This is a genomic window from Micromonospora sp. PTRAS2 (assembly GCF_054052245.1).
In genome coordinates this window covers 842,201-898,447 of the sequence record NZ_JBSWBU010000003.1, presented here as the reverse complement: position 1 = coordinate 898,447, position 56,247 = coordinate 842,201, and the positions used below count along the sequence as shown (strand labels likewise).

The window sequence follows — 56,247 nt, the reverse complement described above, 5'->3', positions numbered from 1 at the left end:
CCCGCAGCCGCTCCCCGCTGACCGCCCGCGTGACGAGTTCGGGGCCGCCGAGCCGGTGCAGGGCGAGCAGGCGCACGTCGACCCGCGCCGGATCACGGGTGAGCCGTATCCGCATGAACCAGGGGATGCCGCCCTCGGCGCAGTGACGCGGCCGGTCCACGGCGGCCGGCCCCGGGTTGGCGTCGGAGGAGACCTCCACCGCGAGTTCGCAGTGGCCGGCCGGCACCCAGCGGTCCTCGTCGTCCGTCGCCGGCAGGGTGTGCAGCACGGTGACGTCCGGCTGGATCCACAGGCCCGGGCTGACGGTCAGGTTGACCCGGCCGAGGACGTGCCGGCCGGCGGCCTCGGCGGCGGGGGCGAGCAGGCAGCCGAGGCTGGCCATCGCGAAGCTCTCGCTGGCCCGCAGGAACGGGCTGATCACCAGCCGACCGGCGACGCACTCGTGACGGGCGCCGGCCAGTTCCCTGACGGGGAGGTACCGCTCCGCGAGCGCGGTCGTCCAGCACCCGGACAGCTCCACGAGCGGATCGAACTCCTGCGACGGCAGCACCGGCGTCACCTCCGGCCTGGCTCAACGAGGACGGCGTCACGGCGTTGCTGTGGTGGTGGACACGGTGGCGGGAAACCGCGCGACAGCGTCGCACCCCTGCGGCAGAGTGTCAGGGGTGACACCCGATACCACCCCTGACAGGTCGGCGCTGCGCAGCTGGCTGCCCGGCTTCCTCGCGCTCGCCGCGATCTGGGGCGCGAGCTTCCTGTTCATCAAGGTCGGCGTCCGCGAGCTGCACCCGCTGCACCTCACCCTCTACCGGGTCGCCGCCGGTGCGCTGACCCTGCTCGTCGCGCTCGCGCTGCTGCGCGACCGGCTGCCCCGCGAGCCCCGGATCTGGGCCCACCAGTTCGTGGTCGCCGCGCTGGGCGTGGCCGTGCCGTTCACCCTCTTCGGCTACGGCGAGCAGCGGATCGAGTCGATGCTCGCCGGGATCTGGAACGCCACCACGCCGCTGATCGTGCTGCCGATGGCGGTGCTGGTGTTCCGCACCGAGCGGCTGACCACCCGCAAGGCGGTCGGGCTGGGGCTCGGCTTCGCCGGGGTGCTCGTGGTGCTCGGCGTCTGGGCGGGCGTCGGCGGGGCCCACTTCACCGGTCAGCTCATGTGCTTCGGCGCGGCGGCCTGCTACGGCTTCGCCATCCCGTACCAGAAGCGGTTCGTCGCGGGCAGCGCCCACTCCGGCCTCTCGCTCTCGGCGACCCAGCTCGTGTTGGGGACCGCGCAGCTCGCCGTGGTCGGCCCGCTGGTGGCGGGCGCGCCGCCGCTGCCCACCGACCTGTCGCCCGGCGCGCTGGCCAGTGTGCTCGCGCTGGGCGCGCTCGGCACCGGCCTGGCCTTCGTGATCAACCTGCGCAACATCCGGGTGGCGGGGGCGAGCACCGCCTCCATGGTGACCTACCTCGTGCCGATCTTCGCCGTGCTGGTCGGGGCGCTGGCGCTCGGCGAGCGGCTCAACTGGCACCAGCCGGTCGGTGCGCTGATCGTGCTGGCCGGGGTCGCGGTGACCCAGGGCCTGCTCGGCCGGCGCGGGCGGGCCCGCAGGGTCGACGTCGCCCCGCCGGCCGCCCCGGTCACCGCCCGCTGAGCCGGCGCACGCCGGGCCAGCCCACGTCGAGCCGCTGCGCGTCGGTCAGCCCCGGGCCCACGCCACGAGGCGCTCCGCCGGCCAGGTGTTGACCACCCGGTCGGCGGGGACGCCGCACAGGGCCGCCCGCTCGCAGCCGAACCGCTGCCAGTCGAGCTGGCCGGGGGCGTGCGCGTCCGTGTCGATCGCGAACCGGCAGCCCGCCTCCAGCGCCCGCCGGATCAGCCGCTTCGGCGGGTCCTGCCGCTCCGGCCGCGAGTTGATCTCGACGGCCACGTCGTGCTCGGCGCACGCGGCGAAGACGGCGTCCGCGTCGAAGTCGCTCTCGGCCCGGGTACGCGGCCGGTGCGCCCGGTCGCCCGGCCCCCGCACGCCGGCCGGGCGCGACGACACCATCCGGCCGGTGCAGTGGCCCAGGATGTCCAGGTGCGGGTTGGCGATCGCCGCCAGCATCCGCCGGGTCATCCGGGCCCGCTCGTCGTTGAGCCCGCTGTGCACCGAGCCGACGACCACGTCGAGGCGGGCCAGCAGCTCCTCCTCCTGGTCCAGCGAGCCGTCGGCGAGGATGTCCACCTCGATGCCGGTGAGGATGCGGAACCCCTCGGGCAGCGCCTCGTTCACCGCCGCCACGTGGTCGAGCTGGCGGCGCAGCCGGTCCGCCGTGAGCCCCCGGGCCACCTTGAGCCGCGGCGAGTGGTCGGTCAGCACGACGTACTCGTGGCCCAGCTCGACCGCCGCGAGCGCCATCTCCTCGATGGGCGAGCCGCCGTCGGACCAGTCGGAGTGGGTGTGGCAGTCACCGCGCAGCGCCTCGCGCAGCGCCGTGGCCGCGGCGTCCAGGTCGGTGCCCTCGGTGGCGACGAGCCGGCGCAGGTAGACCGGCTCCTCGCCGGCCAGCGACTCGGCGACGCAGCGGGCGGTGACGTCGCCGACGCCGGCCAGCTCGGTGAGCCTGCCGGAGCGGGCCCGTTCGGCCAGCTCCGCCGCCGGCAGCGCGGCCAGGGCCGCCGCCGCCGACCGGAACGCCCGAACCCGGTAGGTCGCCTCGTTGGCCCGCTCCAGCAGGAACGCGATCCGGCGCAGGTCGGCGATGGGGTCCCGGTCGGTCATGCCCTGCAACCTACGCGCCCGCGCCGCCGGTCGGGGTACGACCGGCGGCGCGGGGTGGTGCGTCAGTGCGGACCGGTCAGGAGTACGGCAGCTTCACGACCGACTGGTTGCCGAGGCCGAGGGTGCTGGGGCTGCCGCCGATCGCCGACCAGACCTCCACCTTCACCGTGCCGTTGGCGAGGTTGCCGAGGGTGCCGCTGCTGGAGTGCAGCCCGGCGGCCTGGGTGTAGTGCTCGTACCCGGGGACCGGGTCGGTGGCGAAGTAGCGGTAGGTCTCCACCCGTTCCCAGCTCCCGTTGCCGGTGAGGTCGTAGGAGAGCCGCACCTGCACCCCGTTGCCGACGGCGGTGCCGGCGTCGAGGAACAGGTCGAACGCGGTCTGCCCGCCGGCGTACGCGAGGTTGAGGCCGGTCGCGGTGAACACCTGGGCGTTGGTCGGGGTGCCGTCGTGGTTGCCGTTCGCCGCCGCCACCGTCGTGGTGCCCGCGCCGCCGGCCGCACCGAGCCCGCCCCCGGCGAGCAGGTAGCGCGTCGGCGAGCTGGCCGGCGGCGTGGCGGTCGGCGACGGGCTCGGGCTGGTGGGCGTCGGGGTCGGGGTCGGCGTCGGGCTGGTGGTCGGCGTGGGGCTCGGGGTGCCCGTCGGCGGCACGCCCCCGGCGGCGTTGCCGCCGCTCCACGTGTACGCCCCGGTGGTGGCCGTCTTCCCGGCCCCCACGGTGAGCGTGGTGCCGTCGGAGAACCGCACCGTGACCGGCGCGGCGGTGATGTTCGACGCCACGTACGTCCGCGCCCCGTTGCGGGTGAAGACGGCGCTCAGCGGGTGGTTCGCGCTGACCGTGGTGTCGACCGTGCCCAGCGCGGCGAGGTTGCGGATCCAGTGGAAGGTGTGCGCGCGGCTCTCCCCCTCCTCCGGCGTGTACCCGGGGTTGGCCCGCAGGTTCGACAGCGCCGTGGCGGGGTCGCCGAGCGCCTGGAACTGCCAGAGGATGTCCTGCCACACCGTCGGCTGCCCGTTGTTGTTGCGCACCAGTTCGGCGTAGTTGGTGCGCACGTACGCGGGGTCGTAGCCGAGGTAGAGGTGGCCGCCGGTGACGGGCAGCAGGTTGATGCCCTGGATCATCTCCGGCTCGGCGCTGAACCAGGTCGCGTACGCGCCGCCGTCGCCCCAGACCATGCCGACCGTCGAGTGCTCGAACCCGGCCGGGAAGTTCTCGTCGGCGTGGTCGAACCAGTATTCCTGGATCGCCGCCGCCTGCGTCGTGTAGAGGAAGATGCCGGCGTCGCGGACGGCCGTGTCGCCGGTGGCCTGACCCCACTGGATCAGGGCGTTGGCGAAGTTCATCCCCTCCGACGAGGACTCCTGGTTGTTGCCCGCCCCGAATGAGCCGTGCCCGGAGGCCCAGTCGTGGCCGGCGTAGATGTCGAAGTCCCGCAGGTACGGGAACCGGGTGTCGTTGCGGTCGTAGTTGTCGGCGTCGCGGATGAGCAGGTCCACCATGCCGCCGTAGCGGGCGTCGGTGGCCCACTGCGGGTCGAACTTGGCCAGGGTGGCCGCCGCGGCGATGAAGTAGCCGTAGTGGAAGTGGTGGTCGTTGAGTTCCTGGTCGGACCCGTAGGAGGCCGGGTAGCCGATCAGGGTGCCCCAGTTCTGGTCGTAGTAGAAGACCTTCGCGGTCTTGCCGGGCGAGGCGGTGAACCAGTCGGTGAGGGTGGACCGGATGGCGTTCAGCGCGCTGTCGCGGGTGGTCGTGTCGTCGACGAGGTCGGCCACCTCGGCGATCCGGGCGGCCCGGCCGAGGCCCTTGCCCGTCCAGTACGTGTCGCCGCCGCGCTGGTCCATCGGGTTGCCCCGCACTGCGGCGAGCTGGTCGCGCAGGGTGGCCAGGTCGGCGCCGGAGCCGTCGCCGACGGCCGGCAGTTCGGGCAGCACCCCGTGGTAGGTCATGGCGGTGCGGAACTGGGTGACGCCGGTGAGGACCTTCATCCGGCCGCGCGCCGACGGGTACGTCTGGGTGATCGGCGTGGAGCCGGTCAGCGCCCTCCACTGGTGCGGGTAGAGGCTCACCACGGTCTGCGTGGCGGTGCCCTCCCGGGGCGTGGTGGTGAACGCGTACGTGGTGGTCAGGCGGCTGGCCGCCTGGTCGTACGCGTACGAGACGCGGGTGCCGGTGACGTGGGCGTGCGCGTACCGGCCGTAGGTGGTGGCGAGGCTGGTGCGTTCGGCGGCGGTGCTGCCGGCGGTGGTGGGCAGCAGGGCGACGGAGAAGTAGCCCTTGCCCGCGAGGGTGGAGGAGATCCGGCCCCCGCTGACCGTCCAGCTCGCGCCGCTCGGCGCGTACGCGACGTAGTCGTGGCCGGCGACGGTGAAGCCGATGGTGGCGCCGCTGTTGGACCAGACGGTCGGGGTGCTGTTGGCGTTGACGACGGCGTCGCCGCCGGTGGCCTGGAAGTAGGCGAACGGCAGGCCGTGGCCGATGGTGGCGCGCAGGGTGCGCGCGCCGTCGCTCCAGTACGGGGTGACGGTCCAGTCGGTCCAGCCGGCGACCTTCACCGTCGGCGCGGCGAGCCCGGCGACGCCGACGCGGATGTCCTGCGTGTACGGGTAGTGGAACTCGCCGACGCCGGTGGCCGTGCCGCTGATCGCGGGGGTCGAGTTGGCCGAGAAGCCCAGGCCGTCGGTGAACGTGTCGTAGGACAGCGGGTGGGCGTGCAGCGGCTCGCTGTAGGCGCAGTCGGTGCGCTTCCACAGCAGCGACGACCACCAGTCGTTGGTGGGCACGGCACCGGCGGGGGCGTCGGCGGTGACGTGCTGCCGGGGGTTGCTGGAGATCTGTCCGCAGCCGGAGGGCAGCGGGCCGACGGGCGTGGTGGTGTAGCTGCCCGCCCCGACGGACGCGGCCTGGGCGGGGGCCGTGTTGACGGCCACGGCGAGGCCGCCGGTGGCGAGGGCGAGGACGGTGGACGAGACGAGGGCCCAGAGGCGGCGGCGGTGTGGTGTGGGAGGTGTCACGGGTTCCTCCATCGCGCGGGTGCGCCGGACCGGCCGGCGTCGGCGCTTGGTCGGGATTGGGGAGGTTCGTTACCTGTGAGAGCGCTCTCTCATGCCGGGACGTTAACCGGTGTTCGAGACGTCCGTCAATGTGTGCGACCGGTTGAGCCGGGATGTCGCGATTGGACCGTCCCTGGCCCCGCTCCCACGCCCCGCTCAGCCGCCCAGGGCCGAGCCTCCCGTGCGGACCGTCAGCCGCCCCCGCCGCCGGTCTTCGGGGCCTTCGGGCAACCGTGCTCCCGACGCCACGCGGCGACCTCGGCGGCCGGCTCCCGGTTGCCGCCCCGCCGCCACGAGTCGAGATAGCGGGCCGGCCAGACCACCCCGCGCCGGATCCACCAGTCGCCGCGGCCCGAACACTGCGGGGAGAGCCCGAAGTGCAGGTGGCAGACGTTGTTCGCGTTGCCCGTGCGGCCCACCCGGCCGAGCTGTTTCCCGGCCCGCACCCGCGTGCCGGCGTCGATCCCGTCGGCGATCGCGCTCAGGTGCGAGCCGTAGTAGCGCACCCCGTCGTCGCCCAGCAGCGACACCGACAGGCCGCCGTTGTAGGGACCCAGCGGCCCCCGCTTGTCGAACCGGTCCACCCGGCTCACTTCCAGGATCGTCCCGTCGGTCACCGCCACCACCGGCTCGCCGCAGTCGGCGAAGATGTCCGTCCCCGGATAGGCGGAGTGGGTCGGGTGGTAGGCGACGTTGCCCGCGCGCACCGGGAAGACGTGCCGCAGGCCGGTGCGCGTCGGGCTGGGCGACGCCGACGGCCGGGCGCTCGCCGACGGGCCGACCGGCGACGCCGACGGGCTGACCCGCGTCCCGGCCGGCTGCCCGCCGGTGACCATCCCGGTCGGTGCCACCCAGCCGGCCCCGGGCGTGCGGTTCGGCGGCGGCGCGCCGCAGCCGGCGGCCAGCACCGGCGCGAGCAGCAGCAGCACCGGGTACGCCGCGCGCGGGCGACGCCGACGCGGGAAGCGCGAGGACATCCGCCCATCCTGACAGAACCGATACGGTGGGGAGGGTACGGTCCGGGGTGTCCACCCCGCGCCCTGCGGCAACCGGCGGACGGAGTGCGGTGATGACCTGGCAGCCGGCCCACCCCGACTGGGCCGACCCGGAGCAGCCGGCCCACCCCGGCTCGCGTACCCCGTCGGGGCTCTTCCCCTCCGGGCCGCCGTCACGGCCCACCTGGCGCGAACCGCACCCGGTGACCGGCTCGGCGGTCGCCGCCGGGGCGGCCGTCACCGCCGCGTGGCTCGTGCTGTTCGCCCTCCTCGGCCGCGACGTCCCCACGTACGCCTGGTGGACCGTCGTCGCCGGCGCGCTGGCCTGGCTGGCCGCCCTGGCGCTGGCCCGCCACGGCGACCGCGGCGTCGCCACCGGCGTCGCGATCGTCACCGCCGGCGGCTGGAGCGTCGCCGCCGCCGTGGTGGCCGTGACCTGGGCGACGACGGGCGACTGGCCCCTGTGGTGACGGGCCCCGCGCGGCGGGACCGGCCGGCCCGCGCTGCCACCCTCGGTCGCCGGCCGGCTGCGCACCGAATCCCGTCTTGACGTACCCGCTTCGACGGCGCACTCTCGGCGGTATGGCCTGGACCACCCCGCGGCTCGACCCCGAGCGGAGCCGCCGCCGCCTCCAGATCCTCGCCGAGCTGGCGGGGGCCAGAGCGGGACGTGAGCGGGAACGGCCCCAACGCGCGCGCACCGAACGGCTGCGGCAGCTCATCGCCACCCGACGCCGGGTCGCGGGCTGACGGCTCCGGCCGACCGCCGCACTTTCCACAGGAATGACCGGCCCTTCGGGGCGTTGACCGGTCGCCTGCCGACCCGACCGGTTAACGTGCACGCGTAACGAGTCGGCGTGCTGTGCAGAAGGAAACTTGGGGGAACCGTGTCGTACTTCGCTGCCGCCGTGGTGCGCGACGGAGGCGGCTGGACCGCCGCAGAGGTGAACCTGCGCGGGGCCACCGACGTCGACGAGGTCGCCGACCGGCTGCGGGACGTCGAGCCCGACGCCGACCTGTCGCTGCTCTTCGTCGAGGCCGACGACGCCTACCTGGTCATCCTGCGCCTCGACGAGGGCGAGGACCTGCGGGTGTTCGGCTCCGACTCCGCGTATGCCGAGGAGTCCCGGCTGGGCGCCCTGCTGGTCGGCGACCTCAAGGGGTCGGTCACCGGCTTCGACGACACCGAGGAGCCCCGGCCGAGCGCCGGCACCGGCGACGACGACAGCGAGCAGCCCGCCGTCGACCCGGAGGCGGACCCGGTCGGCGACGCCGACCTCCTCGCCGACCTCGGCATCCCCGCGCAGCGGCTGCTGCGCCTCTGCGCCCACGAGGGCATGCTGCCGGCCGACGTGACCGCCGAGGTGTGCCAGGTCCTCGGCTGCGCCGACGAGGTCGAGGAGCTGCGTGGCGTCTGAGCCGGCGGACGCCACCGACCCGGCACTGGAGGGCGTACGGCCGGGCCAGCCGACCCCGGGCGCGGTGCGGCGGTTCGGGCCGGGCGCCGACGAGGGCCTGGCCGAACTGGGCCTTGCCGGCCCGAACGACGGGCATCTCGGCGGGGTCGGCCTGGGTGGAGCCGGTCGCCGGCAGCGGCACGAGCTGTGGATGCGGCGCGCCCTCCAGGTCGCGGTCACCGGCCCCGATCCGGCCCGCGCCGACGCGTCGGCCGACGGGGTGGCACGCGTCGGTGCGGCGGTCGACGCGGCTCGCGCTGGTGAGGTGGCCGACGACGTGCCGGTCGGCGCCGTGATCTACGGCCCGGACGGCACCGAGCTGGCCGCCGGGCGCAACGAGCGGGAGCTGACCGGGGACCCGACCGCGCACGCGGAGGTGCTGGCGCTGCGCCGGGCCGCCGAACGCCTGGGCCGGTGGCGGCTGGACGACTGCACCCTCGTGGTGACGCTGGAACCCTGCACGATGTGCGCCGGGGCCATCGTGCTCGCCCGCGTCGCGGCCGTCGTCTTCGGGGCCTGGGAGCCCAAGACCGGGGCCGCCGGCTCGCTCTGGGACGTCCTGCGCGACCGGCGGCTCAACCACCGCCCCGAGGTCTACGGCGGAGTGTTGGAGGCGGAGAACTCCGCCGTCCTGCGCGCCTTCTTCCGCTGACCCGCCCCCCGCCCCGCCCGCCCCGCGATCGGGGCCGGGCCGGGCGGAGACTGCTCAGGCGATCGCCGTGTCCAGGCCGATCTCGACCATCTGGGAGAACGTCTGCTCCCGCTCCTCCGACGTGGTCTTCTCGCCGGTCTTGATGTGGTCGCTGACGGTGAGGAGGGTCAGCGCGCGGGCGCGGAACCGCGCGGCGATCGTGTAGAGCGCCGCCGACTCCATCTCCACCGCCAGGACGCCGTAGTCGGCGAGGCTGTCGTAGAGGTCCGGCCGGTCGGTGTAGAAGGCGTCCGCCGCCAGGATCGGGCCCACCCGCATGGTGATGCCGCGCCGCTCGGCCACCTCGACCGACGTACGCAGCAGCCCGAAGTCGGCGACCGGGGCGTAGTCGATCAGCCCGGCGAAGCGCATCCGGTTCATGTTGGAGTCGGTGGACGAGCCGATGGCGGCCACCACGTCCCGCAGCTTCAGTTCCTCGGTGAGCGCCCCGCAGGAGCCGACCCGGATCAGGGTCTTCACGCCGTACTCGTTGATCAGCTCGTGGGCGTAGATCGAGGCGGACGGCATGCCCATGCCAGAGCCCTGGACCGACACCTCCACCCCGTTCCAGCGGCCGGTGAAGCCCAGCATGCCCCGGACCGTCGAGTAGCACCTGGCGTCCTCGAGGTAGGTCTCCGCGATCCACTTGGCCCGCAGCGGGTCGCCCGGCATCAGGACCCGCTCGGCGATCTCTCCCGGCTTCGCGCCGATGTGCGTACTCATGGCAAAGATCCTGCCAGGCCGACCGGGGGGATACCGGTTCGGCATCCGGTCCCGGTGTCCTGTACCCTCGTCGGCGGTGGCGTGTCCGAGTGGCCTAAGGAGCACGCCTCGAAAGCGTGTGAGGGTTTACGCCCTCCGCGGGTTCAAATCCCGCCGCCACCGCTCGTGAAACGCCTGGCAGATCCGTGAGGACCTGCCAGGCGTTTTGTCTTCCGCCGTCTCCCGCCGTCCGAACGTCGCACAACGGGTCCGAAAGTCCGTTATCGCCGTCGATCCGGGGCCCCTATCGTGTCGGGACGTAAACACGGAGCGGGGAGAGTCATTTGCGTCGGAGAACTGCAAGCGTGTCGGTCCTGGCCGTGCTGGCCGGGCTGGCGATCAGTGCCCCCGCCGAGGCGGCGGACATCGGGATCATCACCCGGGAGGGCGTCAGCCTCCAGTACGAGCGGGTGGCGAAGGCGGTGACCCCGGTGAAGGGGGCGGGTGCCACCCGGTCCGACTTCGACGGCGACGGCCGCGACGACCTCGCCGCCACGGGTCAACCCTTCGAACCCAAGCTGCCCCATTACCCGACCGGGCTGGTCGTCGTGCGCTACTCGTCCGCGCCGCAGGTCGACTACTTCACCGGGGTGCTGCGGGACGTACCCAGCTGCAGCTGCTTCGGCAGCGCGGTCGTGGCGGGGGACTTCAACGGCGACGGCTACGACGACCTGGCGGTCGGCGACTCGGGCGAGGCGGACCCGCAGAACAAGACCTACGCCGGCGGGGTGTGGGTCATCCCGGGCAGCGCCTCGGGCCTGGTGGGCGGCTCGGCGATCCACTTCAACCAGAGTTCGCCGAACGTGCAGGGCGAGCCGGAGGACTACGACCAGTTCGGGGCGGTGCTCGCGGCCGGCGACATCAACGGGGACGGCCGCGACGACCTGGCGGTCGGCGCGTACGGGGAGGCGATCGGGGACAAGGCGGACGCCGGCTCGGTCTACGTCCTGTTCGGCGGGTCGACGGGGCTCACGGCCACCGGCTCGCAGTACTTCCAGCAGGACCAGGCGGCGGTGCCCGGTGCCGCCGAGCGCAACGACCAGTTCGGCCGTGCCCTCGCGATCGGCAAGGTCAACAAGGACCAGTACGCGGACCTGGTCATCGGCGCACCGTGGGAGAACGACGGCGGTGGCGCCAGCGGCAGCGGGCTGGTCACCCTGATGTGGGGGTCGGCCGGCGGTGTCTCCTCCACCGGGGCCACGTCCGTCACCGGGGCGGGAGTGCACGCGGCGACGGGCGACCGCTTCACCGTCGCCTGGCACCTGGGCGAGTCGCTCACCGTCGGCGACGTGAACGGCGACGGGCTGGGCGAGGTGATCGCCGGGGCACCGAGGGCCCAGACCCCGCAGGACAACGGCGGCCTGATCGCGGTCTTCACGGGTCGCTCCGCCGGCCTGTCCGGCAGCGCGGTGAAGATCATGACGCAGCGCACGGCCGGTGTGCCGGGAGACCCGGAGTCGTTCGACCGCTTCGGTCTGACGCTCGCGGCCGGCGACGTGACCGGTGACGGCAAGGCGGACGTGTTGGTCGGCACGCCCGGCGAGGACATCGGTTCCACCACCGACGCCGGCACAGTCACGTTGCTGAAGGGTTCCTCCTCGGGCCTGACCGGCACCGGGGCGCAGGGCTTCGACCAGAACCACTCGGTGGTACCGGGCTCGGCCGAGCGCGGGGATCGCTTCGGTGGCACCGTTGCGCTGCTGAACCTCAACGGCACCGGCGGGCTGGACGCCGTCGTGGCGTCGGCCGGGGAGGAGGTGGCCGGCGACACGCCCGGATACGCCTCGGGCTCCATCGCCGCGTTCCACGGCTCCTCCGGTGGGCTCGTGCCGCAGGCCACCTCGTGGAGCGGCGCGTCCCTGCGTACCGATCGCATCTCGCTCCTGAACTACGGGGACCGCATCGCCGGGCCGCACTGCGGCATCACCGCTATCTGACCCGTCTGGGGCCCGCCACGGGCACGACGAACCGCCCCATGGCGGTGATCGTGCCCGCGCCGGGCCCCAGGGCTCGGCCCGCCCCGACTCACGTCACGGGGAGGTGGCGTCCCGGTGGGTGAGCCGGTATGCGCCGTCGACCGGCCTCGATACGCGGGTCAGCCCTTGATCGAGTTGGGCACCACGGGGACCGTCACCGACGTGCCCGTGTTCGCGGTGACGTCCGGCACCAGGATCCTGGTGATCTCGATCTCGGGGCGCTGGGTGCGCCTGGCGATGCTGTCCGTCTCGCGCTGCACGGGGCAGAACGGCAGCCCCAGCCAGTACTTGGCGAAGACGTCCCACGCCGCAAGCTCCTCCCGATTCAGCTTCTCGACCTCGAGGCCGTCGTCGCCCTTGCCGATGTCCGGCAGGGCCGCCTTGTCGAACGCCTCCGCCAGCAGGACGACCGTCTCGTCGTAGCAGTTGGGGTTGACGGACCGGCCGAGTCCCCAGTCGTCACGCGTCCGGCTCAGCCGCTCCCGGTCATCGTTGCTGATCTTGTTGTCCTGCTGCTCGCCGAAGAGCAGACCCCCCTCGTCCTTCCCCGTCCACCAGCTCGCGTAGTAGGCGCCCTGGTAGCCCTGGCACAGGTAGCGGTTGCCGTTCGGGTGGACTTCCAGCAGGAAGGTGTGCACGAACGGGATGGTGCAGTCGAGGAGCAGGATCTGCCCCTGCGGCGGCACCTCCCGAAGAAGCTCCAGCAACCGTTTCCCGGCACCCGAGCCGACCTTCTCCCGCTTTCCCGACTCGATGCCGCCGACGAAGGTGGGGTGCTTCTTCTTCAGCTCGGACAGGATGTTCTCGGCCGTCTTACCGCAGTTGGCCCAGTTGACACTGCCCATCGCCATGTTGAACAGGCCCTCGTTGCGGGACTTCACGACGGTCGTGTTCCTCTCGCCCAGGAACCCGCCGGTCTTCACCCGCATCTGCGCCGCCCGCACGGCCTGCGGCCAGGAGGGGAACGCCTCCTTGCCCTCGGGGCCGGACCAGGAGACGAGCTGCGCCAGGATGGCCTGTCGTTCGTGCTCCGCCAACTCCTCACCGGTCGTCTGCTGATACTGGCCGAACGCCTGCTCGATCTGCTCGGCGTAGGGGTCGAGCGCGCCCGTGACGCTCAGGTCCGGAATCGGATTCTTGGCGATGGTCAGCAACATCTGCTCCTCGGCGTGATCGTCGACGTCGGAACGACGCCGACACCGAGACGATGCCGCAGGGGGAGATGCGCTGCTGTCCGAGATCCGCGGTTCTGTTATCCGCAACCCGATCTTACGGGTGCGGGAGCGCCTAGGCGTCTGACTTGGTCAGCCGGTCGGCGAAGAACTCCAGCAGTTCCCGGTGGACGAAGATGTAGCCGTCGCCGACGTCCCGCAGGAACAGGCACTGCACGGCGTAGTCGAGGAACGGCCGCAGCGGCCGGGGCACGACGCCGTCGCGGGCGAGCCGCCGGCGGACCAGCCACTGCTCGGTGAGCGGCCCGAGCGCGACGGCCACCAGCAGGTACGACGCGGCGAACGCTCCGACGACCACCCCGTATCGGAGGCCGTCGGCACCGGTGCGGGCCAGGCCGACGGGCAGCCCGCCGAGGGCGCCGGTGACGACGCCCAGCAGCGGTGCGCCGGTCGCGGCGAAGCGGAGCCGCTGCCGCAGGGCGGGGCTCGGGATCTCGCGGCGCGGCGCGCCGCCGGGCGGGCCGATCAGGTAGAGGTCGAACAGCATGGCGCGGGTGAAGGCCAGGGCGAGCAGGGTGGCCAGCAGCATCCCGAACCAGTGCGCGAAGTCGGCGAGCAGGCCCGGCCAGCCGCGCAGCCCGTCGGTGAGGCCGAAGGCCAGCCCGACCAGGAGGGCTGCGGCCACGGCCGCCCACCCGACGCCGACGTTGCCGGCCACGTCGCGTAGCTCGTCGGCGGTGTCGGTCACCCAGTTGACCCGGAGGGGCCGCCGGTCCTCCGGCCGGCGTTCCCGGGAGGCGATCAGTTCGAGGTCGTCGTACTCGTCGCGGACGAGGGCGAGCAGGGTCAGCGTCGCGGCTGCCAGCCCCACCACGAGGCCGGGCCAACCGATCAGGGCAGCCCCGAGCAGGGTGACCACCCCGCCCACGGCGACGCTGGCCAGCGCCCGGCTGAGCAGGTCGGCGCTGCGCCCGGCCCAGAACGGCGACCAGGTCGGGGCGACCAGGTCCAGCACGAAGATGGTCTGCTGCCGCTTGCGCAACTGGTGGCCGAGCACCGTCAGATACTGGACGGCCTGCTCCGGCCGGTACGCCGGGTGCGGGCGGTGCCGCAGCATCGTCTCGACGTACCGGGCGAAGAGGCGGGTGCGGCGACCGCCGGGGCCGTCGGTCGGGCCGGGACCGTCGGCGTAGGCCAGGCCCATGATGGCGAGCAGCAGGGGCGACCCGGTGAACTCCCACAGGCCCTCGTCGGCGGCGAGGGCGGCCCGCAGGCCGGCGAGAGCGGGCCCGGAGCGGTCCAGGTACCGCTCGATCTGCGGCCGGGTCAGCGGCTGGATCGTCACCGTGCCGTAGACGGGCAGGCTGGTGCGGAGCTCCCGGTATTCCGACTCGCGGCAGCAGACCGCGATCGGGGTGAGCGGCTGCCGGGCGTGGAACACGGCGATCGCCGCCGCGCACTCGTCGCGGCGGGCCGCGACGACCTCGTCGAGGCCGTCGAGCAGGGGCAGGACCGCGCCGGCCTCGATCCACGCGGTCGCCTGCCGGGACGGGATGCCGTAGCGCTCGGTCAGCTCGGCGGCGAGCCACTGCTCCAGCGGCAGGCGTCGGGTGGCCCACGACGACAGGTTCAGCACCACCGGGATGGGGGCGTCCGGGTCGCGCCCGGCCCCGTCGACCAGCTCCCGGGCGAGCTCCAGCAGGGTGGTCGTCTTGCCGGAGCCGGGCGCGCCGAGGATCACCACGGCGCGGTCGAGCCGCTCGAAGAGGCCGGCCACGGACGCGCCCTGGTCGAGGACGCCGGTGAAGCCGTCGCGGTGGGTGGCCCGCAGCGTCCACGGGTACCGCCGGTCGTCGGCCGATGCGGTGACGCCGAGCTGGATGCGCGCCTCGCGGTGCAGGGAGCGGTCCAGCACGCTGGTGATCCAGTACCGGCGTACCCGGTCGAGCAGGACCCGGCGGGCGTGCGCGGCGGCCACGCCGGTGACCGGCGCGGACTCCCGGGCCCGCCGGATCTCGACCACCATGACCGCCACGACCACCACGGCGAGCGCCGGCCAGGCGAGCCACAGGTGCGGCGTCCACCCGTCGGGCAGCGCCCCGGTGGCGACGTTGGTGACGACGCCCAGCAGGGTCACGCAGACCACCGAGAGGACGACCGTGGTTACCCGACGCATGCGTCGTCTCTACCGTCCGGCCCGCGTCCGCACAACCCATGATCGGGTACGCGCCGGTCAGGCCGCCTGCGGACGATGGAGCCCTCGGCTCAGCAGGGGCCGTGGCTCGGTTCAGCAGGGGCCGTAGCCCTCGGCGAAGAGGCGGCGGGCCCAGTCGGCGTACCCGGCGATGATCTTCCGGACCGTGCGGCCGTCGTGCAGGAAGAGGTACGCGCGGTCGCCGCTGCGGGCCAGTAGCCCGTCGAACCGGTACGTCCGCTGTGGAGCGTCGAGCGGGCTGACCGACCGGTAGCGGGCCCGGACCTCCCCGACCGGCGTGCCGACGCCGATGCCCTGCGGGGTGCGGACGTTGATCCGCTCCGCCGTGGGGACGGGGTCGTCGAGCCAGAGCAGCACCAGCCGGTCGTTGACGAAGATCGGGCTGACCGCGCCGTGGCCGGCGAGGGTGGGCCCGCACGCGTCCACGTCGGACGCCAGCATCCCGCGCCGGGCCAGTTCCTCCTCGGTGTCGCCGAACTCGACGTCGGTCAGGCCGTTGAGGTCGACGACCTCGTCGACCGCCTCGTCTGCGGCCGACCGGCCGGCGTCGGGCGGCGGACCGGGCGGGCGCGCGTCGCCCCCGGCGTCGACCGGCCCCTGTGGACGTACGCCGCTGCCGGCGATCGAGGCAGCCGCGAGCAGTGTCGCAATGAAAACGAATTGTCTGAATTTCATGGAATCCCCCAGTCCACAACGGCCCCGGGGCGCTCAGGTTGCTGCCGATCGCCGGATTCCCCGAATTCCCACTCCTCGGCCAGCTCGTCCCAGTAGTCGGCGCTCAGTCCGCGCCGCCCGTGCGCCAGCCAGCCGGCGGTGTTCCGCTCCAGGTGCAGGCCCAGTTCGGCGAACGGGTCGAGCCACCGCCCCGGCTCCGCGCCGATGCGGGTCAGCGCCGCGTTCAGCGGCCACTGCCCGCGCGGGGCGTCCAACACGTCGTCGAAGTGCGGCCCCCAGCTCACCGCGCCGCCGAGCCACACCACCGACGCCTGCCGGCCGAGGCCCCCCGAGAACGCCGCCTCCAGGTAGGCCACCGGTCCCGACCTCGACCACCCGGCGAACAGCCCCGCCAGGGCCGGCGACAGCACCAGCTCGAACGGCTGCTCCGGGCCGGGCTCCCCGGCGGCGAAGTCCGGCAGCGCCCCGGTCAACTCCTGCACGAGCTGCGGGGTGACCGGCAGCAGCGCGAAGTCCTGCCGCAGCGCGGCGAGCACCGCGTGGTCCAGGTCGGCCGTCCGTTCGCGGAGCAGCTCGACATCGGCCACCACCGCGCTGAGCTGGTAACTCATCGGACCCTCCGCCGTCCACAGGCTGTGGATAGAACATGTGTACGACCGGGCGTGGTGTGCCGGCGCTGCCCCGGACCGTACCGAACGCGCCCCCTGTGGCCGCCGGGCCGGTGCGGACGTGGAAGAAGGGCCGGCCCCGGGCGGGGGCCGACCCTTCCTCCAGCGCGGGAGGTACCCGGATCAGTAGAACGAGCCGCCGCTCTGCGGCCCGGCGATGCGCAGGCCGAAGCGCTGGGGCCAGGCGCGGTCGGTGCGCAGCGACGCGCCGCTCCACGAGGTGGTCTGCGGCACGAGCCCACCGCTGGACCCGAAGAACGGGGCGATCGACCCCGACGGGTAGCCCGCCGTGTCCGACGCCACCTCCTCGCCGGTCGACGCCACGACGGCGTCCAGCGCGCCGGTGCCGTTGAGGTTCAGCAGCGCGACGGAGGCGCCGAACTTGTCCCCACGCTCGGCCGAGCCCGGCACCACCGAGTGGTTCTGGTCGAAGCCCTGCGCCCCGGTGCCCGTGAGGCCCGAGGAGGAGCCCTTCAGCAGGGTGATCATGCCGGCGCTGTCCGTCGAGCCGATGTCCTCGCCGGGCACGCCGACCAGCACGTCCGCCTTGCCGTCGCCGGTCACGTCGCCGACCGCGAGCGAGCCACCGAAGCGGTCCTCACCCTCGGGGTCGCCCGGCACGCCCGCCGTGCGCTGCGTGATGATCTTTACGGCGCTGGCCGACAGGCCGCCGGACCGGCCCGTGAACGCGGCGATGAGCCCGCCCGTGATGTGCGGAGTCTGCGCGCTGGGCGCGCCCGCGATCACCTCGCCCAGCCCGTCGCCGTTCACGTCGCCGATCGCCAGGGTCTCGCCCAGGTACCAGGCGACGACGTCGGGGTTGCCCGTCGCCGGGTACACCGCCCCGCCGGTCACCGACGTCGCGCCCGTGGTCGACACGCCGCTCGCCGAGCCCCACATCAGGGTGACCATGCCGCTGCCGTTCCAGGACGTGCCGTCGTTCTCGTGCGGCGCGCCGATGACCAGGTCCGCGTACTTGTTGTTGTTGACCTTGCCGATCGCGAGCGAGAAGCCGAAGTGGTCGTTGCGCTCGGCCGAGCCCGGCACCGCCGCCTGGTCCTGCTGGAGATACTGGGAGCCGGTGGCCGTGAGCCCACCCGACCCGCCGAACAGGACGTAGACCGAACCGGCGTCCGCCTTGTCCCCGATCGCCTCCCCGTACGCGCCGATCGCCAGGTCGTCGCGGCCGTCCCCGTTGATGTCGCCGGTTGCGAGCGCGCCACCGAACCGGTCGTAGCTCTCCGGCTCGCCCTGCACGTTCGGCGAACTCTGGTTGAAGTGCCCGGCCGCGCCGACCACCAGGCCCGAGGCGCTGCCCGGGATGACCCAGACCCCGCCCGCGTGGGTCTTGTTGCGCGGGTCCACCTCGTCCGAGTCGCCGATCACCAGGTCGTCGTAGCCGTCGCCGTTGAAGTCGCCCGCCGCCAGCGCGGTGCCGAAGCAGCCGCACCCGCCCTCCGACGACAGGACGCCGAAGAAGTAGTCGACCTGCGGCGCCGACGAGTAGCGCACGACCACCACGCCGGTCGGGTACTGGGGCAGACTGGTCTCGAAGGGATCGCCCGAGGCCGCCAGGTCGTCGCGGCCGTCGCCGTCGAAGTCGGACCGGGTGGCACCCGTCCCCTTCACCGGGGTCACCGCCTTCGCCACCCGGTGATACTGGAGGGCGATGCCCTCCCGGGTGATGGTGCCGAACTCGTCGGCCGCCCGCGCGGGCGCACCGACCGCCAGCCCCGCCACCACGGCCAGGGCCGACACCCCTGCCGCTGTCTTTCGACGTGTCGTCATCCGACGCAACACAAACCCCCGCTCGTTGTTGGACGCCCCGACACGCTAGGGGGATAGATCAACGCCCATAACCAGGCGAACGGGCAGGTCAGCCGCCGACCGGGCAGCCCGCCCGGCCGAACGGCCGACCCGGCCTGTCACTTCAGCGCGACCCCGTCGCCGGCGGCGGACACCGACGCGACGGTGGAGTTGCCCGCGTACGACCAGCGCCAGTAGCCGGCCGCGCTGGCGGTCGTGGTCGTCTTCAGGTTGCCGCTGGCGGCGGTGTAGACGGTCTTCACCGTGGTGTAGGTGCTGCTGCTCGACTTGCGGAACTGCAGCTTCACCGGCTGGTTCGCGTACCCCGCGAAGGTGGTGGCCGCGTCGGTGGTGGCCCGGGTCAGCTGCCGGTCACGGTCAGCTTGCCGCCCTTGGCGACCGGCTCCGGGGAGGCGTCCACGGTCAGCTTGGCCACCTTGAGGAGGGTGACGCTGTCACCGCCGGAGACTGAGGCGGCGGAGGTGCCGCTCCCGGCGTACGACCACCGCCAGGCCCCCGACGCGGTGGCCGTGGCGGTCGTCTTCAGCGTGCCGTCGCTGGCGGAGGTGACCGTCTTGACGGTGGACCAGGTGGTGCTGCCCGACTTCTGGAACTGGAGCCGCACCGGCTGCCCGCCGTAGCCGACGGCGGGCCGGTTGCCCGCGACGTCCCAGGCGCTCCAGTTGGGCTGGGTCAGCTTCCCGGCGACGGTCAGCGTGCCGTCCTTGCGGACGGGCTCGGGGGTGGCGTCCGCCGTCGCCAGCGTCGTCTGCTTCAGCAGCGGCACGTTGTGGGCGGGATCGCTGTAGAGGAGGTACTGCCCGCCGTCGTAGACGTAGCCGAAGATGCGCAGCTGGACCTGCCGGCCGGCGGAGGCGTTGTCCAGGCTGTGCTGGTGGACGACGGCGGTGCCGGTGCAGGTCGACGTGGTGGCCGTGGTCTGCACGCACGTCATGTTCTGGCTGGCGGGCCCCTCCAGGAAGGTGAAGAAGTAGCCGCCGCCCACGCTCCGGAGCTGGGCGTCGATGGTCGCCACGCCGCCGGAGTCGTCGTAGATCTCGGTGACGGCGGGCACGGTGACGGAGACGGCGTTGCTGGTGCCCAGCACGATCGGCTTGCCGTTGTTGATGGTGGTGCTGCGGATCCTGGTGTCGTGGTAGTCCGCGTGGGCGGGCGGCGGCGTGAGCAGCAGGCCACCGGCGACCGCCCCTGTCACGACCAGGGCGACGTTGCGTACGGATGTCAAGGATCCCCCATGGGTCAGGAACCGCGCCCGTGGCGCGGTGGCCGCATCCTGCCACACCGGGGACGGGGCCTGGCCAGCAGATCTTGGACGGTTGTCGTCCGGCGCCGACAGCAGGTGTCCAAGTTCTGGAGGCGCTCCCGAGCGGCAGCGCGGCGAAGCGGTCGCGGAGACGACTCAGGGCCGGTCCCCGTGGGGCCGGCCCTGTCGTCCGTGCTGCTCAGGTGAGCGGAGGATACGAGATTCGAACTCGTGAGGGTGTAAACCCAACACGCTTTCCAAGCGTGCGCCCTAGGCCTCTAGGCGAATCCTCCGTGGGACAGGATACAGGTCCGCCGCGCGCCGGCCACCCCACCACCCCCCGAAGATCGACCGGGCGTCGGGTAGGGTGGGTGTCACCTCCCGTGCGGCGGTATCTCGTGAACCTCCCCAGGGCCGGAAGGCAGCAAGGATAAGCGAGCTCTGCCGGGTGCACGGGAGGCCTTTTTGTCTCCCGGCACCGCTACCGTACGCCGCAGGCCAGGTGCCGGCCAGAGTGCCGGCCGGGGCACGGGGTGGTGGGTGGTCACCCGCGCCCGACCGGCGCAGAATGGCTCGGTCGAGAGGAGGCGGGACGCGTGACACTGGCGCTCTACCGCAAGTACCGGCCGCGCACCTTCGCCGAGGTCATCGGCCAGGAGCACGTCACCGAGCCGCTGTCGCAGGCGCTGCGCAGCGGCCGGCTCAACCACGCGTACCTCTTCTCCGGGCCGCGCGGCTGCGGCAAGACCTCCAGCGCCCGCATCCTGGCCCGCTCGCTCAACTGCGAGCAGGGGCCGACGCCGGAGCCGTGCGGGCAGTGTGACTCGTGCCGCTCGCTGGCCACCGACGGGTCGGGCTCGATCGACGTCATCGAGATCGACGCGGCCAGCCACGGCGGCGTCGACGACGCCCGCGAGCTGCGCGAGAAGGCGTTCTTCGCGCCCGCCCGCAGCCGGTTCAAGATCTACGTCATCGACGAGGCGCACATGGTCTCGTCGGCCGGCTTCAACGCCCTGCTCAAGCTGGTCGAGGAGCCCCCGGAGTACGTCAAGTTCATCTTCGCCACCACCGAGCCGGAGAAAGTCCTCGGCACGATCAAGTCGCGGACCCACCACTACCCGTTCCGGCTGATCCCGCCGAAGACGCTCCGCCCCTACCTGGAGCAGCTCACCGAGGCCGAGGGGGTGACCGTCGACCCGGCGGTCTTCCCGCTGGTGGTGCGCGCGGGCGGCGGCAGCGCCCGGGACAGCCTCTCCGTGCTCGACCAGCTCATCGCGGGCGCGGGCCCGGAGGGGGTCACCTATCCCCGGGCCGCCGCGCTGCTCGGCGTCACCGACTCGGGGCTGCTCGACGAGATGTGCGACGCCCTCGCGGCCGGCGACGGCGCGGCGGCGTACGCGACCGTGGACCGGGTGGCCGAGGCCGGGCACGACGCGCGCCGCTTCGCGTCGGACCTGCTGGAGCGCCTGCGCGACCTGATCGTCCTCCAGCAGGTGCCCGACGCCGCCGAGAAGGGCCTGATCGACGGCCCGGCCGACCAGATCGAGCGGATGACCGCCCAGGCGCAGCGGCTCGGCCCGGCGACCCTGTCCCGGTGCGCCGACATCGTGCACGACGGCCTGGTGGCCATGCGCGGCACGACCGCGCCCCGGCTGCTGCTGGAGCTGATCTGCGCCCGCATGCTGCTGCCCGGCGCGGACGACTCCACAGGTGGCCTGCTCCAGCGGCTGGAGCGGATGGAGCGCCGGCTCACCCTGGGTGCCGTCGAGCTGCCGCCGGCCGCCGCCGGCTCCGCGCCGGTCGCCACCGCCCCTGCGGTACGCCCCGAGGCGACCCCCCCGCCTGCGGCGGCTGCCGCGCACCCGGCGCCGGCTGCGGCGTCCGCCGCCCCGGCGGCTGCCCCGGCTCCGTCGGCCGCCCCGCCGTCCGTGGCTGCTGCGGCGGCAGCTCCGGTGTCCGCAGGCCCCGCCCCGGCCGCTCCCGCCCCTGCCGCGCCCCGGCGGGAGGTCCCGCCGGAGGCGGTCATGCCCGACCCGGCGACCCCCGCCCCGCCCCGCCCCGGCGCGGCTGCGGCGGGTGCCCTGGACGCCGTCGCGGTGCGCCGGGTCTGGCCGGACATCGTCGCGAAGGTCAACCGGATCAAGAAGCCGGCCGCCGCGCTGATGCGCGACGCGGTGGTCCGCGACGTGGACGGCGACACGCTGGTGCTGACCGTCAAGTCTCCGGTGCTTGCGCAGATGATGGGCAACCACACGTCGGTGCTGGCCGAGGCGCTCTACGAGGAGTTCGGCGGGCGCTGGCAGGTGCGCTGCGAGGTGGCCGGCGAGCGGGGCGGCGGCTCCCGGGGGCCCGCCCCCGCCCCGCCCCGCCCCGCGCCGGCCCCGCCCGCGTCCCCCTCATCCGCGGCCCACGCGCCCGCCACGAACGCCCGCCCGTCGCCCGGCACCGCGCCGGGTCCTGCCGGCGGTGCTGCCCCGGCCGGCGGTGCCGCTGGCGCTGACGAGGAGTGGCCCGAGCCCGCCCGACCCGGTGGGGCCGCCACCGCTCCCGCCGCGAGCGCACCGGCCGGGGACGACTGGCCGGAGGCGGCCCGCCCGGGTGGCGCCGCCCCCGCCGCGCCGCCGGCAACGGCCCCGCCCGGCGGGCCCGCCCCGGTGGCCGCCGCGCGTGCCGCCGCCCCGGCGACGTCGCCCCATGGCACCGCCAACGGTGCTGCGGCCAACGGTGCCGCTGCGGCGACGCCGGCCAACGGAGCCGCCGCGCGTGGTGCCGGCCCCGCCGCGCCGGCCAACGGTGCCGCCGCCCCGGGCGGCAGGGCTCCCGCTGCCGGCAGCGGGCTCGCCGCCGCGCGGGCTGCGGCGGCCGGCCGGGGTGCGCGTACCCAGAACGGGGCCCGCAAGACCGCGGACGCCGACTGGGCGGGCGAGCCGCCCTACGACCCGGACTTCGACGGGCCGGTGCGCGGCGGTGGCCGCCCGGGCCCGGCGGCGCCGGCCGCCCCGACCTACGAGGGCTTCGACCCGGGCGACGAGCCGCTCGACGAGGTGATCGACGAGCGGACGGCCCGGCAGTCCAGCGAGGAGCAGGCGGTGCAGCTGCTCCGGGAGGCGTTCGGCGCGGAGAAGATCGACGAGGTGGACGCCCGCTGACGCGGGCGTCGCCCGTGCCAGGCAACAGTCTGCGCCCCGGTTAGGCTGGGCGCGGTCGAGCAGACGAGTGCGAGAAGGAGCCATCCGTGCGCCCAGGTGGACAGCCGAACATGCAGCAGATGCTGAAGCAGGCGCAGAAGATGCAGCAGCAGATCGCCAAGGCCCAGGCCGAGCTTGCCGAGGCCGAGCTGACCGGCACCGCCGGGGGCGGCCTGGTCGCCGTGACGGTCTCCGGCTCCGGCGACGTGAAGAGCATCAAGATCGACCCGAAGGCGGTCGACCCGGAGGACGTGGAGACGCTGGAGGACCTGGTGGTCGCCGCGTTGCACAACGCCGCCGAGGCCGCCCGGGCGCTGACGGAGCAGAAGATGGGCCCGGTCGCGGGCGGGATGGGCGGCCTCGGCCTGCCCGGCTTCTGAGCCGGCCGACGCAGATGTACGAAGGTGCCATCCAGGACCTGATCGACGAGCTGGGGCGACTGCCGGGCGTGGGCCCGAAGAGCGCACAGCGGATCGCCTTCCACGTCCTGTCGGCCGATCCGGCCGACATCAACCGGCTGGCCGGCGCGCTGCGCAAGGTCAAGGACCTGGTGCGCTTCTGCACCACCTGCTACAACGTGGCCGAGTCCGAGCAGTGCCGGATCTGCCGTGACCCGCGCCGCAGCGACGAGGTGCTCTGCGTGGTCGAGGAGCCCAAGGATGTCGTGGCGATCGAGCGCACGGGCGAGTTCCGGGGCCGCTACCACGTGCTCGGCGGGGCGATCAATCCGCTGGAGGGGATCGGGCCGGACAACCTGCGCATCCGCGAGCTGATGACCCGGCTGGGCGGCGGCGCGGTGCGGGAGCTGATCCTGGCCACCGACCCGAACACCGAGGGCGAGGCGACGGCGACGTACCTGGCGCTGATGGTCAAGCCGATGGGCATCTCGGTGACCCGGCTGGCCAGCGGCCTGCCGGTGGGCGGCGACCTGGAGTACGCCGACGAGATCACCCTCGGCCGCGCGTTCGAGGGGCGCCGGGCGGTCTGACAGCAGGTGCCCTCAGGGGCAGGGGCGACGTAACAGTTTGGCATCGTGGTTTCGGATCGTTCGGCGAAACTCGCTTTTGGCCGTAGATTCTTCGGTCGTCTCGCGCCTGGGACACGATCCGATACCAACCCTTGCCCTGCCAGTTTCGGGCCGGTCCGAACGGGAGCTAAGGTCACGGCCATCGGTGACCCCTGTCACCACGTTGTCCGTACCCCCAAGGACGAGGTGAAGCACCCATGCGTGCACCCAGGCCGAAGGTCGCTGTCGCGGCCGTCGCGGTCGCGGCCCTCGCGGTAGCAGGCTGCGCCGAGAGCAACCGCGATGACAACTCCGGCGGTAGCAAGAAGGACACCATGGTCTTCGGCGTGGCCGGCGACCCGAAGGTCCTCGACCCCAGCTTCGCCAGCGACGGCGAGTCGCTGCGCGTGGCGCGCCAGGTCTTCGAGACGCTGGTCCGGCCGGAGGAGGGTGGCACCAAGGTCACCCCGGGGCTGGCCGAGTCCTGGACCCCGGACGCCGCCGGCACCACGTGGACGTTCAAGCTGCGTTCCGGCGTGAAGTTCCACGACGGCACCGACTTCAACGCCGAGGCCGTCTGCGCCAACTTCGACCGCTGGTACAACGCGAAGGGTCTCATGCAGAGCCCCGACGTGACCGCGTACTGGCAGGACGTCATGGGCGGCTTCGCCAAGAACGAGGACCCGGAGCTGCCGCCGAGCCTCTTCAAGTCCTGCACCGCCAAGGACGCCACCACCGTGGACCTGGCGTTCACCCGGGTCTCCAGCAAGATCCCGGCCGCGCTGATGCTGCCCTCGTTCTCGATCCACAGCCCGAAGGCGCTCCAGCAGTACGACGCCAGCAACGTCGGCGGCACCGCCGAGGACATCAAGTACCCGTCGTACGCGACGGAGCACCCGACCGGCACCGGCCCGTTCAAGTTCAAGTCCTGGGACGTCGCCAACAAGACGCTCACCATCGAGCGCAACGACGACTACTACGGCACCAAGGCCAAGCTGAAGACCCTGATCTTCAAGACCATCTCCGACGAGAACGCGCGCAAGCAGGCGCTGCGCTCCGGCGACATCCAGGGGTACGACCTGGTCGGCCCGGCCGACGTCGAGCCGCTGAAGACCGAGGGCTTCAACGTCCTCACCCGCCCGGCGTTCAACGTCCTCTACCTGGCCATCAACCAGAAGGGGAACCCGAAGCTCGCCGACCTCAAGGTCCGGCAGGCGATCGCGTACGCGCTCAACCGGCAGGCGCTGGTCGACTCGAAGCTGCCCCCGGGCGCAAAGGTCGCGCTGAACTTCATGCCCGACACCGTCGAGGGCTTCAACGGCGACGTCACCAAGTACGACTACAACCCGGAGAAGGCCAAGGCGCTGCTGGCCGAGGCCGGCGCGTCGAACCTGACGCTGAAGTTCCACTACCCGACCGAGGTCACCCGGCCGTACATGCCGAACCCGAAGGACATCTTCGAGCTGCTCTCGGCGGACCTCAAGGCGGTCGGCATCAACGTCGAGGCCATCCCGCTGAAGTGGAGCCCCGACTACCTGAACGCCACCACCTCCGGCAGCAAGCACGACCTGCACTTCCTCGGCTGGACCGGTGACTACGGCGACGCCTACAACTTCATCGGCACGTTCTTCGACCGGCCGAAGGACGAGTGGGGCTTCAACAACGCCCAGCTCTTCGCCCAGTTCAAGGACGCGGACACCACCGCCGACCAGGCGGCCCGGGTGGAGAAGTACAAGGCCCTCAACAAGGCGATCATGGACCTGCTGCCGGGTGTGCCGATCTCGCACTCGCCGCCGGCGATCGTGTTCGGCAAGGACGTGACCGGGATCAAGGCGAGCCCGCTCACCGACGAGCGGTTCTCGACCGGCGAGTTCAAGTCCTGACCTGACGCAAGGACCACGGGCGGGCGCCGTTACCCACGGCGCCCGCCCGCAGCCCTCCGTACCCCTTTCGAGGCCGCCGTGTTCCGGTTCATCGTCAGACGCCTGCTCCAGCTGATACCGACGCTGTTCGGGCTCTCCCTCCTGTTGTTCATCTGGCTCCGGCGGCTGCCCGGCGGCCCCGAGACCGCCATCCTCGGCGAGCGCGGCACCCCGGAGATGCGCGCCGCCATCCGCCGCAACCTCGGCCTCGACGAGCCGATCCTGATCCAGTACGGCCGGTTCGTCCGGCGACTGATCAAACTGGACCTGGGCACCTCGACCTCCACCAAGCGCCCGGTCGTCACCGAGTTCTTCGAGCGGTTCCCCGGCACCGTCGAGCTGACCGTGATGGCCATGATCATCGCCATCGGCATCGGCATCCCGCTGGGCTACCTGGCCGCCCGCCGCCGGGGCCGGCTGTTCGACCACCTGTCGGTCGGCGGCTCGCTGATCGGCATCTGCATCCCGGTGTTCTTCCTCGCGTACGTGCTCAAGGCCCTCTTCTCGGAGAACCTCGGCTGGTTCCCGTCCAGCGGCCGGCAGGACCCGACCCTCGGCGCGACCCGGATCACCAACTTCTTCGTCCTCGACGGGCTGATGACCCGGGAGTGGGACGCCGCCGCCGACGCGCTCTGGCACCTGGTGCTGCCGGGCCTCGCGCTGGCGAGCATCCCCCTGGCGATCATCGTCCGGATCACCCGGGCCAGCGTGCTGGAGGTGCTCAACGAGGACTTCGTCCGCACCGCCGAGGCCAAGGGCCTCACCGAGTCGACGGTCCGCCGCCGGCACGTGCTGCGCAACGCCATGCTCCCCGTGGTCACCTCGATCGGCCTGCTCACCGGCGGGCTGCTCTCCGGCGCGGTGCTGACGGAGACCGTCTTCGCCTTCAGCGGCATCGGGGCGTTCGTCGCCGAGGCGATCAGCCAGCGCGACTACCCCGTGCTGATGGGCTTCATCCTGATCATCGCGGTGGTGTACGTGCTGGTGAACCTCCTCGTGGACCTCTCCTACAGCGTGATCGACCCGAGGGTGAGGGTGCGATGACGATCAGCCCCGGCAAGAAGCGCGAGAAGATCGACCGGCTCGCCGAGCTGGCCGCCCGGGACGACGAGCGCGGCGTGAGCCTCTGGCGGGAGGCGTTCCGCCGGCTGCGGCGCAACCCGGCCGCGATCGTCGGCGCGGTCATCCTGGCCCTGTTCCTGCTGATCGCCATCGTCGGCCCGTTCCTCGTCCCCTACCCGGCCGACGCCCAGCTGTGGAAGGGCGAGATCCGGGACAACATCGGCTACTTCCCGGGCCCCCGGGCCGACAACTGGTTCGGCGTCGACCACATCGGCCGCGACGAGTTCAGCCGCATGATCGTCGGTGCCCGGCAGACCCTGCTCGTCGGCGTGGTCTCCACGCTGATCGGCCTGGCCGTCGGGTCGCTCATCGGCGGCATCGCCGGGGCCAGCGCCGGCCTCGGCGGCAAGTGGGGCCGGGCCGTCGACAACACCCTCATGCGCTTCGTCGACATGCTGCTGGCCATGCCGAGCCTGCTGCTGGCCATCAGCATCGCCGCGCTGCTCGGCGCCGGCCTCACCACCGTCATGATCGCGGTCGGCGTGGTCTCCGTGCCGGTCTTCGCCCGGCTGCTGCGCGGGTCGATGATCTCCCAGTCGAACAGCGACTACGTGCTCGCCGCGACGTCGCTGGGCGTGCGGAAGCCGAAGATCGCCCTGACCCACGTGGTGCCGAACTCGCTCGCCCCCGTCATCGTCCAGGCGACGCTGACCCTGGCCACCGCGATCATCGAGGCCGCGGCGCTGTCGTTCCTCGGCCTGGGCAACAACGACGCGTCCATCCCCGAGTGGGGCGTGATGCTCGCCGACGCGCAGCGCTACCTCGACGCCGCGCCCCGGCTCGCCATCCTGCCCGCCCTCGCCATCATCGTCACCGCGCTCGGCTTCACCCTGCTCGGCGAGGCGATGCGCGAGGCCCTCGACCCGAAGCTGCGGAAGTAGGTCGGCTGTCGTGTGTGCAGCGCGAGGAGTGAGCTTGCGGGCCCCGCAGTCGCAAACGGAAGGCCGATAATGGCACTGCTCGAAGTGGACGACCTCTCCGTCACCTTCGCCCGGCGCGGTCAGCGCACCGTGCACGCCGTCGACGGGGTCTCCTTCTCCGTCGACGCGGGCGAGGTGGTCGGCCTCGTCGGCGAGTCCGGCTGCGGCAAGAGCGTCACGTCGCTGGCGATCATGGGTTTGCTGCCCAGGCAGCCCGGCCTGCGGGTCGGCGGCAGGGCCGTCTTCGACGGCACGGACCTGCTCCGGCTCGACGACCGGTCCCGGCGCGACATCCGGGGCCGGGACGTCGCGATGATCTTCCAGGATCCGCTCTCCTCGCTGAACCCGGTGATCCCGATCGGGCTCCAGGTGACCGAGGTGCTCACCCGGCACCGGGGGATGAAGGGGGAGGCGGCCCAGAAGGAGGCCGCCGACCTGCTCGACCGGGTCGGCATCCCCGACCCGCGCCGCCGGCTCAAGGAATACCCGCACCAGCTCTCCGGCGGCATGCGGCAGCGGGCCCTGATCGCCATGGCGGTGGCCTGCCAGCCCCGGCTGCTCATCGCCGACGAGCCGACCACCGCGCTCGACGTCACCATCCAGGCGCAGATCCTGGAGCTGCTCAAGGAACTGGTCCGGGACTCCGGCACCGCGCTCGTGATGATCACCCACGACCTGGGGGTGGTCGCCGGCATGTGCGACACGATCAACGTGCTGTACGCCGGCCGGGTGGTGGAGACGGCCCGCCGCCGCCCGCTGTTCCGCGAGCCGCGGCACCCGTACACCGTGGGGTTGCTCGGCTCGGTGCCGCGCCTGGACGCCGGGCGCGGCGAACGGCTCAACCCCATCCCCGGCTCGGTCCGGGACGTGCTGGCCTGGCCGGACGGCTGCGCCTTCGCCCCGCGCTGCGCGCGCCGCGTCGACGAGTGCGTGGGGGAGCCGCCGGAGCTGACGCTCACCTACGACGGCCGCAGCTACCGGTGCGTCAACCCCGCCCCGGTCCCCGGCACGCTGCCCCCGGCGGCGACCGGTGCCGGCGCGCCGACCCCCGCCACCGACGCGACCGGCGGCCCGGTGCCCGCACCGCGCGAGGAGGAGAAGCCGTGACCGAGAGCGACATCCTCGTCGAGGTGCGCGACCTGAAGGTGCACTTCCCGATCAAGCGGGGGCTGATCCTCGACCGGGTCGTCGGCCACGTCAAGGCCGTCGACGGCGTCGACCTGAGCATCCCGCGCGGCAAGACGTACGGGCTGGTCGGCGAGTCCGGCTGCGGCAAGTCCACCCTCGGCCGGGCGCTGCTCCAGCTCACCCCGCCCACCGGCGGCGAGGTCCGCTTCGACGGCGTCGAGCTGACCACCCTCGCGGCGGGGAAGCTGCGCACCATCCGCCGCCGGATGCAGATGATCTTCCAGGACCCGATGTCGAGCCTCGACCCCCGGCAGAACGTCGAGTCGATCCTCACCGAGGGGTTGCAGACCCACGGCATCGGCACCGACCGCGACGACCGGCGGCGGATCATCGGCGAGACCCTCGACGCCGTCGGGCTGCCCCGGTGGGCGCTGTCCCGCTACCCGCACGAGTTCTCCGGCGGCCAGCGGCAGCGCATCGGCATCGCCCGGGCCCTCGTGCTCGGCCCCGAGCTGATCGTCGCCGACGAGCCCGTCTCCGCCCTGGACGTCTCCATCCAGGCCCAGGTGGTGAACCTGCTCGACGAACTCCAGGACAACCTGGGCCTGACGTACCTGGTGATCGCGCACGACCTGGCCGTGGTCAAGCACATCTCCGACGTCGTCGGCGTCATGTACCTGGGCGCGCTGGTCGAGGAGGCGCCGAGCGACCGGCTCTACAGCGAGCCGCTGCACCCGTACACGCGGGCGCTCATGTCGGCCGTGCCCGTGCCGGACCCGGACGTCGAGGACCGGCGGGAACGCATCCTGCTCGCCGGTGACCTGCCCTCGCCGGCCAACCCGCCGTCGGGCTGCCGCTTCCACACCCGCTGCCCGTGGGCCCAGCCGACCCGCTGCGCCGACGAGCGGCCGGCGCTGCGGGAGATCGGCGGCAGCCGGGTCGCCTGCCACTTCGCGGAGCGGATCGCCACCGGCGAGCTGCGCCCGCACAAGGTGAGCGCCCAGATCGTGCGGCCCGAGGGCGAGGGCGAGGACCCGGCGGTCGTCTCGGCCCCCACGGAACCCGGCTCCTACGTCTGAGGTGCAAGGAAGGGCCCCCTGTTAACGCATTCTGCATAGCAGGGGGCCCCTGTTAACACCTGTGGCCGGTCTGCCCTCCGGGCGTTCAGCTCGGCGGGCGGTCAGCCCTCCGGGCGGTGGAGCAGGCCGACGGCGATCGTGTGCACAGCGTCCAGCCCGGCCGGATCGGCCAGCGGGGCCCGCCCGCCGGTGACGGCGTACCACTCGTCGGCCTCCCGGTACTGCACGCGCAGGGCGACCTGGCCGTCGGCGTACTCGGTGCGCAGGGTCAGCTCGCCGGTCACCACGCCGACCTCGTCGGTCATCACGCCGCCGGGGCCGGGCACGATGTCGGCCGTACGGCTCGACGCTTCGCCCCCGGTAGCGCCCGCGTCCGGGGCCTGCCCCGGTGCCGGTGCCGCCCCGGCCTCGCCCGTCACGGCTTGCTCGCCCATGTGCAGCCCCCCAACATGTCGGACAGGGCGGCCTTCTCGGCACTGGTCACCGTCAGCCGCCAGTGGTGCTTCACCGTCACCCAGTCCTCGGCGTACTGGCACCAGTACGACCGGTTCGCCGGCTTCCACTGCGACGGATCCTGGTCACCCTTGGACCGGTTGGAGGACGCCGAAACGGCGATGAGCTGCGGTCGCGTGAGATCGTTGGCGAAGTCGCCCCGCTTGGCGTCGTCCCACTCGTCGGCACCCGAGCGCCACGCGTTGGCCAGCGGGACGGTGTGGTCGATGTCCACGTCGGAGGGGTCGGTGAACGTCCGCCCGTCGTACACGCTCTCCCAGCGGCCCGCGACCACGTTGCAGCCGGAGAACCGGATGTCCTTGCCGTCCCGCTTCAGCACGCTGTCGCGTACGTCGCAGTTCTTGCCGGTGTCCCGCCAGTGCGGGAAGCGGCTGCGGCTGTAACCCTTCATCGACGCGGCGCTCGCCACGGTGAGCTGGTCGAGCATCTGCCCGACGTTGCCCCCGCCGCCGCTGGGCGCGGCCTCCGGCTCGTCGACCACCTCGCAGCCGGCGGTCGCGACGGCCAGCGCCACGGCGAGCGCGGCGACCACGGCCGCGCGACGTCCTGATCTGGTACGCACAGACGACACCTCTCCAGCTTGCGGGCTCCCGGCGATTGCGCACAGTACCCCGGCACCGTTTCCATGATTCGTGGCGTCCGGCAAATCGGCCGGAGGAACACTGGTACCCGTGACCGCACCCACACCGCCCCACGCCCCCGCGCTCCGGATGGGCACCCCCGCCGGCCGGGGCACCCTGCTCGCCGCCATCCTCGCCTCCGGCATGGTCTTCCTGGACAGCACGGTGGTCAACGTCGCACTGCCCCGCCTCGGTGCGGACCTCGGCGCCACCGTGGCCGGTCTCCAGTGGACCGTCAACGGCTACCTGTTGATGCTGGCCGCGTTCGTGCTGCTCGGCGGCGCGCTGGGCGACCGCTTCGGGCGGCGGCGCGTCTTCCTCCTCGGGGTGGTCTGGTTCGCCGTCGCCTCCGCGCTGTGCGGCCTGGCCCAGGGCACCGGCTGGCTGATCGCGGCCCGCTTCCTCCAGGGCGCCGGCGGCGCGCTGCTCACCCCCGGCTCGCTGTCGGTGCTCCAGTCCAGCTTCCACCCGGACGACCGGGGCCGGGCCATCGGCACCTGGTCCGGGCTGGCCGGGGTCTCCACCGCGCTCGGCCCGTTCGTCGGCGGCTGGCTGATCGACGCCCTGTCCTGGCGGTGGATCTTCTTCATCAACCTGCCGCTGGCCGTGCCGGTGGTGCTCGCCGCGCTGCGCTGGGCACCCGAGAGCCGCGACGTCGACGCCTCGCGTACCGGATCGGGCCGGCGGCGGTTCGACGTGGCCGGCGCGCTGCTCGGCGCGCTCGGCCTCGGTGGCGTGACGTACGCCCTGATCGACGCACCGGCCCGCGGGGTGACCTCGCTGCCGGTGCTGGCGTCGGTGCTGGTCGGCGTGCTCGCCGCCGTGGCGTTCGTGCTGGTGGAACGCCGCCGGGGCGACACCGCGATGCTGCCCACCGGCCTGTTCGGCAGCCGGCTCTTCTCGGTGCTGAACGTCTTCACGGTGGTGGTGTACGCGGCCCTCGGCGGGTTCACCTTCTTTCTCTCCGTCTACCTGCAGAACGTCGTCGGCTGGTCGGCCATGCTCACCGGCCTGGCCACCGTGCCGATGACGGTGCTGCTGCTGGTCGGCTCGTCGCGGGCCGGCGCGCTGTCGGCCCGGATCGGGCCCCGGCTGCCGCTGACGATCGGGCCGGTCGTGGCCGCGCTCGGCCTGCTGCTGTTGCGCGGGGTGTCCCCGGGCGCGTCGTACTGGACGGACGTGCTGCCCGGGGTGACCCTCTTCGGCCTCGGCCTCACCCTCGTGGTGGCCCCGCTGACCGCCTCGGTGCTGGCCGCCGTGGCGGACCGGTTCGCCGGGGTGGCCAGCGGGTTCAACAACGCCGCGTCGCGGGCCGGCGGCCTGCTCGCGGTGGCCGCGCTGCCGCTGCTGGTCGGGCTGAGCGGCACCGGGTACGAGCAGGCGGCGGCGCTGACCGACGCGTTCCGGGGGGCGATGCTCTGGTGCGCGGGCGGGCTGCTGGCGGGCGCGGCGATGGCCGGCCTGCTGATCCACCGCCCCAGGTGAGCGGCAGCGCTCGTTAGGAAGGGCCCCCTGCTATGCAGAATGCGTTAACAGGGGGCCCTTCCTTGCACCTCAGGCGCGGGCGCGGTTGACGGCGCTGGTGACCGCCTTCACGGAGGCGGTGACGATGTTCGCGTCCACCCCGACGCCCCACACCGTGCGACCGTCCACCTCGCACTCGACGTACGCGGCGGCCTGTGCGTCGCCGCCGGAGGAGAGCGCGTGCTCGTGGTAGTCGAGCACCCGTACCGCCACGCCCACCGACTCCAGCGCGTTGACGTACGCGTCGATGGGGCCGTTGCCGACGGCGGTCAGCGACCGGGTGTCCGACCCGCCGACGCCGACCCGGGCCTCGATCTCGACCTTGCCGTCGACGGTGCCGATGGCGTAGCCGGCCAGCGTCAGCGCCGGGTCGCTCTGGTGGTCGACCAGGTAGTGCCCGGCGAAGATGTCCCACATGGTGCCGGGGTCGACCTCGCCGCCGCCGTGGTCGGTGACCTGCTGGACCACGCCGGAGAACTCGATCTGCAGGCGGCGGGGCAGGTCGAGCTGGTGCTCGCTCTTCATGATGTACGCGACGCCGCCCTTGCCGGACTGCGAGTTGACCCGGATGACCGCCTCGTAGGTGCGGCCCAGGTCCTTCGGGTCGACCGGCAGGTAGGGCACGGCCCAGGCGAAGTCGTCGACCGGCACCCCGGCCGCCGCCGCGTCGGCGTGCAGGGCGTCGAAGCCCTTCTTGATGGCGTCCTGGTGGGAGCCGGAGAAGGCGGTGTAGACCAGGTCGCCCGCGTACGGGTGGCGCTCGTGCACCGGCAGCTGGTTGCAGTACTCGACGGCCCGCTTGACCTCGTCGATGTTCGAGAAGTCGATCATCGGGTCGATGCCCTGGGAGAACAGGTTGAGCCCCAGCGTCACCAGGTCGACGTTGCCGGTGCGCTCGCCGTTGCCGAACAGGCAGCCCTCGATCCGGTCCGCGCCGGCCAGCAGGCCCAGCTCGGCGGCGGCCACGCCGGTGCCCCGGTCGTTGTGCGGGTGCAGGCTCAGCACCAGGCTGTCGCGGCGGGGCAGGCGGCGGTGCATCCACTCGATCGAGTCGGCGTACACGTTGGGGGTGGCCATCTCGACGGTCGCCGGCAGGTTGATGATCAGCTTGCGGTCCGGGGTCGGGTCGATCACCTCGATCACCGCCGAGCAGACCTGGAGCGCGTACTCCAGCTCGGTGCCCGTGTACGACTCCGGAGAGTATTCGTAGTAGATCTCCGTGTCGGGGGTGTGGATCTCCGCGTACTTCTGGCAGAGCCGCGCGCCGCTGGTGGCGATGTCGGTGATGCCGTCCCGGTCCAGGCCGAAGACCACCCGACGCTGGAGCGTGGAGGTCGAGTTGTAGAAGTGCACGATCGCCCGCTTCGCGCCGCGCAGCGACTCGAACGTCCGCTCGATCAGGTGCTCCCGGCACTGGGTGAGCACCTGGATGGTCACGTCGTCGGGGATCAGGTCCTGCTCGATGAGCTGCCGGACGAAGTCGTAGTCGGTCTGGCTGGCCGACGGGAAGCCGACCTCGATCTCCTTGTAGCCCATCTGCACCAGCAGCTGGAACATCCGGCGCTTGCGCTCGGGGGACATCGGGTCGATCAGGGCCTGGTTGCCGTCGCGCAGGTCCACGGCGCACCAGCGGGGCGCGGCCTCGACGTGCCGCGTCGGCCAGGTGCGGTCGGGCAGGTCGATCCGGAACTGCTGCTGGTAGGGCTGGTAGCGGTGGTGCGGCATCCGGCTGGGGCGCTGCCGGGCGAAGGGATCAGCGTCGGTGTCGGAGGTGGTGGCGGGTTGAGCCATGGCGGAGTGTTCCCCCTGAGTCAGGTGGCGTCAGCAATCGGAAGGCCGGCGACGGTGCGGCAGCGGCGGCTGGGCCGGTGCGGCGACGGTGCCGGGGCCGGCGCGGGGCGCCGACGGGAGGTTCGGATCTGCTGGACGGCGCGCTTCGACTCCGCGACGAGGTGCCGGCCGGTCAGGCCTCGTCGCGGCGACCAAGGAGAAGGTACGCCCGCCACATGACAGAGTGACCCTACGTGATGGGACGGGGGGTGGGAAGGCCGGTCCGCAGATTGAGACGGGAGTCGCAACCGGCGGATATTCCGGCAGCTCGGACGCGGTGCCACCGGACGCTGGGTGGCCGGGTCCCGTCCCAGCCTGGCGTCACGCTCGGCCCAGCTCGGGCCGGCAATCGTCGACGCTCAGCGCAGCAGCAGGTCGGCCAGGGGCCGGCGGCGGCGCAGGCCGACCTCCTGTGCCCGCAGCGCGGTGGGCAGGCTGGACGGGTCGCCGAGCCGGCCCACCGCCGCCACCACCAGCGGGCGGACGCCGGCCGGCAGGTCCAGGTCGGCGGCGAGCCCGGTGTGGTCGAAGCCGGCGATCTGGCGCACGTAGAGCCCGAGCGCGGTGGCCTGCACGGTCAGGTGGGCCACCGCCTGCCCCAGGTCGTACGCCGCGCCGGTGCCGGCGTCGCGGGCGACGCCGGTCACGGTGGTGCCGCTCGCCGCGGTGCCGGCGGTGAGGTGGGCGCCGAGCAGCAGGGCGGCGGCGTGCCGGGCCCACGGCTGGTCGTCGGAGGGGAGGTTGACCAGGATGCGTTTCCAGGTCTCGTCGTCCCGGTGGCCGAGGGCGAACCGCCACGGCTGACCGTTGCCTGCGGAGGGTGCCCAGCGGGCCGCCTCCAGCAGCGAGGCGGCCTCGTCGGCGGTCAGCGTGGCGGCGGGGTCGAACGCCCGGGGACTCCAGCGGAACGCGAGCAGCGGGGTCAGGTCAGCCATGGATGAAGCATCCCGTATCGGACTTTTTGCCCCGTAATGCGGGTCGGGTGAATGTGGCCGGAGCCACCCGTAACGGACGGCCGGTCAGGGCGTTGCCGTGCCAGACGGAGCCGGCTCCGGCGGGGACTCCGCCGAGGACTCCGCCGTGGGCTCCGGCGCGGCGACGCCGAGCGGCTCGCCGTCGGTGACCGGGCCGGCCAGCTGCACCGTCGCGGGCCCCGGGCCGGCCGGCCCGGCCAGGACGAGCGTGCCGCCGGTGGTCCGCACCGCCGTCGGGGTGCCGTCCGGGGCGTAGCAGTAGATGCCGACGTCCAGCGGGGCGTTCAGCGAGGCCGAGGTGGTGTCGACCGAGTAGCAGGACCCGCTCGCCCCCTGCGGCGGCCGGGCCGGGGAGACCGCGAGCGGGGCCCGCCGGTCGGTGAGCACCTCCAGCCAGTCGGTGAACGGGTGCTGCACCCGGGGGTCCAGCCGGTGCGGGACGGCGTCCGTCGGGTCGCCGAGGCGTACGCAGCTCGCCGGCTCCGGCCGGCCCGCCGACGGCAGGCCGCACTGGTAGAGCCCGTCGGCCGTGGCGGCGAGCGACACGTCCGCCGTGCCGCCCAGCGCCCCGCCCGGCACGTCCACCCGCCAGGTGCCGTCGGCGGCGCTGGTCACCACGATCGAGTGGTCGGAACCGGTGCCGTCGGCCAGGGTGTAGCGGGCGGTGAAGCTCCGGTCCTGGGCCGCCGCGGCCAGGGCGGCCAACTCGTCGCGGGCGGCGTCGGCGGCGGCGGGCGCGGGGTCGGTGGGCGTCGGCGGGGCCGGCGCGGGGGCCGGATCGTCGGCGCAGGCGGCGAGCAGGGCCGGCAGGACGGCGAGCGCCGCGACGCCGGTCAGCCGCCGGGCCGGCGGGACGGGCGCGGGGATGCCGGTGCGGTGTGGGGCCGGCGGGGTGGGCGTGGGGACGCCGGTCGGACGCCGGGCCGCGCGGAGGTGGGCGTGCACCGGGTCATTCTGCGGTGCGCGGGCCGCGCCCGGGACCCCGCCGACGCCGATGCGCGGGCGTGTCGCGTACCCCCTGGCGGGCTGGTGAGGGCACGGCCCGGCCAGCCGGGCGGGCCGGATGGTGGGATCACCTGACCCGGCCTTCCGGGCCGCCGGATACCCTGATGGGGTCTGACAAGGTGCCACCGGCTGGTTGCCGGCGGTGCGACACGTCGAAGGACGCGGGGAGGGAGTGCACCGTCGTGGCACTCGTGGTGCAGAAGTACGGCGGATCCTCCGTCGCCAACGCCGAGCGGATCAAGCGGGTGGCCGAGCGCATCGTCGCCGCCCGCAAGGCCGGCGACGACGTGGTCGTGGTGGTCTCCGCCATGGGCGACACCACCGACGAGCTGCTCGACCTGGCCAACCAGGTGAGTCCGCTGCCGCCGGGCCGCGAGCTGGACATGCTGCTCACCGCCGGGGAGCGGATCTCCATGGCGCTGCTCGCCATGGCCATCCACAACCTGGGGTACGAAGCCCGCTCGTTCACCGGCTCGCAGGCCGGCGTGATCACCACCTCGGTGCACGGCAAGGCGCGGATCATCGACGTCACCCCGGGGCGGCTCAAGGGCGCGCTCGACGAGGGCGCGGTGGTCATCGTCGCCGGCTTCCAGGGCGTCTCGCAGGACACGAAGGACGTCACCACGCTGGGCCGGGGCGGCTCGGACACCACGGCCGTGGCGCTCGCCGCCGCGCTGCACGCCGACGTCTGCGAGATCTACACCGACGTCGACGGCATCTTCACCGCCGACCCCCGGATCGTGCCGAACGCCCGGCACATCCGCCACGTCACCTACGAGGAGATGCTGGAGCTGGCCGCCTGCGGCGCGAAGGTGCTGCACCTGCGCAGCGTCGAGTACGCGCGCCGCGCGGGGCTGCCGATCCACGTCCGCTCGTCATACTCGACCAACACCGGCACGATGGTCACCGGATCGATGGAGGACCTTGCTGTGGAACAGGCACTGATCACCGGCGTCGCCCACGACCGCAGCGAGGCGAAGATCACGATCGTCGGGGTGCCGGACGAGCCGGGCGCCGCCGCGCGGATCTTCGACACCGTCGCCAGCGCCGAGATCAACATCGACATGATCGTGCAGAACGTCTCCACCGAGGGCACCGGCCGCACGGACATCTCGTTCACCCTGCCCAAGACCGACGGCCCGACCGCCATGGCCGCGCTCAGCAAGATCCAGGAGCCGGTCAAGTTCAAGGGCCTGCTCTACGACGACCACGTCGGCAAGGTCTCGCTCATCGGCGCGGGGATGCGGTCGCACCCGGGCGTCGCGGCCGGCTTCTTCGCCGCCCTCGGCGCTGCCGGCGTCAACATCGAGATGATCTCCACCTCCGAGATCCGGGTCTCCGTGGTCTGCCGGGACACCGACCTCGACAAGGCCGTCCGGGCCATCCACGACGCCTTCGAGCTGGGCGGCGACACCGAGGCCATCGTCTACGCGGGGACCGGGCGGTAACGCCGTGCCGGCGCGGCCCACCCTCGCCGTGGTCGGGGCGACCGGTGCCGTCGGCACCGTCATGTGCGAGCTGCTGTCGTCGCGGCGCGACGTGTGGGGCGAGATCCGGCTGATCGCCTCCGAGCGGTCGGTCGGGCGGCGGGTGCGCTGCCGGGGCGAGGAGCTGACCGTCGGGGCGCTCACCCCGGAGGCGTTCGACGGCGTCGACGTGGCCATGTTCGACGTGCCCGACGACGTCTCCGCCGAGTGGGCCCCGGTCGCGGTGTCCCGGGGCGCGGTGGCGGTCGACAACTCCGGCGCGTTCCGGATGGACCGCGACGTCCCGCTGGTCGTCCCCGAGATCAACCCCGAGCAGGTGCGCAACCGGCCGAGGGGCATCGTCGCCAACGCCAACTGCACCACCCTCGCGATGATCGTGGCGATCGCCCCGCTGCACCGCGAGTACGGGCTGCGCGAGCTGGTCCTGGCGTCCTACCAGGCGGTCTCCGGGGCGGGGCAGGCCGGCGTGGACGCGCTGCACCTCCAGCTCGGCAAGATCGCCGGGGACCGGGTGCTCGGCTCCCGCCCCGGCGACGTGCGGCAGGCGGTCGGCGACGAGCTGGGGCCGTTCCCCGCCCCGCTGGCGCTCAACGTGGTGCCCTGGGCCGGCTCGCTCGCCGACGGTGGGTGGTCGTCCGAGGAGCTGAAGATGCGCAACGAGTCGCGCAAGATCCTCGGCCTGCCCGACCTCAAGGTCTCCGCGACCTGCGTACGGGTGCCGGTGGTGACCGGCCACTCCGTGGCCGTGCACGCCGTCTTCGCCACCGAGGTCGACGCCGAGGGCGCCCGGGAGGCCCTGCGCAACGCCCCCGGCGTGATCCTGGTCGACGATCCGGCCGCGGGGGAGTTCCCGATGCCGATCGACGCCGTGGGCACCGACCCGTCCTGGGTCGGCCGCATCCGCCGCGCCGTCGACGACCCGCGCGCCCTCGACCTCTTCGTCACCGGCGACAACCTGCGCAAGGGCGCGGCCCTCAACACCGCCCAGATCGGCGAGCTGCTGGCCAAGGAGCTGACCGCCCGCTGACGCCCCGCGCGCCGGTGGGGGCGGTCGGATGGTGAGGCGCTCAGGCGCGGTGTGTCCCGCCCACCGGCGGCCGGCGCTCAGGCGCGGTGGGTTCGCTCAGGCGGCGGCCAGGCGGACGCCGTCGCGCCCCTGGCGCTTGACCGCGTAGAGGGCCTGGTCGGCGCGGCGCAGGGTCTGCTCGGGCGACTCGCCCGGCCGGGGCAGGGCGACGCCGACGCTGATCGTGCGGCCGGTGCCCCGCGCCGCCTCGGCCAGCCGCTCGGCGATGCGCACCGCCTCCTCGGGGCGGTTCACCTCGATCACGGCGACGAACTCGTCCCCGCCGATCCGGTACAGCTCGTCGCCCTGGCGCAGCGCCGCCTCCAGCGCCCGGGCCAGCCCCACCAGCAGCCGGTCCCCGGCCTGGTGGCCGTACGTGTCGTTGACCGCCTTGAAGCCGTCCACGTCGATGGCCAGCAGCGCCGTACGCCCCGGGGTGGCCCGCGCGATCCGCTGCCCGAACGGCCCGGTGTGCCGCAGCCCGGTCAGCGGGTCGGAGCTGGCCTGCTCGCGCAGCCGCGCCAGCGTACGCAGCCGGTCCAGGCACGTCCACGCCTGCCCGGCGAGCAGCTCCATCAGGTTGACCGTCGTCGGGTCGGGCCGCAGCAGCCGCTCGTCGGCGACCAGCAGCACCCCTCCGCCGTCGGGCGGCCCGACGGGCACCGCCACCAGGGTGCGCACCCCGGCGTCGGCGAGCGGCCGGTATTCCTCCGTGGGCGGGTGCCCCGCCTCGCCGAGGGTGTAGCCGGCGCCGTGCCGGTGGGCGCGGGTCACCATCCGGTGCAGGGCCGGCGCGCCCGCCTCGGTCAGCTCGGCCCGGATGCGGGACTCCAGCTCGCCCGGTGCGCCGGTGGGTGCGCCCAGCCGGGGGCCCCTCCCGCCGCCGGACAGCAGCAGCACGGCCGCGGAGAGGGTGGAGACCTCCCGGGCCGCGCAGATGGCGGTCGTCATCAGGTCCCACTCGGTGGGGGCGGCGGTCAGCGCGGCGGCGTGCCGCAGCAGCTTCTCGCTGCGGGTCTCGGCGGGCGGGCCGCCCAGCGCGGTGATCCGCGCGCCGAGCCGGGCGGCGACGCGTTCGGCGGTCTCCCGCCACGCGTCCAGCTCGACCGGGTCGGACCACTGGAGGTCGAGCACCCCGATCGGCCGGCCCGCCGGGTCGAGGACCGGCACGCAGACCTCGGCGGTCACGTCGGGGCGTACCGGGAGGTAGTCGGGGTCGGCGGCCACGTCCTCGACGGTGGCGGGCTCGCCGGAGGCGTACACCCGGCCGACGACGCCGGCCTTCGGCGGGACGGTGGCGAAGACCTGCCACGCGCCGGTGGCGGCGACGCAGCGCAGCCGGTCGCGCACCTGGAGCAGCACGGAGATCGTGGCCGGCGCGTAGCGGGCCAGCGCGGTGACGGTCCACTGGCACGCCTCGACGGCGGTCGACGCCATCGGCAGGCGGACCGTGACGTCCCGGACGACCCGGTGGTGATCTACGCGCACGTGGTTCCTGACAGGGAAGGGAAGCGGCCCGACCAAGCGTACTCACCGCAGCTCAGCAGGCTGCCACCAAGATCATTTGCTTCGTACACATGTGCTATCCACAGGCTGTGGACGCGGCCTGTGGACGGGGCCGTGGGCCGAGGGCGGCGGCGATAGCCTGAAGGCACCGGTCGACCTGGAGGCACGCGATGCTCATCGCCCAGCTCAGCGACACCCACCTCACCACCGGTCCGCTCGCCGCCGAGCCCGCCGCCGCGCTGCACCGGGCGCTCGGCCGGGTGCTCGGCCTGCGCCCCCGACCCGACCACGTTGTCATCGCCGGCGACCTCACCGAGCACGGCAGCCCCGAGGAGTACGTCGCGCTGCGCGACCTGATCGCCCGGTTCCCGGTGCCGGTGCACCTCGTCGCCGGCAACCACGACGACCGCGAGTCGCTGCTCGACATCTTCGGCGGCACCCCGCACCTCGGCGGCGGCTACCTCCCCCACTACGCCGTCGAGCAGCCCGACGCGACCATCGTCATGCTCGACTCCGTCAGCCCCGGCGAGCCGGCCGGCCGGCTCGGCCCCGAGCAGCTCGCCTGGCTCGACGAGACGCTCGCCCGCCGACCCGGGCTGCCCGCCGTCGTCTGCCTGCACCACCCACCGGTCCCGGTGGGCCTGCCCTACCTCGACGGCATGCGCCTGCTCGACGGCGACGACCTCGCCACGGTGGTGGCCGCCCACCCGCACGTCGTCCGGGTCGTCGCCGGGCACGTGCACCGCCCCGTCACGGTCGGCTTCGCCGGCACGGTGCTGACCACCGCGCCGAGCACCTGGCGGCAGTCGTCGCTCACCCTCGACGAGGGCGACGAGATGGGGTACGCCCTCGAACCCACCGCCTTCCTGCTGCACCTCGTCGCCGACGGCGGCTGCGTCACCCACACCGTGCAGGTGAGCCACGCGGCGGCCCGCACCGGCGCGTACTGACCGGATGGACGAACTTCTCTGGTACGTCGCCTACGGCTCGAACATGCACGCCGACCGGCTCGGCTGGTATCTGGGCGGGGGCCGGCCGCCGGGCGGGCTGCGGACGTACCCCGGATGTCGGGACTGCCGGCCGCCCCGCCGGTCGGCGGCGGTGCTGGTGCCCGGCGGCATCTACTTCGCCGGGGAGTCCCGGGCCTGGACCGGCGGGATGGCCTTCTACGATCCGGCGCTGCCCGGCACGGCGGCGGCGCGGGCCTGGCTGCTCACCCGCGAGCAGTTCGCCGACGTCGCCGCGCAGGAGATGTACCGGGAGCCCGGCGCCGACCTCGACCTGATCGGGGCCGCGGTCACCCACGGCCGGGCCACCCTCGGCCCGGGGCGCTACGAGACGCTGCTGTGCACCGGGCTCCGCGACGGCGTGCCCATGCTGACCTTCACCGCACCGTGGCGGGCGGCGGACGTCGAGTGGACCGCCCCCGCCCCCGGATACCTCGCGATGCTCGCCGCCGGCCTGCGCGAGGCGCACGGCTGGGCACCGGCGCGCATCGCCGGCTACCTGGTGGGCCGCCCCGGCGTCGCCGACCGCTGGGACCCTCGGGCCGTCGACTCGTTGGTGGTGGCCACACTCGCCGGGTGAGGCTCGCCCGCCCGGGACGTGCCCCGGTACTGCCGTTCGCGTCACGCTGTGTCGCCGTTCGCCCCGTGCTCTCCCGCCGTTCGCGTCACGCTGCGTCGCCGTTCGCGCGGTCCCTCGGCACCGTTCGGCCGCGATCGGTGGGCCCTGCGGGCGTAGTTGCCGGCGCGGGTGTCGAACCATCCACAGTGGCCGTCCGACGCCGATAGCCTCTGCTCACGTTCCGCGCCGGCACCCGTCGAGGGCCAGCCGTCAGCATGTGGGGGATCGTGTTGAAGAAGAGGCTGACCGGCATCGCCGTCGCTCTCGCCGTCACCGTCGGTGGCTCGCTCACCCTGGCCGCGCCCGCGCAGGCCGCCACCCCGGCGATCCAGATCACCAAGGCCTACTACAACTCGCCGGGCACCGACGACCGGTCGAACAGCAGCCTGAACGCCGAGTACGTGAAGCTGACCAACCGCAAGACCACGACCGTCAACCTCAAGTCGTGGACGCTGCGCGACAAGTCGAGCCACATCTACAAGTTCACCAGCGACTTCAAGCTCGCCGCCGGGGCCAGCGTCACCATCCACACCGGCAAGGGCACCAACACCTCGACCCACCGGTACTGGGGGTCGGGCGCGTACATCTGGAACAACACCGGCGACACCGCGTACGTGCGCGACACGGCGGGCAAGACCATCGACTCCTGCTCGTGGGGGAGCAGCGGCAGCTACACCAACTGCTGACGATGTCTGTTGGTCGGCCGGCTCTCATGAGGGGGGAGCCGGCCGCCAGCGTCCGGCCCGCTTGGTGGGTCTGCCATCCTGGGAGCGATGACGACGACCTGGCGACACCTGCCCGCGCCGGCCCGCGAGATCGCCCGGGCAGCCACCGACGCCGTGGCCGCCGCCCGGGTCCGGGACACCGAGGCGTACGACGAGGCGGTCGACCGGCTCGCCGGGGCGGACCGGTCCGGGCTGGTCCTCGGCGCGGTGGTCCGCCTGCTGCTGGAGGAGACCCACCCCGACGGGCTGGACGGCGACGACGTCCGGCAGGTGCTGGAATCGTGCGTGCGGGGCGCGGCGACCTGGCGGCCTGACGTCGACCCGCACGTGGTGCTGGTGCTGCTGGCCGGCGCGCTCGGCGTGTACGACCCGGGCGACGACCCCACCCCGCCCGACCCGGCCGCGCTGGCCCGGCACGCGCCGCTGCTCCTCGCCGACCTGCTGGCCGCGAGCGCTTCGGAAGGGCCTCCGGCTGCGCCGGACCGGCCGCTCGACGGCCTGCTGGCCGCCGCGTTCGCCGAGATCCGGCGCACCGAGCTGAACGACTGAGGCGTACGCGTGCTGCTCCGGGACGTCGACGCCGGCGACGTCGAGGCATACCGCCGGATGCTGCTCGACCGCTGAGCCATCCTCGGTCAGTCGTCATTCGAGGGTTCGCGAAGCGTTCACCTGCGGGTCCTGGTTGTGGGAATGTCGCCTCTGTCTATATACATGAGAGACGATGCATCCCGCCTACCCGGACGGAGCACCATGAACCGCACGCCGCGCGTGGCCGCGACCACCCTCGCCGCCGCCCTCGCCGCAACCGTTGGCCTGGCCGACCCCGCCTGGGCCGCCAGCTACTCCGCGCCCCTGCAGACCGCCGTCGCGGCCCTGCCGGTGGCCACCGAGATCCGCACCGGCTACAGCCGGGACCTCTTCCCGCACTGGATCGACGCCGACGGCGACGGCTGCAACACCCGCAACGAGGTGCTGCTCGCCGAGGCGGTCACCGCGCCCACCGTCAGCGGCACCTGCACCCTCTCCGGCGGGCGCTGGTACTCCTACTACGACAACGCCTACTGGACCGCCACCGGCGATGTCGACATCGACCACATGGTGCCGCTCGCCGAGGCGTGGGACTCCGGGGCTCGCAACTGGTCCACCAGCCGCCGCCAGGCATACGCCAACGACCTGGACGACTCGCGTTCGCTGGTCGCGGTGACCGACAACGTCAACCAGTCCAAGGGCGACCAGGACCCGGCCACCTGGATGCCGTCGTACAGCTCCGCCCGCTGCCGCTACGTCAACGAGTGGGTGGCCACCAAGACCCGCTGGCGGCTCACCGTCGACACGGCCGAGAAGGACGCGCTCACGAGCTGGGCGAACTCCTGCCCCAACGTCACCATCTCGGTGACGTACGCGTACTGACCCGCCGTACCGCCCTGCGCTTCGTTTGGCGCTCGCTCTGCCATGGCCAAGCGATGGCTGGCACTTTTCGCGGCGCCTAATTCCACGTCTTCGGAGTGTAGAGACAGCTGCTGCGCCTGCCGCTGAGGCCGGCGACCAACCTCGTCTCGGAACAATGATCAGCCGTGGATGGCTTCCGGTGCCCTGGTCTGCGGGTTCTAATGATCGCGTGCCTAAGCTCCCTCTCCCCTCCCTCCTCTACTACCTGCGGTTCCCCCTTTGGATCTTCGTGTTGCTCGTGCTGTTGTTCGCCGGTCTCCCTGTGCTGTTGTTGGTCGATCAACGCGAGTTCGGTGCGGCGATCCTGGTGCTAGTCAGCAACGTCTACGCGGTCAACCTCGGCCGCCTGCTTCTCGCCAGGAAGCTTCTCGGGGAGGCGAGGGTGACGCCCGAGGACTTGGCTTGAACAACTTCAACACCTTTGCTGTGCTCGCTAGCGATCCCGTGCCGGTGGACCTGGCAGTGGTCGAGCTGTTGATCGGCTGGCAGTTGCAGCGGGTCGGCGGCCGACTGCTGCAAAGGAGACCAAGACGCAGACCTCGGACGCCAGGGCTCCGCTGCGGGACATCCTCGCGGCGGCGCTCAACCTTCGCCAGCAGGAATGCACCAGGGGCCACTCCTATCGATGGAGAGTGGCCCCTGACCTCTGTCGGGGTGGCCGGATTCGAACCGACGACCTCTTCGTCCCGAACTGGCGGCGAGCCGGTCGGATCGGGTGTCATCCGAGGTCATCCGGCGTGCTGAGGGTCGTCCCGGTCCGGTGTGGCCGGCTGGGCTGCTGTACTCCGCTGCTGTACTTCCTCGGCGGTGTCGATGACGTTGCGGGCGGCTGCGGCCACGGTGCATCCCGACGTCCGGCAGATCGGGCAGCGCCCGTCGGTGCCGGGTTGGTGGTCGCGGAGGATCTGGCGGGCGGTGAGGGCCAGCCGGTTGCGGATCTGGGCCAGGGAGAGGAACGGCGCGGTCATGGTCAGGTCACCCCGAGGACGACGGCGAGTTGGATGATGGTGGCCGGGGCGTGTGGGTGTCGGGCGACCTGGGCGACGATGGTGCGGGCGGCGGGGCGGTGGCGCACCTCGGCCGGTGCCGTCCGGTCGGCCTCGACCAAGGCCCGCGCCGCGTTGGTGGGGTCGTCGGTGTAGAGGTAGGCGCGGGCGGCGTCGAGGAGGTGCGCGGCGCGGTGTTCGGCAGGTAGCCACCGCCATCCCACCCGCTTGGTGGCTCTCCTGTGCCAGATGACCGCTTCGTGGGTGTTGCCGAGGTCGAGAGCGGCGGCGACCCGGGCCAGGTCGACCGCTGCCGGTCCGAACGCGGTCCGGTGGTGGTCCTGACCGTCGCCGACACGAGTGGCCATGGCGGCAGCCTCGTCGATCAGGTCGGCGGCGGTGCGGTCGTCGCCGTGGCGGGCGGCGGCCAGGGCCGCCTGGACGAGCAGCGTTCCGTACAGCGACAGCTCCGGCGGTTGCGCGTCGTCGGGGTCGGCCGGGGCGATCCGGTACGCGGCGGCCCGGGCCGCCGACACGGCTGCCTGTGTCCGCCCGTAGGCGCGGAGCGCCTGGCCGAGTTGCACGGTGGCGGCGGCCACCAGGATGGGATCGCCGGTGGCGGTGAGCATGGCCCGGTCGGCGGCCAACCAGGCAAGCTCGGTCTCGCCCAGCTTCGTCAGCAGCGACGCGGTCACCCGGTACGCCTCCACCAGCGTTGCCCGCGCCTGCTCAGGGTCGGCGGCGTGCGCGCGCTGCGCGCCGGCCAACAGCTCCGGGACCATCGCGGTCACCCGCGCGTACCGGGCGTACTGGAAGCTGACCCACGTGTGGGCAGCATCCCGCGCGAGTTGATCCGCCGCCACCACGGCACGGTCGGTCACCACGTGGCCCACCGCGATGTCGTACGTCGACAGGGCCTCCCGGACCTGTTCGACGCCCTCGACCCGACCGGTCACGTCGGCGGGCTGGGTGTCCCGGCCCAGCAGCACCGCCGCGTCGATCCGCAGCACGGCGGCGATGTCGTGGAGGGTCGAGACCCGGTCGAGGGACCGGACGCCCCGCTCGACCTTGTCCACCCAGCTCTTGGACTTGCCGAGCCGATCGGCGAACACCTGCTGCGACAACTGCCGCCGCCCCCGCCAGTACGCCACCCGACGGCCCACCGGCAACAGCTCAAGGCCGTTCACGACGCCACCGCCGGTCGGGCACCGCCCGGGTGGTCTCCTCGGCCGGTATCCGTTCCTGCTCGGCCTGCGCCAGGATCCGCCGTCGGGCGGCTTCCCGTTCCGCCTGCTGGATCTGCTCGCCCCTGCTGCCCTCGACCGGACCGGTGTCGCCCATTCCCCACCTCCGCTGGTAGGGGCGCGACGGCGTGCTCATGGAAGGACCAACACCGCCGCGCCCGGCTCCAAGCGGGTCACGGCGCTCTGGTGGTGTGCTCGCGCCGATTCCGCTCTCGCTCACAGCATTGAGCGATCGGCCGGTTACTCAAAGGTGTCGGTTGTCCGCTGGGCGGTTCGGCTGTCCTCTGTCAGTTGGCGGGCCGGTATGCCTCGTACACCTCGCGCAGCGCCGACACCTCTGTCGTGTCGGTCTGCTCGACCCTTCGCAGCACCTCGCGTGCCCGCCACCAGTTCGACGGTGCCACCCGCCCGGAACGGATCGCCTCGGCGGCGACGGCGCTTGCCTCGTCGGGCTGGTCGGCGGCCACCAACGCCAGGGCCAGGTCGAGGCGGGCAGACGCGGACCGCCGTGGCCGGTCACCCCCGTCGCCGCGTGGGTCCAACTCCGCCAACGCCACCCGGGCCACCTGCTCGGCAGCCGGGTCACCCGCCCATGACAGCGTCGTCGCCGTGTACGCCAGCGCCTTCGTCGGGTCGTACCGGTAGTGATGCTCGGCCCGCTCCGGCACGGGCAGGTTCGCGGTCAACCGTTCCAGGCGGTCCAGCGCGTCACGGGTCCGCCGCACGTCACCCACGCGCGCCCACCCCCGCGCTTCCTGGGCCGTCGCCTGGATGTGCGCCGAGCTGCCCCGAGGTGCCATCTCTTGGGCCTGCTGAGACAGGTCGATCGCCTGCCGATGCTCGCCCTGGGTGAGCCGGTCCCACGCGCGGGTCTCCAGACACCACGCCTGGATCTCCGCATGCTCGGCGTGTTCGGCGAGCGCCGCAGCAGCGAGCAGGTGCGCGCCGGCTGCGGAACCCTGCCGAAGGTCGATGTGCACCGTCGCACGCAGCACAGTCAACCAGCCGGCGGCAACGACCAGCCGCCGCCGCTGCACCAGACTCCCCCGGCTATCCAGCAGCCGGCCCACGTACGCCAGGTGCCTGCGCACCATCGGAAGCAGATCCACCGGCGGGGTCGTCGCGTACGCGCTCGCCAGGTCGTCAACGCTGGCCTCGATGCGGGCGAGCGTCTCGGCGCTCACATCACTGGCCCGCACCCGGGCAAGCAACTCGTCGGCCTCAGCATCATGGTCGACAGGCTGACCAACGAGCCGCGCGAGCGCGCCGCCAGCCTGAAGGACCTCATCGAGATGCCGGGCCGTCTCGGGCGTTGGAGCCTTGACACCCGTCTCCAGATCATGGAGATGGCTCTTGCCCCGGTGCGCGAGCTGCCCGAGCGCCCGCAGCGACAGACCCCGCTCGGCACGCAGAGCCCGTAACTGGGCCCCGAAACGCGGATCGACGTGCGACACAACGGCGCTCCCAGCCGGAATGACGAACCCGCTCAGCTTTAGTCAGCGGACAACCACTACTGACGGTACATCGAGACTGATGGAAAGTAGCGACCGCCGCTCGCGGACCCGGCCGGTCACCGCTTGACGATGATCTATGGCGTCGCTGTGCATCCTGCATGCCCCGACGCCGACGAGAGTGAGTGGCACTCGCTTCCCGCCGGACCCTCACCACGCGCCCCAGGCAACGCCTCCTTGGCGCACTACTCGGCCGCGGCCCAGCCGATAAGGACCCCACACCGACCCCCGTCGGGGGGATGCGGTCTGAACCTGTCGACCGCTGTCAACTGGCGGTGTTCCGCGTCGCTGAGCAGGTGCCGAACGCCCTCGGTTTAGGTTCGGGGTTGACCTGTGTCGACGCTCGCGCTGCCTTCTTGCTGCCTCGCCCGTCTGACCACTCGTTTGTAAGTTCTGGGCGCGTCGTCCGGCGTCCCGGACACTCTCCTGCCTCGGCTGACCGTGCGTGCAACGTCGGCCCCGGTCGTCTTCATCCCGGCCGGTTGCCTTAACTGCTGCTGTCAAGATCCTGTTATTCGCATGGCTGGTCTGGATCGGGTCGCACGTCGTAGCACATTGCCGTCATGAACTGGACATACGCCTCTGCGAAACGCTCACCGTTCACCTGCTTGGAGACAAAGCTCCCGCTCCCCGGAGCGTCCGGAAGTTCGGCCGCGACGGCGTTGAGAGCGACAATCGCCGCTGGCGTCCCGTAGATGTAGACAGAATTGATTGCGGAGCGATACTTTAAGTGGGCGGAGATTAAAGAGCGAGCATCGCACCTTACAAGCCCGTCGGACGGTCTCTTAGCGGCAGCCATCTTGCATTCCGCGTCGACCCTGTTTGCCGCGACGGCCAGCTCGTTTGCCGCATCAAGAAACTTTTGGTAAACACCCTCCCTCTTCACTCTCGCTGCCTCCCGCTGCTGATTGCGGATCTCAGCCACTTGCAACTCGCGGTCCTTGTCGTTTGAGAGGGTAGTAGCGATGATACTCGAAGTGGCCGCAAGGATTGCCACGAGAAGACTCGTGAAGGTGGAGACGAAGACGGTCTTCCAATTCACGTCCGAACCTGACTGAGTAACCCCGATTTGACTTTGTGTATCGGCTTCGGGCACAACGGCTCCCAGGAGTGCTTACGCAAAGGAACGGCGAATATTCTGTGAATATACCCTGAGGCCGCAACCCGGCCCGGACCCGGCATCTCACGATGGGACGACCCTTTGGCCCTCAGGCAACCAGCGCGGCCACGTGATCTGCTGTTCCGTGGCGTTCAACCTGGAGGCGCGATCCGCCATCGTCCGTGCTTGTCCGCTAGCGTCCGCACCGATCGTCACTCGGCTGGCGATCGGACGCGGATGCCCTAGAGGTCGAGATCGAGGTGCCCCTCAACCCAGGACAGATACTCCTTGAGCAACTCTTGCAGATCCTGGCCCTGGTGCGTGGCTCGCACCTTTCCAAATGCTCCTCGGTGCTCAAGGCCCGACCGGCCGATGATCTGGAGCGCGGTACGCGGATAAACGGCGGATTTCGCGGCTAGTCGGTCCACCACGTGCTTTTCCAGCACTGTCAGCGCCGCTATTGCCTCGTATGCTTCCTCCGCGCTTGGCCGATACCCAAGGTGGATGACGGCGTTCCGCCGTTTGGCAATCGCGGTTCGCCATGCCCCAATTGGCTGCCGCGGGGTCTGGCTCGACCAATTTCCCCCCAGACGTGGCGACAACACTTTTCCGATTAGGTCTCGCGGCTTCCCCTCGCTTGTTGGCTTGACTATGAACGTTCCGGGCGCTGGGTCGCTGCTAAAGATTTCCGTGGCTTCCCACGTCAGCATCCACGCAACGTTTTTAATGAGCACTTCGGCGGCAGTCGCCGCTTTCAATATGCACTCAACATAGTCGCCGTCAGTTTGCGCCGCGCGCTGGGCTTCCAACCTGAAATGCCCGTAAATCTCGGTCGGGTTTCGAAGCCAACTGGCGATCAGGATCCCGTGTGCTGTCTCAACCTCATCGCATGTCGCAGCAGGAACTGGACGCCAGCCATGCTCAACGACCACTAACTGCTGGGCTTCCATCATGCCACCGGAGTATTCGTCGACAACGAAGTAGGCAGGCCAGACGCGCTCGATAGTGACTTGCGGCGTGTGTGCGCCAGTCGCAAGCCTAAGAGCATTGACAGTATCGCGCAGAAGCGACATGCACTTTTCGTAGTGCGCCCCACCGTTGTCGCCCTCGCGCCAGGGTGCACCAACGGCAGCTACGACTCGCCGGACAGGCAGTGGGTTCAACTCCGAACCGGAGTCCTGCTCTGGTTGTCCGCTTAGCCGACCCAGAGTGCACAACAGGTCTTTGAAGCCGTCAAATAGACGCCCATCTTCACCCTCGAACAGGAATATCTTGCAGACCTCGGCGGCCTCGCAGTTTTCCCCTTCGCAGCTCGGGCTGTCATCTACAAAGCATTCTGGGCCGTGCCGGTAGACCGTCCACCCATCGTCCGGCGCGGGCACCTCGTCTCGAAGCGCGAAGACGTAATGACGCCGTACGACCTGTGCATTTTCCGATCCGATCACCATGACATTCTGCGCCTCTGTCATCCCGTCTGCCATCGACCCGCACTCCTGTGGAGCGGGCCTCCGCCCGGCCCGCCACGTCAAGACGGCCTTGACGGCTCGTACGGACGCTGGCGGGTCGGGCGGTGGTCTGCTCGGCTCGCCCGGGTCAACGGTAGGCGGGATGGCTCCCACCGCCACCACCCACGGACCGCTAGCCGCCGACGGACCCCCGGCCATCCTGGAGCCGGAGCGCCCCCGCCGGAGGCGCAGTAACCCGCAACCCGCCACCCACCCACCCACCCAGCAGCCGCCGACGGGCCCGACGGGCGCTCCCCACGCCGCGCGGGTGTCGGCCGCGCGGCCCGGCCGGCTGCCGGCCCCACCACCCCACCCGACAACGGCCTGTCGTCATCCGGCGGTCCACCGGGCTACACGCCCTCCGCGCCAGCCGCCGGGCGTGTTGCGTGACCGGAGTCGGAGCGCCAGCGCAGCGACGGGCACGCGCCCTGGCGGCGGCGCGTGCGGCCCATCAAGGGCCGCTTTGGCCTCCGTCAGCAGGCGAGGAAGGCCGACCGCGACGAGGCGGGCATCGCCTGGCAGGGCTCGCCGCTGCTGTTCACCACCCGCTACGGGACCCCGGTGAAGCCGCGCAACTTTCAACCATTCCTGGGCCGCCCGCTGCGCCCGTGCCGGGGTCCGGAGGATCACCGTGCACGACGCCCGGCGCACCTGCGCGACCCTGCTCGTCGACCTGGACGTGCACCCGCGCGTCATCATGCAGGTGCTCCGGCACGCGGAGGTGTCGGTGACGATGGAGATCTATTCGCAGGCGTCCTCGGACGCCACCCGCGACGCCCTCAAGCGCCTCGGCGAGAGCCTGCGCTGACCGCTGCTGTACAAAGCACTAGAGGGCACATCCTTCGAAAGGATGTGCCCTCTAACCTCTGTCGGGGTGGCCGGATTCGAACCGACGACCTCTTCGTCCCGAACGAAGCGCGCTACCAAGCTGCGCCACACCCCGAGGCGTGCGGACAAATACTAGCCCACCCGCCCCGATGGTCAAACTCGGTACCCCCACCGCCCCGCCGGGCCCCGGTGCGCCCCCCGGCCGATGTCGTAAACGACTCAGCTCCCTAGCGCTCCGAGCAGCCCTGTCGTCCCGGAGCGGCCGCACCCGGGCCGCTTCCGCGCCCGCCCCGACCGCGCCCGCCGCGCCTCCGCGAAGGGCGGCGGGCACGCCCGGGACGGCGGCCCGAGGCGGCGTACGTCACACTCTCCGCCACCCCGCCGGGGCGGCGGGGAGCGTCAGCGGGGGATCAGGGTGAGGATGCTGGCCTCGGGTCGGCAGGCGAACCGCACCGGGGCGGTCGGATGGGTGCCCAGGCCAGCCGAGACGTGCAGCCAGGCGTCCGACTCCGGCCAGCGGTGCAGGCCCTTCGCCATCGACCGGGGCAGCCCGCAGTTGGTCACCAGCGCCCCGAAGCCCGGCACGCAGACCTGCCCGCCGTGGGTGTGGCCGGCCAGCAGCAGTTCGAAGCCGTCGGCGGCCATCTCGTCGAGCACGGCCGGCTCGGGGGAGTGGGACAGCGCGATCGACAGCTCCGCCGCCGCCGAGACGGGGCCGGCGACGGAGTGGTAGTCGTCCCGCGCGATGTGCGGGTCGTCGACGCCGACCAGCTCGATCAGTCGTCCGCCCGCCTTGAGCGTCGTCCGGGCGTTGTTCAGGTCCGCCCAGCCGGCGCCGGTGAAGACGTCGCGCAGCTCGTCGTACGGCAGCTCGGCGCCCTCGCTGTACTCCCGGTCGGGCAGGAAGTAGCTGAACGGGTTCTTCAGCACCGGCCCGGTGTAGTCGTTCGAGCCGAACACGAAGGCCCCCGGGAAGTCCAGCAGCGGCGCGAGGGCGCGCAGCACGCCGGGCACCGCGCCCGGGTGGGCCATGTTGTCGCCGGTGACGACGACCAGGTCCGGGTCGAGCGCCGCGAGCGACGCCACCCAGTCCTGCTTGCGCCGCTGCTCGGGCATCATGTGCAGGTCCGACAGGTGCAGCACGCGCAGCGGCTCGGTGTCGGCCGGCAGCACCGGCACGTCGAACCGGCGCAGGGTGAACAGGTTGCGCTCGACGAGTGACGCGTACGCCAGGGTTGCCGCCCCGGCCGCGACGGTGCCCATGCCGAGTCGGAATAGTGTGCGCTTTCGCATGCCGTTCAGGGTAGTTTCACCGGTCATGAGCACGCTGAAGGACCGCCTCACCGCCGACATGCGCGCCGCCCTGAAGGCGCGCGACGAGCTGACCACCTCCACCCTGCGGATGGCCCTGGCGGCCGTCGGCACGGCCGAGGTCGCCGGCAAGGCCAAGCGCGAGCTCACCGACGACGAGGTGCTCGCGGTGCTGACCAAGGAGGCGAAGAAGCGGCGCGAGGCCGCGACCGCCTTCGCGGACGCGGGGCGCGCCGAGCAGGCCGCGAAGGAGAGCGCCGAAGGCGAGGTGCTGGACCGGTACCTGCCGAAGCAGCTCTCCGACGACGAGCTGGCCGAGCTGGTCGCGGGGGCGCTCGCCGCCGGCGGCTTCACCGGCAAGGCGCAGATGGGCCCGGCGATGAAGGCGGCCCAGGCCGCGGTGGCCGGCCGGGCCGAGGGGGGCCGGGTGGCCGCCGAGGTACGCCGCCAGCTCGGCCTCTGACGCGGGTGCCGGAGAGCGGGAAAACCGGCGGGGCGGGCCGTCCCACCCGTCGACGACGGCTTCTGACGCGCCTGGCTGTCGTGGGCGTCGTCGGCCTGCTGCTGGTCAGCGGCCCGTGGCTCTGGACGAAGATCGCCGCGCACGGCCACGTGCACGGCGAGGCCGACGCGCCGTCCGCCGACGTCGTCATCGTGCTGGGCACCGAGGTGGCGGCCGACCGGCGTCGCCCCGCCGACCGGCTCGCCGGGCGCCTGGAGACCGCTGCCGCGCTCGTGCGCGACGGGCGGGCCCGGGTGGTCCTCGTGTCCGGCGACGGCGGCGGCGCGTCCGGCGACGAGCCGACGGTGATGACGTCGTACCTGGTCGAACTCGGCGTGGATCCCGGGCGGGTGGTGGCCGACCCGTTCGGGCTGGACACCTACGACAGCTGCGCCCGGGCCCGCGAGGTGTACGGGGTGACGCGGGCGCTGATCGTCACCCAGTCCTACCACCTGTCGCGGGCGGTGACGTTGTGCCGCGGTCTCGGCGTCGACGTGGACGGGGTGGCCGCCCGGTGTGCGGGCTGCCCGGCGGCCCTGCTCGCCGAGAAGGCGGTCCGTGACTACTTCGCCAGCGGGAAGGCGGCGTGGGACGCGGTCAGCGGGCGGCCGCCGGCGGTCCGCTCACCCGTCGACCCCGCCGTCCGGGACGCGCTGGCGCTCGGCTGACCGCCCGGCAGGCGGGCCGACGAGAACGGGCGGGCACCCCCGGTGAGGGGTGCCCGCCCGTCGTCACCTGCGATGCGGGTGCGGCCCGGTCAGCCGTTGCGACCCGGTCGGCCGCCCTGGCCGGGTGGGTTGCCCGGGCCGGGCCCGCCACCGGTGCCGCCGTTGGCCGGCGGGCTGGAGGGGCCGCCGCTGCCACTGCTGACCTCGATGACCACCACGCCGCCCTTGATGGTGCGCCCGTTCGGGCTGGTGCCGGCGGCCTGGCCGGCCGCGCAGCTCGACGGCACCTTGGCCGAGGAGACCACCGGGTCGAAGCCGGCGCCCCGCAGCCGGTCCTTCGCGGTCTCGACGTCCACGCACTTCACGTCGGGGATCGACCGCTGGTCACCCTCCATGATCTTGCCGCTGGGCGGGGTGAACTCGATGCCCTTCTTGCCCTTCATGGCGTCGCGCAGCGTCTCGTACACCGGGGGGTTGATGCCCGTCGGGGTATCGTGGCCCATCTGCTGGTTGGTCTGCGGCCAGTCCGGGTCGGCCATGATGCCGGCGACCGAGTACTGCTTGGTCATCGCGACCAGCGACGAGGTCTTCTCCGAGTCGGTGGTGCCGGACTTGCCGGCCACCGGCTTGCCGACGATGTTCCGCACGTTGCCGGCGGTGGCACCGGTGCACCGGGTGGTGGACGACCGGTCGCCGACGGGGCAGCGGGCCGCGTCCACGGCCGCGCGGGCGACCTGGGTGCTGATTCGCTGCTCGCAGCGCGGGTTGGCGATGTCGAGCTTCTTGCCGTCCGGGCCCTTGATCTCCTGCACCGGGATCGGCTCGCAGTACTTACCGTCGGCCGCGAGGGTCGCGTACGCGTTGGCCAGGTCCAGCGGGGTGGTGGCCGACACGCCGAGGGTGAACGCGCCCCACTGGTGCGCGGCCTCCTTGTTGTTGGCGAAGTCCGCGTCCTCGTTCGAGCGGAACTGGATGCCCAGCTTCTGCGCCGCCTTGACCACGTTCTCCGCGCCGACCTGCTGCTGGAGCGGGACGAAGAAGGTGTTCACCGAGCGGCCGAACGCGCTCCACATGTTGTGCACGCCGGCCATCGACTCGACCGAGTTGGTCGGGCAGTAGTAGGGGCCCTGGCAGGCGGCCGGGCTGCTGGGGTTGATGATGTATTCCGACTTGAACTGCTTCGGCGAGTTGATCGTGTAGCTGAGCGGGATGCCCTTCTCCAGCGCGGCCACGATCGTGAAGATCTTGAACGTCGAGCCGGCCTGGTATCCCTTGATGTCGCCGCCGCCGGAGAGCAGCGGGTTCACCGTGTTGGGGTAGTTGCCCCGGATGCCCTTGCTGCGCTTGCGCGGGTCGCTGTTCAGCTTGTTCTGCGGCTTCTTCGGGTCGTCGATCTTGAAGTTGCGGTTCACCGAGAGCGCGCGGACCCGGCCGGTGCCCGGCTCGACGACCGCGACCATCCGGGCCGCCTTGCTGTTGACGCCCAGGTTCTTGCGGACCGCCTTGTCGGCGCCGTTCTGCGCCTGCACGTCGAGGCTGGTGACGATCGTGTAGCCGCCGCTCTTGAGCCGCCGCTCCCGGTCGTACGAGGTCGAGCCGAAGGTCTCCTGCTGCATCCACCAGCGGTAGAAGTAGTCGCAGAAGAAGCCCCACTCCTTCTTGTTGGTGGCGACGCAGCCGTTCGGGGTGGTCTTGTCCTTGATCACCATCTTGGTGGCCTTGGCCGCCTCGCCCTCCTCCTTGGTGATCGCGCCAGTCTTGACCATGTTGTCGATGACGTAGTTGCGCCGGTCCAGGGCGAGCGGGTACCCGGTCTTGGTGGTCGGGTCGTTCGTGCTCGGGGCCTTCACCATGCCGGCGAGCATGGCCGCTTCCTCGATCTTGAGCTTGCTCGGCGGCTTGCCGAAGTAGACCTGGCTGGCGGCGTAGATGCCGTACGCGCCGTTGCCGAAGGAGGCGAGGTTGAGATAGCGGGTGAGGATCTCGTCCTTGGAGAACTCCTTGTCGACCTGGAGGGCCAGCCGCATCTCGCGCAGCTTGCGGGCGCTGGTGTCCTCGGTCGCGGCGACGACGTCGGCCGGGTGGGTGGCCGAGTAGGCGATGGCCAGCCGGACGTACTGCATCGTCAGCGTCGACGCGCCCTGCTGGGAGTTCGCGCCGGACTGGTTGTTGACGAACGCCCGGGCGACGCCGTTGAGGTCGACGCCGTTGTGCTTGTAGAAGTCGTGATCCTCCGCGGCGATGATCGCCTTCGGCATGTACGGCGACATGTCGCCGAACTTCACGTCGCGCCGGTTCTCGTCGTACATGGTCGCGAGCGGCGTCTTGCCGTCGGAGGCGAGCAGGTAGCTGATCTGCGGCGCGCGGCCCACCGTCAGCTCCTTGGGCAGTGCCCCGAAGGTCTCCGCGCCGGCCTTGGCGGCCAG

50 protein-coding genes, 3 tRNA genes, 1 other RNA gene and 2 pseudogenes (2 of these 56 only partly in view) are annotated in these 56,247 nt (G+C 72.4%); 28 read left to right on the top strand and 28 right to left on the bottom strand.

Annotated features, from left to right (window positions below; all coding sequences use genetic code 11):
• Positions 1-550: the 5' portion of a hypothetical protein gene (locus ACVMYR_RS14965; RefSeq protein ID WP_457122034.1), read on the bottom strand. Its footprint begins 50 nt before the window's first position; only the first 550 of its 600 coding nucleotides appear in the window; the start codon lies at positions 548-550; its stop codon lies beyond the left edge, outside the window.
• 115 nt (positions 551-665) lie between these two features.
• On the opposite strand from ACVMYR_RS14965, the pseudogene ACVMYR_RS14960 reads away from it, so the two are divergent.
• Positions 666-1,794 (top strand): annotated as a pseudogene (locus ACVMYR_RS14960) (DMT family transporter); the annotation flags it as partial.
• Here ACVMYR_RS14960 and ACVMYR_RS14955 read toward each other — a convergent pair.
• The 3 genes from ACVMYR_RS14955 to ACVMYR_RS14945 all read right to left on the bottom strand — a co-directional run bounded on the left by ACVMYR_RS14955 (position 1,683) and on the right by ACVMYR_RS14945 (position 6,632).
• Complete coding sequence (locus ACVMYR_RS14955; RefSeq protein ID WP_077937922.1) at positions 1,683-2,747, bottom strand: PHP domain-containing protein; 1,065 nt, start codon at positions 2,745-2,747, stop codon at positions 1,683-1,685. The pseudogene ACVMYR_RS14960 and the gene ACVMYR_RS14955 sit on opposite strands and share 112 nt — an antisense overlap.
• Positions 2,748-2,823: 76 nt before the next feature.
• Positions 2,824-5,757, bottom strand: coding sequence for a glycosyl hydrolase (locus ACVMYR_RS14950; protein ID WP_457122033.1), 2,934 nt, complete (start codon positions 5,755-5,757; stop codon positions 2,824-2,826).
• 230 nt (positions 5,758-5,987) lie between these two features.
• The gene (locus ACVMYR_RS14945) at positions 5,988-6,632 is read right to left on the bottom strand and encodes a M23 family metallopeptidase (protein ID WP_457122060.1); all 645 of its coding nucleotides are present in this window, start codon (positions 6,630-6,632) and stop codon (positions 5,988-5,990) included.
• Between the two features lie 233 nt (positions 6,633-6,865).
• Between ACVMYR_RS14945 and ACVMYR_RS14940 the strand changes: the two genes are divergently transcribed.
• The 4 genes from ACVMYR_RS14940 (at position 6,866) to ACVMYR_RS14925 (ending at position 8,900) form a co-directional block, all read left to right on the top strand.
• Positions 6,866-7,261, top strand: coding sequence for a hypothetical protein (locus tag ACVMYR_RS14940; protein ID WP_198956585.1), 396 nt, complete (start codon positions 6,866-6,868; stop codon positions 7,259-7,261).
• 112 nt (positions 7,262-7,373) lie between these two features.
• A complete protein-coding gene (locus tag ACVMYR_RS14935) occupies positions 7,374-7,541 on the top strand; it encodes a hypothetical protein (RefSeq protein WP_176734415.1) in 168 nt (55 codons plus the stop codon).
• A gap of 137 nt (positions 7,542-7,678) precedes the next feature.
• Positions 7,679-8,209, top strand: a complete 531-nt coding sequence (locus ACVMYR_RS14930) for a tRNA adenosine deaminase-associated protein (protein ID WP_043964862.1) — start codon at positions 7,679-7,681, stop codon at positions 8,207-8,209.
• A 190-nt stretch (positions 8,210-8,399) separates the two neighbouring features.
• Positions 8,400-8,900 carry a nucleoside deaminase gene (locus tag ACVMYR_RS14925; protein WP_198956587.1) on the top strand — a complete coding sequence of 167 codons (501 nt, stop codon included), beginning with the start codon at positions 8,400-8,402 and terminating at the stop codon, positions 8,898-8,900.
• A gap of 54 nt (positions 8,901-8,954) precedes the next feature.
• Here the strand turns inward: ACVMYR_RS14925 and deoD are convergent, their stop codons facing one another.
• On the bottom strand, positions 8,955-9,662 hold the full coding sequence (gene deoD / locus ACVMYR_RS14920) for a purine-nucleoside phosphorylase (RefSeq protein WP_077937926.1): 708 nt from the start codon (positions 9,660-9,662) through the stop codon (positions 8,955-8,957).
• Positions 9,663-9,737: 75 nt separating this feature from the next.
• Here deoD and ACVMYR_RS14915 point away from each other — a divergent pair.
• Both ACVMYR_RS14915 and ACVMYR_RS14910 read left to right on the top strand, forming a co-directional pair.
• Positions 9,738-9,824, top strand: a tRNA-Ser gene (locus ACVMYR_RS14915).
• A 182-nt stretch (positions 9,825-10,006) separates the two neighbouring features.
• A complete protein-coding gene (locus tag ACVMYR_RS14910) occupies positions 10,007-11,638 on the top strand; it encodes an FG-GAP-like repeat-containing protein (protein WP_457122032.1) in 1,632 nt (543 codons plus the stop codon).
• Between the two features lie 158 nt (positions 11,639-11,796).
• Here ACVMYR_RS14910 and ACVMYR_RS14905 read toward each other — a convergent pair whose 3' ends face one another.
• The 8 genes from ACVMYR_RS14905 to ACVMYR_RS14870 all read right to left on the bottom strand — a co-directional run bounded on the left by ACVMYR_RS14905 (position 11,797) and on the right by ACVMYR_RS14870 (position 19,770).
• Positions 11,797-12,834, bottom strand: a complete 1,038-nt coding sequence (locus ACVMYR_RS14905) for a hypothetical protein (protein WP_457122031.1) — start codon at positions 12,832-12,834, stop codon at positions 11,797-11,799.
• Between the two features lie 130 nt (positions 12,835-12,964).
• Positions 12,965-15,025, bottom strand: coding sequence for an NACHT domain-containing protein (locus ACVMYR_RS14900; protein ID WP_457122030.1), 2,061 nt, complete (start codon positions 15,023-15,025; stop codon positions 12,965-12,967).
• Between the two features lie 111 nt (positions 15,026-15,136).
• Positions 15,137-15,739: a hypothetical protein gene (locus ACVMYR_RS14895; protein ID WP_457122029.1), complete on the bottom strand. Its 603-nt coding sequence runs from the start codon at positions 15,737-15,739 to the stop codon at positions 15,137-15,139.
• Complete coding sequence (locus ACVMYR_RS14890; RefSeq protein ID WP_077937949.1) at positions 15,736-16,350, bottom strand: hypothetical protein; 615 nt, start codon at positions 16,348-16,350, stop codon at positions 15,736-15,738. The genes ACVMYR_RS14895 and ACVMYR_RS14890 overlap by 4 nt, the downstream gene beginning before the upstream one ends.
• Before the next feature lie 180 nt (positions 16,351-16,530).
• On the bottom strand, positions 16,531-18,195 hold the full coding sequence (locus ACVMYR_RS14885) for an FG-GAP and VCBS repeat-containing protein (protein ID WP_457122028.1): 1,665 nt from the start codon (positions 18,193-18,195) through the stop codon (positions 16,531-16,533).
• 137 nt (positions 18,196-18,332) lie between these two features.
• Positions 18,333-18,521 (bottom strand): hypothetical protein, encoded by a 189-nt coding sequence (locus tag ACVMYR_RS14880; protein ID WP_077937951.1) that lies wholly within the window; start codon positions 18,519-18,521, stop codon positions 18,333-18,335.
• Positions 18,522-18,574: 53 nt separating this feature from the next.
• Positions 18,575-19,459, bottom strand: a complete 885-nt coding sequence (locus ACVMYR_RS14875) for a hypothetical protein (RefSeq protein WP_144082668.1) — start codon at positions 19,457-19,459, stop codon at positions 18,575-18,577.
• A gap of 226 nt (positions 19,460-19,685) precedes the next feature.
• A tRNA-Ser gene (locus tag ACVMYR_RS14870) sits at positions 19,686-19,770 on the bottom strand.
• Between the two features lie 82 nt (positions 19,771-19,852).
• Between ACVMYR_RS14870 and ffs the strand changes: the two genes are divergently transcribed.
• The 9 genes from ffs (at position 19,853) to ACVMYR_RS14825 (ending at position 29,842) form a co-directional block, all read left to right on the top strand.
• Positions 19,853-19,942, top strand: an RNA gene (gene ffs, locus ACVMYR_RS14865) — signal recognition particle sRNA small type.
• Positions 19,943-20,073: 131 nt separating this feature from the next.
• Positions 20,074-22,626 carry a DNA polymerase III subunit gamma and tau gene (locus tag ACVMYR_RS14860; protein WP_228986648.1) on the top strand — a complete coding sequence of 851 codons (2,553 nt, stop codon included), beginning with the start codon at positions 20,074-20,076 and terminating at the stop codon, positions 22,624-22,626.
• Positions 22,627-22,736: 110 nt separating this feature from the next.
• Positions 22,737-23,045: a YbaB/EbfC family nucleoid-associated protein gene (locus ACVMYR_RS14855; protein WP_043964883.1), complete on the top strand. Its 309-nt coding sequence runs from the start codon at positions 22,737-22,739 to the stop codon at positions 23,043-23,045.
• 14 nt (positions 23,046-23,059) lie between these two features.
• Complete coding sequence (recR, locus tag ACVMYR_RS14850) at positions 23,060-23,653, top strand: recombination mediator RecR (protein WP_043964885.1); 594 nt, start codon at positions 23,060-23,062, stop codon at positions 23,651-23,653.
• 236 nt (positions 23,654-23,889) lie between these two features.
• Positions 23,890-25,554, top strand: a complete 1,665-nt coding sequence (locus ACVMYR_RS14845; RefSeq protein WP_077937955.1) for an ABC transporter substrate-binding protein — start codon at positions 23,890-23,892, stop codon at positions 25,552-25,554.
• A gap of 78 nt (positions 25,555-25,632) precedes the next feature.
• The gene (locus ACVMYR_RS14840) at positions 25,633-26,637 is read left to right on the top strand and encodes an ABC transporter permease (protein WP_043964889.1); all 1,005 of its coding nucleotides are present in this window, start codon (positions 25,633-25,635) and stop codon (positions 26,635-26,637) included.
• On the top strand, positions 26,634-27,596 hold the full coding sequence (locus ACVMYR_RS14835) for an ABC transporter permease (protein ID WP_077937956.1): 963 nt from the start codon (positions 26,634-26,636) through the stop codon (positions 27,594-27,596). Before ACVMYR_RS14840 ends, ACVMYR_RS14835 begins: the two co-directional genes overlap by 4 nt.
• 69 nt (positions 27,597-27,665) lie before the next feature.
• Positions 27,666-28,742, top strand: coding sequence for an ABC transporter ATP-binding protein (locus ACVMYR_RS14830; protein ID WP_457122027.1), 1,077 nt, complete (start codon positions 27,666-27,668; stop codon positions 28,740-28,742).
• A complete protein-coding gene (locus tag ACVMYR_RS14825; protein WP_457122026.1) occupies positions 28,739-29,842 on the top strand; it encodes an ABC transporter ATP-binding protein in 1,104 nt (367 codons plus the stop codon). Before ACVMYR_RS14830 ends, ACVMYR_RS14825 begins: the two co-directional genes overlap by 4 nt.
• 101 nt (positions 29,843-29,943) lie before the next feature.
• Here ACVMYR_RS14825 and ACVMYR_RS14820 read toward each other — a convergent pair whose 3' ends face one another.
• Positions 29,944-30,276, bottom strand: a complete 333-nt coding sequence (locus tag ACVMYR_RS14820) for a hypothetical protein (protein WP_077937958.1) — start codon at positions 30,274-30,276, stop codon at positions 29,944-29,946.
• Positions 30,258-30,917, bottom strand: a complete 660-nt coding sequence (locus ACVMYR_RS14815; RefSeq protein ID WP_077937959.1) for an HNH endonuclease family protein — start codon at positions 30,915-30,917, stop codon at positions 30,258-30,260. The genes ACVMYR_RS14820 and ACVMYR_RS14815 overlap by 19 nt, the downstream gene beginning before the upstream one ends.
• Before the next feature lie 148 nt (positions 30,918-31,065).
• Here ACVMYR_RS14815 and ACVMYR_RS14810 point away from each other — a divergent pair, with 148 nt between their 5' ends.
• Positions 31,066-32,460 (top strand): MFS transporter, encoded by a 1,395-nt coding sequence (locus ACVMYR_RS14810; protein WP_396789692.1) that lies wholly within the window; start codon positions 31,066-31,068, stop codon positions 32,458-32,460.
• Positions 32,461-32,529: 69 nt separating this feature from the next.
• Here ACVMYR_RS14810 and leuA read toward each other — a convergent pair whose 3' ends face one another.
• The 3 genes from leuA to ACVMYR_RS14795 all read right to left on the bottom strand — a co-directional run bounded on the left by leuA (position 32,530) and on the right by ACVMYR_RS14795 (position 36,248).
• Complete coding sequence (gene leuA, locus ACVMYR_RS14805) at positions 32,530-34,290, bottom strand: 2-isopropylmalate synthase (protein ID WP_457122025.1); 1,761 nt, start codon at positions 34,288-34,290, stop codon at positions 32,530-32,532.
• 398 nt (positions 34,291-34,688) lie between these two features.
• On the bottom strand, positions 34,689-35,264 hold the full coding sequence (locus ACVMYR_RS14800) for a nitroreductase family protein (RefSeq protein WP_457122024.1): 576 nt from the start codon (positions 35,262-35,264) through the stop codon (positions 34,689-34,691).
• An 84-nt stretch (positions 35,265-35,348) separates the two neighbouring features.
• Positions 35,349-36,248 carry a hypothetical protein gene (locus tag ACVMYR_RS14795; protein WP_457122023.1) on the bottom strand — a complete coding sequence of 300 codons (900 nt, stop codon included), beginning with the start codon at positions 36,246-36,248 and terminating at the stop codon, positions 35,349-35,351.
• A 242-nt stretch (positions 36,249-36,490) separates the two neighbouring features.
• On the opposite strand from ACVMYR_RS14795, the gene ACVMYR_RS14790 reads away from it, so the two are divergent.
• Complete coding sequence (locus ACVMYR_RS14790) at positions 36,491-37,756, top strand: aspartate kinase (protein WP_077937963.1); 1,266 nt, start codon at positions 36,491-36,493, stop codon at positions 37,754-37,756.
• 4 nt (positions 37,757-37,760) lie between these two features.
• Complete coding sequence (locus ACVMYR_RS14785) at positions 37,761-38,822, top strand: aspartate-semialdehyde dehydrogenase (protein ID WP_043964903.1); 1,062 nt, start codon at positions 37,761-37,763, stop codon at positions 38,820-38,822.
• A gap of 96 nt (positions 38,823-38,918) precedes the next feature.
• Here the strand turns inward: ACVMYR_RS14785 and ACVMYR_RS14780 are convergent, their stop codons facing one another.
• Positions 38,919-40,298: a GGDEF domain-containing protein gene (locus ACVMYR_RS14780; RefSeq protein ID WP_431892420.1), complete on the bottom strand. Its 1,380-nt coding sequence runs from the start codon at positions 40,296-40,298 to the stop codon at positions 38,919-38,921.
• A 239-nt stretch (positions 40,299-40,537) separates the two neighbouring features.
• Here ACVMYR_RS14780 and ACVMYR_RS14775 point away from each other — a divergent pair, with 239 nt between their 5' ends.
• From ACVMYR_RS14775 to ACVMYR_RS14750, 6 genes are all read left to right on the top strand, one after another.
• Complete coding sequence (locus ACVMYR_RS14775) at positions 40,538-41,317, top strand: phosphodiesterase (RefSeq protein WP_457122022.1); 780 nt, start codon at positions 40,538-40,540, stop codon at positions 41,315-41,317.
• 4 nt (positions 41,318-41,321) lie between these two features.
• Complete coding sequence (locus tag ACVMYR_RS14770; RefSeq protein ID WP_457122021.1) at positions 41,322-41,954, top strand: histone deacetylase; 633 nt, start codon at positions 41,322-41,324, stop codon at positions 41,952-41,954.
• A gap of 266 nt (positions 41,955-42,220) precedes the next feature.
• Entirely contained in the window at positions 42,221-42,679 is a 459-nt protein-coding gene (locus tag ACVMYR_RS14765; protein ID WP_228986650.1) for a lamin tail domain-containing protein, read from the top strand.
• A gap of 87 nt (positions 42,680-42,766) precedes the next feature.
• Complete coding sequence (locus ACVMYR_RS14760; RefSeq protein ID WP_457122020.1) at positions 42,767-43,267, top strand: hypothetical protein; 501 nt, start codon at positions 42,767-42,769, stop codon at positions 43,265-43,267.
• Between the two features lie 201 nt (positions 43,268-43,468).
• Positions 43,469-44,128: an HNH endonuclease family protein gene (locus tag ACVMYR_RS14755; RefSeq protein ID WP_457122019.1), complete on the top strand. Its 660-nt coding sequence runs from the start codon at positions 43,469-43,471 to the stop codon at positions 44,126-44,128.
• 208 nt (positions 44,129-44,336) lie between these two features.
• On the top strand, positions 44,337-44,573 hold the full coding sequence (locus tag ACVMYR_RS14750; protein ID WP_431892378.1) for a hypothetical protein: 237 nt from the start codon (positions 44,337-44,339) through the stop codon (positions 44,571-44,573).
• A 322-nt stretch (positions 44,574-44,895) separates the two neighbouring features.
• Here ACVMYR_RS14750 and ACVMYR_RS14745 read toward each other — a convergent pair whose 3' ends face one another.
• From ACVMYR_RS14745 to ACVMYR_RS14720, 6 genes are all read right to left on the bottom strand, one after another.
• Complete coding sequence (locus tag ACVMYR_RS14745) at positions 44,896-45,135, bottom strand: hypothetical protein (protein ID WP_457122018.1); 240 nt, start codon at positions 45,133-45,135, stop codon at positions 44,896-44,898.
• Positions 45,136-45,137: 2 nt separating this feature from the next.
• A complete protein-coding gene (locus ACVMYR_RS14740; RefSeq protein ID WP_457122017.1) occupies positions 45,138-46,340 on the bottom strand; it encodes a helix-turn-helix domain-containing protein in 1,203 nt (400 codons plus the stop codon).
• Positions 46,327-46,494: a hypothetical protein gene (locus tag ACVMYR_RS14735; protein ID WP_457122016.1), complete on the bottom strand. Its 168-nt coding sequence runs from the start codon at positions 46,492-46,494 to the stop codon at positions 46,327-46,329. Before ACVMYR_RS14735 ends, ACVMYR_RS14740 begins: the two co-directional genes overlap by 14 nt.
• Before the next feature lie 190 nt (positions 46,495-46,684).
• Positions 46,685-47,851, bottom strand: coding sequence for a helix-turn-helix domain-containing protein (locus ACVMYR_RS14730; RefSeq protein WP_457122015.1), 1,167 nt, complete (start codon positions 47,849-47,851; stop codon positions 46,685-46,687).
• Positions 47,852-48,419: 568 nt separating this feature from the next.
• Complete coding sequence (locus ACVMYR_RS14725; RefSeq protein ID WP_457122014.1) at positions 48,420-48,950, bottom strand: hypothetical protein; 531 nt, start codon at positions 48,948-48,950, stop codon at positions 48,420-48,422.
• A 299-nt stretch (positions 48,951-49,249) separates the two neighbouring features.
• The gene (locus ACVMYR_RS14720; RefSeq protein ID WP_457122013.1) at positions 49,250-50,488 is read right to left on the bottom strand and encodes a hypothetical protein; all 1,239 of its coding nucleotides are present in this window, start codon (positions 50,486-50,488) and stop codon (positions 49,250-49,252) included.
• A gap of 492 nt (positions 50,489-50,980) precedes the next feature.
• Here ACVMYR_RS14720 and ACVMYR_RS14715 point away from each other — a divergent pair.
• Positions 50,981-51,320, top strand: a pseudogene (locus ACVMYR_RS14715) (tyrosine-type recombinase/integrase); the annotation flags it as partial.
• Positions 51,321-51,381: 61 nt separating this feature from the next.
• On the opposite strand, the gene ACVMYR_RS14710 reads toward ACVMYR_RS14715, so the two are convergent.
• Together ACVMYR_RS14710 and ACVMYR_RS14705 are read right to left on the bottom strand one after the other, a co-directional pair.
• Positions 51,382-51,455: transfer RNA gene (locus ACVMYR_RS14710), tRNA-Pro, on the bottom strand.
• A gap of 284 nt (positions 51,456-51,739) precedes the next feature.
• A complete protein-coding gene (locus ACVMYR_RS14705) occupies positions 51,740-52,633 on the bottom strand; it encodes a metallophosphoesterase (protein ID WP_457122012.1) in 894 nt (297 codons plus the stop codon).
• 25 nt (positions 52,634-52,658) lie between these two features.
• Here ACVMYR_RS14705 and ACVMYR_RS14700 point away from each other — a divergent pair, with 25 nt between their 5' ends.
• Positions 52,659-53,114, top strand: coding sequence for a GatB/YqeY domain-containing protein (locus tag ACVMYR_RS14700; protein ID WP_074472220.1), 456 nt, complete (start codon positions 52,659-52,661; stop codon positions 53,112-53,114).
• Between the two features lie 80 nt (positions 53,115-53,194).
• Positions 53,195-53,821: a SanA/YdcF family protein gene (locus ACVMYR_RS14695; protein ID WP_229404874.1), complete on the top strand. Its 627-nt coding sequence runs from the start codon at positions 53,195-53,197 to the stop codon at positions 53,819-53,821.
• 89 nt (positions 53,822-53,910) lie between these two features.
• Here the strand turns inward: ACVMYR_RS14695 and ACVMYR_RS14690 are convergent, their stop codons facing one another.
• Positions 53,911-56,247: the 3' portion of a penicillin-binding protein gene (locus ACVMYR_RS14690; RefSeq protein ID WP_457122059.1), read on the bottom strand. It continues 114 nt past the right edge of the window; 2,337 of the gene's 2,451 nt are visible here — the last part of the coding sequence; its start codon lies beyond the right edge, outside the window — the gene reads right to left on this strand; it ends in the stop codon at positions 53,911-53,913.

What these genes read in the sequence shown, in the direction of transcription:
- ACVMYR_RS14955 (WP_077937922.1), bottom strand. Translation starts at nt 2,747, where the DNA reads ATGACCGACCGGGACCCCATCGCCGACCTGCGCCGGATCGCGTTCCTG.
- ACVMYR_RS14945 (WP_457122060.1), bottom strand. Translation starts at nt 6,632, where the DNA reads ATGGTCACCGGCGGGCAGCCGGCCGGGACGCGGGTCAGCCCGTCGGCG.
- ACVMYR_RS14940 (WP_198956585.1), top strand. Translation starts at nt 6,866, where the DNA reads ATGACCTGGCAGCCGGCCCACCCCGACTGGGCCGACCCGGAGCAGCCG.
- ACVMYR_RS14935 (WP_176734415.1), top strand. Translation starts at nt 7,374, where the DNA reads ATGGCCTGGACCACCCCGCGGCTCGACCCCGAGCGGAGCCGCCGCCGC.
- ACVMYR_RS14925 (WP_198956587.1), top strand. Translation starts at nt 8,400, where the DNA reads ATGCGGCGCGCCCTCCAGGTCGCGGTCACCGGCCCCGATCCGGCCCGC.
- deoD (WP_077937926.1), bottom strand. Translation starts at nt 9,662, where the DNA reads ATGAGTACGCACATCGGCGCGAAGCCGGGAGAGATCGCCGAGCGGGTC.
- ACVMYR_RS14905 (WP_457122031.1), bottom strand. Translation starts at nt 12,834, where the DNA reads ATGTTGCTGACCATCGCCAAGAATCCGATTCCGGACCTGAGCGTCACG.
- ACVMYR_RS14900 (WP_457122030.1), bottom strand. Translation starts at nt 15,025, where the DNA reads ATGCGTCGGGTAACCACGGTCGTCCTCTCGGTGGTCTGCGTGACCCTG.
- ACVMYR_RS14895 (WP_457122029.1), bottom strand. Translation starts at nt 15,739, where the DNA reads ATGAAATTCAGACAATTCGTTTTCATTGCGACACTGCTCGCGGCTGCC.
- ACVMYR_RS14890 (WP_077937949.1), bottom strand. Translation starts at nt 16,350, where the DNA reads ATGAGTTACCAGCTCAGCGCGGTGGTGGCCGATGTCGAGCTGCTCCGC.
- ACVMYR_RS14885 (WP_457122028.1), bottom strand. Translation starts at nt 18,195, where the DNA reads ATGACGACACGTCGAAAGACAGCGGCAGGGGTGTCGGCCCTGGCCGTG.
- ACVMYR_RS14855 (WP_043964883.1), top strand. Translation starts at nt 22,737, where the DNA reads ATGCAGCAGATGCTGAAGCAGGCGCAGAAGATGCAGCAGCAGATCGCC.
- recR (WP_043964885.1), top strand. Translation starts at nt 23,060, where the DNA reads ATGTACGAAGGTGCCATCCAGGACCTGATCGACGAGCTGGGGCGACTG.
- ACVMYR_RS14845 (WP_077937955.1), top strand. Translation starts at nt 23,890, where the DNA reads ATGCGTGCACCCAGGCCGAAGGTCGCTGTCGCGGCCGTCGCGGTCGCG.
- ACVMYR_RS14835 (WP_077937956.1), top strand. Translation starts at nt 26,634, where the DNA reads ATGACGATCAGCCCCGGCAAGAAGCGCGAGAAGATCGACCGGCTCGCC.
- ACVMYR_RS14830 (WP_457122027.1), top strand. Translation starts at nt 27,666, where the DNA reads ATGGCACTGCTCGAAGTGGACGACCTCTCCGTCACCTTCGCCCGGCGC.
- ACVMYR_RS14820 (WP_077937958.1), bottom strand. Translation starts at nt 30,276, where the DNA reads ATGGGCGAGCAAGCCGTGACGGGCGAGGCCGGGGCGGCACCGGCACCG.
- ACVMYR_RS14810 (WP_396789692.1), top strand. Translation starts at nt 31,066, where the DNA reads ATGGGCACCCCCGCCGGCCGGGGCACCCTGCTCGCCGCCATCCTCGCC.
- leuA (WP_457122025.1), bottom strand. Translation starts at nt 34,290, where the DNA reads ATGGCTCAACCCGCCACCACCTCCGACACCGACGCTGATCCCTTCGCC.
- ACVMYR_RS14800 (WP_457122024.1), bottom strand. Translation starts at nt 35,264, where the DNA reads ATGGCTGACCTGACCCCGCTGCTCGCGTTCCGCTGGAGTCCCCGGGCG.
- ACVMYR_RS14780 (WP_431892420.1), bottom strand. Translation starts at nt 40,298, where the DNA reads ATGGCGTCGACCGCCGTCGAGGCGTGCCAGTGGACCGTCACCGCGCTG.
- ACVMYR_RS14775 (WP_457122022.1), top strand. Translation starts at nt 40,538, where the DNA reads ATGCTCATCGCCCAGCTCAGCGACACCCACCTCACCACCGGTCCGCTC.
- ACVMYR_RS14770 (WP_457122021.1), top strand. Translation starts at nt 41,322, where the DNA reads ATGGACGAACTTCTCTGGTACGTCGCCTACGGCTCGAACATGCACGCC.
- ACVMYR_RS14760 (WP_457122020.1), top strand. Translation starts at nt 42,767, where the DNA reads ATGACGACGACCTGGCGACACCTGCCCGCGCCGGCCCGCGAGATCGCC.
- ACVMYR_RS14755 (WP_457122019.1), top strand. Translation starts at nt 43,469, where the DNA reads ATGAACCGCACGCCGCGCGTGGCCGCGACCACCCTCGCCGCCGCCCTC.
- ACVMYR_RS14745 (WP_457122018.1), bottom strand. Translation starts at nt 45,135, where the DNA reads ATGACCGCGCCGTTCCTCTCCCTGGCCCAGATCCGCAACCGGCTGGCC.
- ACVMYR_RS14735 (WP_457122016.1), bottom strand. Translation starts at nt 46,494, where the DNA reads ATGGGCGACACCGGTCCGGTCGAGGGCAGCAGGGGCGAGCAGATCCAG.
- ACVMYR_RS14720 (WP_457122013.1), bottom strand. Translation starts at nt 50,488, where the DNA reads ATGGCAGACGGGATGACAGAGGCGCAGAATGTCATGGTGATCGGATCG.
- ACVMYR_RS14705 (WP_457122012.1), bottom strand. Translation starts at nt 52,633, where the DNA reads ATGCGAAAGCGCACACTATTCCGACTCGGCATGGGCACCGTCGCGGCC.
- ACVMYR_RS14700 (WP_074472220.1), top strand. Translation starts at nt 52,659, where the DNA reads ATGAGCACGCTGAAGGACCGCCTCACCGCCGACATGCGCGCCGCCCTG.